This is a genomic window from Gordonia prachuapensis (genome assembly GCF_036350515.1).
In the GTDB taxonomy this organism is placed as follows: domain Bacteria; phylum Actinomycetota; class Actinomycetes; order Mycobacteriales; family Mycobacteriaceae; genus Gordonia; species Gordonia prachuapensis.
In genome coordinates, this window is the sequence record NZ_JAZDUE010000018.1 from 1 (window position 1) to 55,560 (window position 55,560).

Sequence of the window (55,560 nt, forward strand, 5' to 3'; positions counted from 1 at the left end):
ACCTGGGCGATCGGCTTACCCGTCTCCTCGACGATCCGGACCGCCCCATCACGAAACTCCCGGTCGTACTTCTTGCGCTTCTCTGGCATCGTGCTCCTCATTATCGATGCCTCTACGGTTCGGGGGGAACCTCAAAACATGATGGTTACTCAGTCTGTGGTCGGTGCGTCAGTTGTCCGGGATGCCCACACCTGCGAGCGCAGGCACGGAATCCTCCGCATGGCGCAGCGAGAGCACCCCACGGCGGAACTGATCGAGCTTGTCGACGATGGTCTGCCCTTCAGGTGTGTGTCCCCAGATACTGATACCGCGGTGAGTGCTTGGTTCCCAGGTCTTCTCGTCGACGGTGAGCGGACTCCACCCGACCTCCCACTCGAAGCCTGACGGTGTCTGAGCATAGAAGGACAGCTCCTTGTCGTTGGTGTGCTGCCCGACCGACAACGCCATGCCGAAACCCAACTGCTTGACTCGCTGGTAGGCCTGGGTCATGTCGTCGAGCGAGGCGACCTCGATGTTGAGATGCTGAACCCGGGTGCGGATCGGGTTGATCGGCAGGGTGCGAACATTGGCGATGGCGATCGAGTGATGGCGTTCGTTGACTCGCAGGAACCGAATCTTGAGCTTGGCTCCGCTGATGGTCTCGTCGATGTAGTCGGTGAGGCGGGCGTCAAAGACGGTGTTGTAGTAGCCCCGCATCTGGTGGGGTTTGGTCGAGGTGATCGCCACGTGTCCCATACCGGCTGTCCCGGTGACGAATCCGCCGCGGTTGGTCATCGCCAGCGGTTCATCGGTGAGGCGTGCGCGGGTGAAGATCTCCTGGTCCAGACGGTTGGGACCGGGAAAGCGGATCAGCCGTTCCACCCCGCGGATGGCGGCATCCTCCTCGGTGCCGGCAACAGTGGGCACGCCGCGATTGGTCACCCGGCCGACGATCTCATCGAACGACTCATGGTTGTCGAGTTCCCATCCAAGGGCGATGACGTCCTCGGCCGGGCCGCGAACGATGATGAATCGCGCTTGATGGTCGTCGAGGCGGAATCGGATCACCCCCGGCGACACCTCGTCGAGATGCATTCCGATGGCATCTTTTCCGAATCGTCGCCACTCGCTGAATCGTTGGCTTTCGATGACGATGTACCCCAGGTGCACATTGCCGAACACCGTGAGCGCGTCGTTGATGGAAGTGTTCATCGCCGGATCCTTCATTCGTAGGTGCCGTCGAGGAAGTCCGCGACAACGCGGTTGAACAGGTCGGCACGTTCCCACTGAACCCAATGCCCGGTTCGGGCAGGCATCATCAGGTCGGCATTGGGCATCCGGTCGACTAGCATCTGGCCACCCGACGGACGGTTGACCTTGTCGTTCTGGCCCCAGATGACCAGGGTGCGGGCTGTGAGCGCGCGCAAGCGTGAATCGCGAGTGAAGTCCATGCGCCACAGGGTCTTCAGCGCGCCGGGGCCAGATGGTCGCCGCAGAGGTGGGTTGGCAACGACGTCCGGGTCGATCGACGAGCGATAGCGCTCCTCGATCGCCGCCTCCGGTACGGCCTCTGCGTCGTAGACCAGGTATGTGCGGATGAAGTCTTCGAGCTTGTCACGACTGGGTCCCGAGCCGGTGTAGTAGCCGAGGAGCGCGTTGAGGCCCTTGGTGGGAGCGCCGCGCGTGGTACCGATTCCGCCTGGCCCCATCAAAACCAGCCGGTCGACGCGGTGCGGTGTGTCCAGGGCCAGTCGCAACGCGCAGGCACCGCCGTAGGAATTGCCCACCAGATGAGCGGTATCGAGTCCGAGGTGATCGAGCAGGGCACGGATTGCGTCGGCGAGGGCGCCGAACGGATCGGTTTGATCGAGATTCTTGCTGCTGCGCCCGTAGCCGGGCAGGTCGGGCACTATCACCCGGAAACGGGTGGCCAGGGTGTCGATGTTGCGAACGTAGTTCGACAGGCCCGAGGCGCCTGGTCCGCCGCCGTGCAGCAGCACGATCGGAATGCCCGTGCCGATCTCGGTGTAGAAGATCTCTGTGTCGCCGTTGACTGTGATGGTGTGAGAGGTGCTGTCAGAGGCCAACATCGGCATTTCCTTCATCGTGAGGTAGCGGTCGCCGCACGCAATCCTGCGGGCGGTGCTGGGAGGGGTTGTCCGGAATCGGCCGCGCCATAGACGAAGCCGTCGGGGCGCAGAACCACTGTCGACGCGTGGTGCTTGCCGAACCATCTGCGGAGTTCGTCGTCGGCGTCGACGACGGCGCCCGGTTCTGGAGCCGACACCGACGGCAACACTTTGACGTGTTCCACGCCACAGGAGCGCCACGCAGAGTGGTGGCGACCGTCGAGACTGAGTACTCGCCAGCGACCGCTCAGTACGTGGTCCAGGCGCACGCGTGATCCGTGCTCGTCGAGCACCCACGGCTGTGGAATCTGCCATCCGCGTGCCGGGTGGGTCTGGTCGCTGAACAGTCCGTTGGAATAGTGGGCATCCGGGATCCACTTGGTGTCCACCATCCACCGTGGGAACGGGGAGAACCTCGAGACCATCCGAAATGCGTGATTGCGCAACGTCGCGGCCCAAGGGCGACGTTCGGTGATCACCTTGCCGGCGAACACAGCGTGTGCAGTGGTCTCGCGCACGTGAGGTTCTCGTTCGGGCTGGTAGCTGTCGAGCGCGGACTCCGGGAGGCTTCCGTCGATGACCGCGGCGAGCTTCCAGCACAGGTTGGCGGCGTCGCGGACGCCTGATGCCATCCCCTGCCCGATCCACGGAGGCATCGCGTGCGCCGCGTCGCCGGCGAGGAACACACGGCCGACTCGCCAACGATCGGCCACTCGCACGTGATGGCTGTACACCACCGCGCGCAGGATCTCGACGTTGTCCTCGGTGATTCCCTGGCTGTGCAGGATGGACCAGATGGCTTGGTGGGTGACGAGGTGGTTCTCGTCTTCGCCATCGCGGACCGGGAACTCCCAACGGTGATGACCGAGCGGCGTCGGACAGTCCACCGTGGGACGTGCCGGGTCGCAGTGAAAACGCAGTCGCGAGCTGCCGTCCCAATCGCAGAGCACCTTCGTGTCGATGACGACCCAGCGTTCGGTGTAGGTCTTGCCTTGATATCCGATCCCGAGCTGCCCCCGGGTTGCCGAGGACCCGCCGTCAGCGGCGATAACGTACGACGCGTGGATCCTGACGAAGCTGTCGTCGGCCAGATCGGCCGCCAGTATTTCGGCGTTCTCGGTGCCGGTGAGCACCTTGAGGCTCTCGTGTCGGGTCAGCACGGTGACATTGGGAAACCGCTCCACCCCGGCCCGCAAGGTCTTGTCGACGGCGGGTTGGTAGATGAACTGCTGGGGCGGGTGGCCGGCGCCTCGCGACGTCGGCTGCACCTCCGCGAACGGCCTGCCCTCGGAGTCGACGAAAGCGACGACACCGCCGGGAAGCATGTCCTGCTGCAGGCGATCGGCCAGGCCAGCCTGCTGCCAGATACGCATGACCTCTTCGTCTGTCGATATCGCGCGGGCACGACCGTAGATATCCGGATCACGTTCGAGAACAACCACATTCAGTCCTTGCTGACCAAGGAGGTTGGCCGCGGTGACCCCAGTGGGTCCATAGCCGATGATCGCGACGTCATAGTGCGGAGTGTCGGACACAGAAATCTCCTCGAACCAGACCTCGCTGCCAGGGCGAGATGCCAGATAAAACGATCTGTAGTGATCACTACGGTAAGTCCTTGACCCCGAGCCGTCAAGCACTTACCGTAGTGACCACTCCATTAATCGGTGGATGCTCTCGTCCGATTCCAGAAGGGTGGACCAATGGCAGACACATCGCGGCGACGCCGCGCCAACGGCGAGGCGTCGAGGGCCAAGATCCTCGATGCGGCAACCGAAATCGCCAGTGAACGCGGATACGAGGGAACGAGTATCAACCTGGTCAGCAAGCGGTGCGGGCTGCCCGCGAGTTCGATTTACTGGCACTTCGCCGACAAGGACGACCTCATTGCAGCCGTGATCGAGCGCAGTTTCGGTCGATGGTTGTCGGCGTGGAGCGTGCCGGACGACGGGACGCCCCGTGACCGGGTCGCCGAGATGACGATGCAGGTGGCCAAGGCGCTGCTGGAGTCACCCGATTTTCTGCGGCTCGGGCTGATGCTCGCGTTGGAACGCCGACCGGTCGAACCGCGCGCCCGCGAGATGTATCTCCAGGTGCGTGCGCAAGCGCAGATCCAATTGCGTGAAGCGGCGATGGACATGTCGCCGGACCTCGATGCCGCGGCCCTCGATCAACTCGCCACCTACGCCATGGCCGGCGCGGACGGTCTTTTCATCGCCAAGGAGATCGGCGGTGACTCAGTGGATCTGCCTGCCCTGTTCGATCTCCACGGACGCATGGTCATCGATGCCGCACTCCGGCTCGCCGAATCAACCCGAGATGAGGACTCATGAGCTCTCCCCTGCCCACCGCCGACTTGGATACCTGGGCGGACAGGTTGCACAGCGCGTTGGTCGACAGTGCACCGATCCCTCCGTTGAGCGACAGCATCCCCGACCTCGACGTGGTCGGCGCCTATGCGATCCAACAGCGCAATTTCACTCGCCTGCTCGGCGAGGGCGCTCGACTCGTCGGCCGCAAGATCGGTCTGACGTCCGCGCCGATGCAGCAGTTGCTCGGAGTCGACGAACCCGACTACGGATTCATCCTCGACACCATGGTGCACCCCGATGGTGGCTCCATTCCGCTGTCATCGCTGTGCGCGCCACGGGTTGAGCCGGAGGTCGCATTCCGGCTCAACCGTCCGCTGCGGGGCCCGGATGTCGGCGTCGCCGACGTCCTGGATGCGACCGACGCGGTCGCCGCAGCCCTCGAGATCGTGGACAGCCGAATCGCCGATTGGCGAATCACCCTGTGCGACACCGTCGCCGACAACGCCAGCTCCGCCGCAGTTGTCCTCGGCCCCTGGGTGCCGATTAACGACGCACCCGACCTCGACGACATCTCCGCATCACTGCACGTCAATGGCGAGCAGGTCGACCATGGGGTAGCCACCGCGGTACTCGGCCACCCCGCCGAGGCGGTGGCATGGTTGGCAAACGCCTTGGCCGCTTTCGACACCGGACTGCATGCCGGAGAGTTCGTCATGTCCGGATCGATCACCTCGGCCGTCTTCGTCAGCGCCGGCGATACAGCGACCGCTGACCTGTCCGGCCTGGGCCGCGTCTCCATCGACTTCACCTGAAAGATCCATTGATGACCACAACACAGCGCTATCCCGTTGCCATCATCGGCTCGGGAAACATCGGCACCGATCTGATGATCAAGATCCTTCGCAGCGACGGCCCCCTCGAGGTGGTCGCCATGGTGGGGATCGACCCGAACTCCGACGGCTTGGCCCGTGCCCAGCGATTCGGCGTCGCCACCACCGCCAAAGGTATCGACGGGTTGCTCGCGATGGACGAGTTCGCCGATGTCCGAATGGTTTTCGACGCCACCTCTGCCGGCGCACACCGCGCCAACTGGAGCAAACTCGAGCCCACCAAGGCCCGGGTGCTCGACCTCACGCCAGCGTCAATCGGCCCGTTCTGCGTACCGGTGGTCAACCTCGATGAACACCTGGATGCGCCGAACCTGAACATGGTGACCTGTGGCGGGCAGGCGACCGTCCCGATCGCCGCCGCCGTCGACGCAGTCTCCCCCGTGTCGTACGCGGAGATCATCTCCTCGATCTCCTCCAGATCAGCGGGCCCGGGAACTCGTGCGAACATCGACGAGTTCACCGAGACCACCGCCACCGCGTTGCGCGATGTCGGCGGCGCGCAACGCGGAAAAGCAGTGATGATTCTCAACCCGGCCGACCCGCCGATCCTCATGCGCAACACCGTGTATTGCCTCGTCGACGGGGACACCGACCATTCGGCGATCGAAGCGTCGATCACCGAGATGGTCCAACGGGTCAACGGGTATGTGCCCGGCTACCGGCTCAAGCAACGCGTGCAATTCGAGACGTTCACCGCGGACAACCCGCTCTACATCCCCGAGACCGGCAAGTTCAGCGGTACACGGGTCACCACGATGCTCGAAGTGACCGGCGCAGCCCACTATTTGCCCGCCTACGCCGGCAATCTCGACATCATGACCTCGGCCGCCAAAGCCACCGCCGAACGCATCGCAGTCCACGCCACCCAGTCCACCGGAGTCACCTCATGACCACCGTTTACGTCAGTGACGTCACCCTGCGAGACGGCATGCACGCGGTCCGGCACCAGTTCACGACCGAGCAAGTGGTTGCCATCGCGACGGCACTCGACGCCGCGGGCGTCGATTCGATCGAGGTCGCGCACGGCGACGGACTTGCCGGTTCCAGCTGCATCTACGGTTTCGGTGCCCACACCGATTTGGAATGGATCGAAGCCGTGGCCGGCGCAGTCAACCGCGCAACCGTGGCGACTCTGTTACTGCCCGGGATCGGAACCGTGCACCACCTCAAAGACGCCTACCGCGCCGGTGCGCGCACCGTCCGTATCGCGACACACTGCACCGAAGCGGACATCTCCGCCCAACACATCGCGGCTGCCCGTGAACTCGACATGGACACCGTCGGCTTTCTGATGATGAGTCATATGGCCACCCCGCACGAGCTGGCCCGTCAAGCGGTCTTGATGGAGTCATACGGTGCGACCTGCGTGTATGTCGTCGATTCGGGCGGTGCGATGACCATGCGTGACGTCGCCGAGCGCTGCGACGCTTTGCGCGGAGTGCTGCATGGCGACACCGAGATCGGCATCCACGCGCACCACAATCTCTCCCTGGGTGTGGCCAACTCGCTGGTGGCGGTCGAGCATGGCGCCAATCGTGTCGACGCGTCGCTGGCCGGTATGGGCGCCGGCGCAGGTAACGCCCCGCTGGAGGTGTTCGTGGCAGCCGCCTCGCGTCTCGGTATCGACCACCGCTGTGATCTCAATGCGCTCGAGGACGCCGCCGACGACATCGTCCGCCCGTTGCAGGACCGTCCCGTGCGCGTCGATCGCGAAACGCTGACTCTGGGCTACGCGGGGGTGTATTCCAGCTTCCTGCGCCACGCCGAGACCATCGCCGAACGCTACGACATCGATGCACGCAGCGTCCTGTTGGAAGCGGGCCGCCGCGGCATGGTCGGTGGTCAAGAAGACATGCTCGTCGACATCGCGCTCGATCTGGTTGCCGGCAGTCGATCGCAGGCGTCTGAGGTCGACGATGACGCGACGGCCAATGTCTGAGTCGTCCTTCTCCCCAGGCGCCGAGCTGCCGTCCGGGCGGTGGGGGCACCGTGGAGTGCTCTTCGCGATGTGCCTGGCGCTCATACTTGTCGTGGCCTCGGTGTCCGCGCTCAATCTCGCGCTCCCCGACCTGGCGATCAGCCTCGGGGCGGACAACACGGCCCTGACCTGGATCGCCGACGGGTACACCGTCGCGTTGGCGGCGCTGGTTCTGCCGCTCGGTGCGGTCGGCGACCGTATCGGCAGGCGCTCGGTGCTCATCGTCGGCGCGGTCGTATTCGCCGCCGCATCCTTGGCGGCCGCATACGCAGACTCCACGATTTCGCTGATCGCAGCACGGGTGGTGATGGGTGTGGGTGCAGCGATGATCATGCCGGGCACCCTGTCGACGATCACCGCCACCTTCCCACCCGAGGAGCGCAGCAAGGGTGTGGCGATCTGGTCGGGATTCGCCGCGGCCGGAGCGATCATCGGCATGCTCGTCGCCGGAGCGCTGCTCGAACGCTGGGGATGGGAATCGATCTTCGTCACGAGCGCCGCAGTCGGCGTGGTGGCCGCGGTCGCCGCCGCAGTCTTGGCGCCGAACACCCGTGATCACCACCCCCATAGATTCGATGTGATCGGTGCGCTGGCAACATCTATCGCAATCGGCACGCTGGTCTTCGCGATCATCGAAGGCAACGATCGTGGCTGGACAACTGTCCCGGTCCTCATCTGTGCGGGAGTCTGCGTTCTCGGCTTCGTCGTCTACGCAGTCCAAGGGATGCGCACCCAACACCCACTGCTGGACCCGCAGTTGTTCGGACTACCGGGTTTTCGGGCGGGCGCCATCGTCGTGTTGACCCAGTTCATGGCGATCTTCGGGTTCTTCTTCGTGGGGTTGCAGTACCTGCAACTCATCCTCGACTACAGCCCGCTGCTCGCCGCGATCGCATTGATCCCCGTGGCAGCAGTGGTGATGCCGACTGCCGCAGTCACTCCGCGCCTGGTGTCGTGGGTGGGCCTGAAGTATGTGATGGCCGCCGGGCTGGCGCTCATTGCGGTTGGCCTGCTCTGGATTTCACGCTTGCACGTGGACTCCGGGTACGGCCCGTTTCTCGGCGGCCTGATCGTGGCCGGTCTCGGCATCGGTTTGGCCAGCTCCACCGGTACCAGCGCCATCGTCGGTTCCCTCACACGTGACCATCAAGGCGTCGCTTCCGCCATGAACGACACCACGCGCGAGGTCGGCTCGGCTGTCGGCATCGCGATCATGGGCTCGGTGTTCTCCAGCCAGTACAGCAAGCACCTGCCCGACCTCACCACGCTTCCCGCCCAGGCCGCCGATGCGGTCCGGGACTCGGCCGCCGGCGGTCTTGCCGCTGCGGAACAACTTGGCGGTCCACCAGGTGCACAACTCGGCGCCGCGGTTCGCGGCGCCTTCATCGATGGTATGTCCGCGTCGATGATCTCGGTCGCTGTCGTTCTACTCGTCGCTGCGATCGGATGCGCCCTCAAAGCTCCTCGACAACAACCCGACAGCGACGCCGCCGACAACCGATGACTGGCCCCTAGCCATCTGATACCCGTATCCAGCCGAGATTTTCGATCTCGGCGTAGCAACACCACTTCACCCCCGAAAGGTCCACAGTCGATGACTACTACCCCGAATCCATGCTTGCCCAGCAACATTGAGTCTCCGTCCGCCGTGAGCCGTCGATCACTACTCATCGGTGCCGGAGCGGTGGCTGCCGGGGCCGCAGTTGCGACGAGCGCTGCGCCAGCGGGTGCTGCGCCTGCACCCTCGGGGCGGTACCGAATCGACTTACACGCCCATTTCCTCCCACCGGAGTACCGTGCCGCGCTGCTCGAACACGGGCACTTCACCATCGGCGGCTATCCCACCCCGCAGTGGTCGCCGGAGTCAGCGATCGACTTCATGGACCGCTGGGGCATTCAATCCCAGGCACTCTCGGTGTCCGACCCGGGCGTGTCCTTCCTGCACGGCAAGGATGCCCGTGATCTTGCCCGCTACTGCAACACCTACGCCGCCCGACTGTTCCGAACACACCGCACCCGCTTCGGCGCGTTCGCAGTGCTTCCCATGCCCGACGTCGCAGCTTCGATCGCCGAGCTCGAGTACGCACTCGACACCCTCCACCTCGACGGAGTGGTGCTGTTGTCTGCGTACGACGGCGTCTACCTCGGCGATCCTCGATTCGAACCGCTCATGGCAGCGCTCAACCGCCGCAAGGCGTTCGTCTTCGTCCACCCCGCCGCGATCCCGGACAACGCCAAACCCTCACTCCCACTTCCGGACTTCCTCGAAGAATTCACTTTCGACACAACCCGCGCAGCAACCCTGATGCTCGCGGGCGGCACCCTGCGCCGCTACCCCGGCATCCGGTTCCAGCTCTCCCATGCCGGCGGGACGTTGCCATTCCTGTCGTGGCGCATCGGCGTCCTTGCCGAAACGCCCGTCGGCAACCATTGGCCTGCCGGCGCTCCCCGACCCTCGGCCCTCGATGTGCAACAACTGATCCGTACGTTCTACTTCGACACCGCCCTGAGCGCGTCCGCAGCCGCAATGCGGTCGGTCCTGGCAGTCGCACCGCGCTCTCATATCGTCTTCGGCTCCGACTGGCCGTTCAGCCAAACCGTGTTCCTCGAAGGCGACGGCGACCCCGCTCGCGGATTGAGCGACGTCTTCAACGCCAGCCAGCGCTACGAGATCGAACGCATCAACGCGTTGCAGCATCTCCCCCGCTTGCGCGCCGCCGTGAGCTGACGGACTCGATCCGTAGCCGGATCATCAAAAATGCACCGGCACAGGGGAAACCAGTCGTACGGTTTCGCAATCGCAGCAAACGTCGGAGTCGGGAGCCGTTCGGCGTGCGCGGGTGTGAGGTGGTTGCAGTAGCCGTTGGGGCGCTCGTGGTTGTACCAGTGGCCTCATTCCCCGGGGCTGATCTGCAGGTCGCTCAGACCGTCCCAGGGCGCCTCGACGGCAGCATTTTACCCCGTCGGTCAACGCGGTGGAGTACGCGACCGCCGCATACTGTGAACCGACGTCGCTGTAATGGATGGGAGACTCAAAATCGTTTGTGCCACTCCACATACGGTCGTTGATTGCGTGATCGACAGCGGCCTGGACCAGCGTGGGCATCGGCGCACCCATTACGCAGCGCCTCCGGCGTGGTGATGCCCAGCAACTCCGCGACATGCCGGATCGCCGCCTACTCCGTGGAATGCTCACCACGAACATCGGTGACCATCGTCACCGCTGACTCCCGCAACTCCGCTGGATACCTCTGTGAACCGATCCGTCAATCCTCCCGCTAGCAAAACAACGAGAATCTCCGGACACGCCGGGGCGGATCACTCTGGACGAGCGCATGCCGGGACTGATGACCTTTCAGGAAAACGGGCGTGCCGATCGACGGCACTACCGGCAAGCCCTGAATACCGTCCGGGACCGCTTCGGCATTCGGTGCGGTCCCATAGTTCCGACGCCGAGCCGGTGAGAGCAGCCACGAGCGTGTCGGCTTGATATGGATCTTCGAGGTTCGTCAGATGTCTTCGGTCAGTGAGGAAGTGGCGAGGCGAAGGGTAGGTCGGCTCATCCGGTCTCGGTGAGCGGCGAGGAAATCGAGCAGGCGTTGTTCGTCGATATTGCCGACCTCGCGCAGCGCGGTGCCCACTGGTCGGGTGACGAGTTCACTGGGGTCCTCGACCAGCAGTTCCGCGAGAGCGAGAGGGTCGTCGAGGTCGCCTTGCCGGATGATCCAGAACGCCGCGGTGATCGCCGTTCGCCGCTCAATGGGCCTCCCGGACTGCGCGAGGTCGAACAGCGGTTGCCGTGACTTGTCGAGCAGGTACCAGCCGACGACTCGTGGGGCGGCCCGGTCGACGAAGTCCCACAGATTGAAGTACTCGTGGTGGTCCAGATAGGTCTCGTAGAGGCGTCGGCGATCGTCATCGTCGAGGCCGCGTCGTCGTGCCTTGAAGTCCAAGATCGAGACACCGACCACGCGCACCTCGTACAGGCCACTGGACAACAGCCCGGGGACCTCGGCGAGGTCGAGGTCTGTCCACGCTTTGGCCGTGGCGAAGACGTCCTTCATCCGGACGCCGATCGCTTCCAGGCCGCTGTCCGGCGGGAGGCGCCGGACGATTGTCTCCTTGGCCGCCGGGCTGTGCTGGTCGCGCAGGGCGGCCTCGATCTGGGTGAGGTACTCGGTCATTCGGTTCCGTCCTGCTCGTGATTGCGCAGACCGTAAGTAAGTATCCGGCATAAACAGAGTTTGTATCGGCACGTTTCAAAGGCTCAGACGTCAACGAATGGCCATGTCGAGGGTCGGTCATCCTCGATCTGCCTGTTCGCTCAGTGCTCCCCTTCGTCGGCGACGGCTCGGCTCGCGCCCTCACCGATGACAGATGCATCCTCGAGACATGTTCGTGGTCATGGGGCGCCCTCGCTACTTCCTTCGGGAGGTTCGAGGTGCCGATGGAGGTAGTCGGACCACCCGAACTCGCCGAGGCGTTTACGACACTCTCCGATCGCTACGCAGCTACCGCCGATTCTTTTCAGTCCACCAGCACCATGTTCGCGAATCTCGCTGCGACCTCCGTCGACAGGCGAGCGGATCGCGATAGCGGGACACGGCAGAGTCTCGGGATACCCGAGACCAAGTGAGTCACGGCGGAGCTTGCAGCATCGACAGCGGCCTGGCGTCGCTCCCCCGCCGGTCAACCTCGTGGTGGGGCACAGTCACCGAGCGACCCGGGTTGCCGAGTTCGTCACCGTGACGAATGTGGGATTTTAGGCCATCTCCACGCTCTTGCGTGAGGCTGCGGGGTCGCTGTGGATAGACGGCGCGACTGTGGACGCGGCCCAGGGTCCGGGCGCCCAACTCTCCTACTGTTGCCCACATGTCGAGGGCACATCGCACACCGAGATCGGGCCGACGAGGCCACACACACAGCAGGCGCGAGGTCGGTCCCGCGCGTCCGTGGTTGTCCGGGGGTCTGCCGCGAATACACCGGGAGCTCGCCCAGGCATATCGCGATCTGTCTGTCGAATGGGCGGCATACCTGGACATGGTTGGTGCGCGCGACACCGAATACGAAGCCGCGCTGGACGCACTTGTCGACGCGGGCCGCGGTCCAGGTGATGCCGAGTTCGATGAGGTCGTAGCACAGCAACTGGACAACGACTCGCTCCACCGCATGATTGGCGGGAACCTGTTGCACTCGACCATGGCGGTTGAGGTGCTGCGGGACCTGACGCCGGTGTGGGTACCCGAAGCGGTGAATGACGCGCTCGCGTCGATCGAGGTTGCACCGGGAGACGCGCGAAGCCTCACGGGCATAGGCGGTTCCGGATTGTTCGTCTTCGGCAAGTCCCCGATCCGGGTGCGCGAGAGCCTTCCCGACGGGCAGACGATGCCCGAGGTCGACGTCGACGGCGTGCTGTGGTGGACCAAGAGACTCGAGCGCGGTGGTGCGTCAGGCGCGGTCACTGCGGATGGTCCGCGCCGACTGATGTTGGCTCCACTCACGCGCAGTCGTGATCTGCAATGGCTGCGCGGCGACGGATGGCGGTCGTCCACCCTCACCGAGGTGACATGTTTCGACGTCAGCACGGCCCGTGGTGTCGATGTGCCAGGCCCGCTCGGGCCCTGTGTTGAGCTGCTGGCGAGAATTGGAACCGCGCTGCAGCGCAACAGTCTTCGCTACACCGACGGATCGATCGCCACGCTCGACGCGGCCTGAGTGACGGTTGGGCTCATGCGTGGTCGGTGGGGTCAATCGTTCGATTACCCCGGGCCACCCGCCGCGTACCTGGCGACGGTGGTGCGGACCGCCTCATCGACCACCTCGGCGACGCGCTCGGCGCTCACCTCCCAGCCCGGAACGAGGAGGGTCGGCCAGAAGACGTAGTTGGAGATCATGCCGAGGAACTGCGTCGCTGCGAGTTCCAGATCGTCGACCCGCACGGTTCCCGCCTCATGCTCCGCCAGGAGGTACTTCCGCAAGGACTCGAAGTAGGGCATCTTCCCTTGCGAGAACTGTGCATTGGCGAGTTCGGGGAATCGCGGCAACTCGGCGATGACGATGCGGAACAGGTCGGTCATCTGGGGTCGGCTCAACAACTCCGCGTAGCGGTGGCCGAGGGAACCGAGACCGTCGACGACGTTGCCCGCCGTCGGCGGATCCTCTTCGTCGGCGGTCGTCCAGGACTCGATCACCATCGCATCGAAAAGTGCGGCCTTGGTCGGAAACTGCTTGAACAAGGTGGCTCGCGAAACGCCTGACCGTTCGGCGATCCGTGCCAACGACGTCCGGTCGTAACCCAGCTCCAGGAACAGAGCGGTCGCGGCCGTCACGATCAGCTTGCGCTTCTCCTGGGCGACGCGTTGGTGGTATGTCGGTACGTCCCTACTCATGCCCGAAGTCTACGAGGTGAGTGGCTTGACTCTCCACCCTCGTCGGCTTAGTGTCAATTGAGTGGCGAGTCGACCAACTCACCATTGTTGGCAGCCGTTGCCGTTCAAGCCAGTCAGCTACGAAACGAAGGAAATCTGATGCGCCGCTTCGCCAACCAGACCGTGCTCGTAACCGGCGGGACCGGTGGCCAGGGATCGAGTCACGTCCGCGCGCTCCATGCGGAGGGAGCCAATGTCGTGATCGGCGCCATCAACGCCGACCGTGGCGCCGCTCTCGCCGATGAGCTCGGAGACCGTGCCTTCTTCACCCACCTCGACGTCACCGACGAGGACTCGTGGTCGGCCGCGGTCCGCGCAACCGAGAGAACATTCGGCGCCCTGCATGTGCTCGTCAACAACGCGGGCGTTCAGAACCCGCCGGCCCCGATCGAAGAAACCGATCAGACCACGTGGTCGCGCATCCTCGACATCAACCTCACGGGTACGTTTCTCGGCATCAAGGCAGCCGCGCCCGCTCTGCGTCGCGCCACCGGCGGAGCCATCGTCAACATCGCCTCGACGATGGGCATGGGAGGTACGGCGCACTACGCGCCGTACGTCGCCAGCAAGTGGGCCGTGCGAGGTCTCACGCAGACAGCAGCACTCGAACTCGGCCGGGATCGCATCCGCGTGAACACCATTCACCCCGGCGTGATCGCGACCCCCTTCATCCAAGAGCCGGCCGCCGGCGCCACCGCGGCGATCGCCGACTTCTACTCCCCCGAGCCATTCGCTGTCCCCCGACTCGGGGAGCCCATGGATGTCACCCGGCTCGTCATGTTCCTTGCCTCATCGGAGGCGTCGTTCATCACCGGGTCGGAGTACGTAATCGACGGAGGGCTCCTCCTCGGTCCCGCTCTCCGGGCCGCGTGACCAGTCCAGGCACGGCCGGATCAGATGACTCGGCGCGAGATACGTCGTTGTCGCACCTGGCCGATCACGTCCGGCGAGCCATCGAGATCACGCCCGACGCAGGGACCCGTGAGCGGATCGTCGACATCACGACCACGGGGCGCCGCACCGGCATGCCGCGTCGCATCGAGATCTTCTTCTACCGCGCCGGGGGCAACACGTACCTGTGTAGCGGCGCCGGTGCTGCCGCCACCGACTGGCATGCGAACCTGCTCGCCCACCCCGACTTCACGTTTCATCTCAAGACAGGGGTCCGTTCCGATGTACCCGCCCATGCCACACCCGTCACCGATCCGGCCGAACGCCGGGCCGTCCTGGTGGAGATCGTCGCGGATCTCAACCAGCCGCACGACCCGGGCACCATCCGGCCTACTCGACTCGAGGACTGGGCCGACAGCAGGCTGATGCGGATCAGCTTTCGCGCTCAGCCCTGATCGCAAACACCCGCTCACCCCGGAGTCCAACTGGCAGGTGAACAGTGCCTCGCCCCTTGACCGTCGACCCGTAATGCTACACACTATAGCCATGGCTACAACCATTAGCCCAATGGACCGCCGATCCCGCCGCCGTGTCGAGGCGATGGACGAGGCGGTCGCTCACGCCAGCGACATCATCCTCTCCGAGGGAGCCGGAGCAGTCTCGATCTCCGAGGTCGCCCGACGGATGGGGATGAAGCCTCCATCGCTCTACAAGTACTTCCCGTCGCTGCACGCGTTGTACGACGCATTGTTCGCCCGCGGCCAACGGCTGGAGAACGACTTCGTCGCCGATGCGGTGCGCGATCTCGAACCCGGCCTCCCGCGTCTGGTGGCGGCCGGCGAGGCGTGTGTCCGGTGGGCGATGACGCGCGACGGTCGCGCGTTCGGGCCACTGCTGTACTGGAGGCCGATCCCTGGCTTCGAGCCCAGCCCGGAATCCTTCGCTCCGAGCCTGGAATTCGTCGACCGCATCCGTGCCGATCTGCACGAGGCGGTCCAGCGGGGCGAACTCGCACCGTGGGCGGACAACGACGAGACGATGAGGCTCTTCAGCAGCGTCATCGCGGGCATCTGCTCTCAGCAGATGGCGAATCAGCCGCTGGCCTCTTTCGAGGACGGCATGTTCAGCAGTCTGACCACATCTGCCCTGACGATGTTCGTCAGGCACCACCAGGAGGAACCCCGATGAGACAGCAACTCACCACCGACACCGTCGAGCGCTTTGTGAACGCGACACCGCAGGCGGTCTATGACCTGATCTCCGACGTCACCCGCACTCCGGACCTCAGTCCCGATGTGGTCAGCTGCACGTGGCTCGGCGGTGCCACCGGTCCCGCGGTCGGGGCCGAGTTCAAGGCGGTGAACGACGGTAGATCCAGGCCGAACTGGTCCAACCGTCCTATCGTCGCGGTGTGTGAACCGGGGCGCGAGTTCGCATTCCGGCGCACCGAGGCATTCGCGGGCACGATTCTGTGGCGCTACGAGCTCATCGCCGAGAACGGCGGTACCCGGATCCGCGAGTCCTATCTCGCGGAGAAGCCGGTCTCTCCCGTCGGCTGGTTCATCATCGGTGGACTCTACGGCCGCAAGGATCAGGCCGGTGACCTACGCATTGGCATGGAGGCCACCCTGGCGCGGATCGCGGAGATCCTCGAGCCGCCCGCGACCCCCGCCGAACCGGCCACTGACGCAGCAGCAACCTGAGGCCGGTGAAGGAACAGGAAACCGTCGGTTCGCTTACGTGTCATTTGACCTTCGACACGTCACGGGATGACGGCGTTGTTACCCGTTCCCATAGCGGCCAGACAATCCGATCGTCAACGACGCAGCCGCGCAGAGTGTTTGGGACGCGAATGGCTAGCTGCTGCCGGCGCTTCCGGTGGACAGGAGAGCAAGCAGTAAGTCATAGGCGCCGACGTGAAGGGTTCTGATCGCCTCGACGATTTCGATGAGCATGGCCTGCCTTTCTGGATGGCGAATGTTTGCGGTCGAGCTCATCGGAAGTCCAGATTCTCCAAAGAGATTGCGATGGACCATCTCTGAGTGACCGACGTGCACAGTCGTGAAGATGTACCCGTCATCCAGCGCGGAACCCCCGATGACTCATGGATACCACAATCACATGGGCGCGACTGTCGATCGAAAATCATTGCCCGAGATCAAGGATTGTCGACACTCTCCGGGAACAAATCGACAACGCGTGGGCCCAGTCCCCGATCACTCGGCCCGGGTTTGGCGTCAACACCCGTCGGGCGCCCGTCCCAGCAGCAGGAGTAGCAGCACATGATGGAGATCGTGGTGAATCGACTGCAGGGTGTCGATACGTCGGGCGCGGACTTCGCGGGCAACCAACTCGACCGCGACCGCGGCTGCCGCAGTCGCCTCGATCGTTGACGGCTCGCCGGCGATCCCGGCACGGTCGCGGAGTGCGATTCCGATACGCCGCAACGCTTCCGCGAAGAGCGCGGCACGGCCGTCCCGGGATTCGAATGCCCGCTCGCCCACCGCCGGAAGTTCCACGAAGTAGGCCCAGGATGCGGCGGGTCGCTGGGCCCACAGATCAAGATACTGGGTGAGGCCTTCGTCGAATGCACGGAACGGATCGTCGACGTCGGCGATCCCGGCCACCGACTGGGTCATCAGCTCTCGTAGACCGTCACCGAGTTGCTCGCAGACCGCGATGAAACAATCCGCCTTGTCCGCGAACAGCGAGTAGAAGGTGCGGTCGGACACCCGCGCCCTCCGCACCACCTTCGGCACACTCGCTCCGGCGTAGCCGAGTTCATCGACGAGTTCCTCCATCGCCTGGAGTAGACGCGCTCGTTGCGATGCGCGCACCTCGTCGGCGGAGAGCTTGTGCCGACCGCGAGGCAGCGGCACCGCAGCGGACGAACTGCCACTGTCCGGCACGACATCCCCTTTCACCTGGCATGCATTGTGCCACGAGCCGGAGTCCGAAACAGTGACGGTTGCCTTTGGGAATGTATGCGTGCTTAAATCTCGCCGTGACTCTCCGCCGCGCCTTTGTTGCCCTGTCTCTGATCGTCGCCGGCGCCCTCGCGGCAGTCGGCGCCGGACAGGCGCCGGCGGTCCCCGGTGGCGCGCCCAACGCGGCGCAAGCGGCACGTATCGCTGCCGACGCGTTCACCTACGGATTCCCGCTGATGGAGTTCGAGCGGGTCCGGGCAGAATCTGCGAACACGCCATGTTCCGGCCACCGCGGCGATTCGACGATCAACATGCTGGCTTCCAGTGATCACTTCATGAAGCCGGAGGCGCACATCGTGGTCGCGCCGAATGTGGACACCCTGTACTCGATGGCGAACATCGATCTGAGCAAGGGGCCCGTGGTGCTGTCACATCCGGATATGGGTGACCGGTACTTCTCGTTCCAGTTGATGGATCCGTACACCAACGTGGCCGCCTACATCGGCTCACGCACCACCGGATCGGCAGCAGGACGCTACGCCATCAGCTGGTCCGGCAATCCCGGCGACTTGCCCGGTGCGACCACCATCACCGTCGACCACGCGCGGATCTGGCTGATCGGCCGCACACTGGCCGGCGACGAGGCCGACCAGCGCGCCGCACTCGAGAAGATGACGCAGTACAGCCTCACCCCGCCGGGAGGCGGCCCACGGTCGACCACGTGTGATTTCGAGTCCGTCACGCCGATCGATCAGCCAGACGGTATCGCTTGGCTGGATGCGCTCAGCACCGCGATGGGGAACAACCCGCCGCCGAAGCGCGATGCCGCGCAGGTCAAGGAACTTGCACGGATAGGCGTGGGGCCAGGGCTGCGGGTGAGCCGTGCCGGGCTGTCACCGGCGGCGGAAGCCGCGGTGGACCAGGCGGTCCGCGCCGCATCTGCCGCGTTGCCAGAGATTGCGCGCACCAAGCAGCAGACCAGCGCGCTGAGCCACCGCGGCTGGGGTACAGCCCCGGACAACACCGGTGACTACGGCACCGACTACCTCACTCGGGCCGGTGTGGCGGAAATCGGTCTCGGAGCCAACACTCCTGAGGAAGCGGCTTACAACCCGGCATTCTCCAGCGCGGATCTTCTTCCCCTGGACGGTCGCCTGTCGTCCTATCGGCTCCATTTTGCGGCGGGGCAAGAGCCACCGGTCGACGCGTTCTGGTCGATCACCGCCTACGACGGCGACGGCTACCTCGTGCCGAACACCGAAAATCGACACAGCGTGAGCAACAGCCGCCCAGACCTCATCAGGCGGCCCGACGGAAGCATCGACATCGTCTTCAGCCGCAGTCGACCCACCGATCCGTCGGTCAACTGGCTGCCCATCCCCGACGGTCCGTTCCGGGTCTACCTGCGCACCTACGCTCCGCGCGCATCGGTGCTCGACCACACGTGGAACCCGCCCGGAATCCAGAGGTTCTGACCCTGGGCCGCGACGGTGCCGGCGGTAGTCCGCATCTGATCTGTCGGGTTTCGTGGCACCGACCCTCGGGCCTGTCGTAGACACCGGAACCATTTCCCTCTCAGTGTGTCTGCGCGTCCCCGGCCACCGCGACGAGGACCCGCCGAAACGCGGCGTAGTCGTCGGTGCCGACCAGTCCGGACCACTCGTTCTCGATCTCCGCGAGCCTCCTGTGGCCTCGGGCGAGCATCGAGGACCCCTGACGTGTGAGCCCAAGTCTGCGGGTGCGTCGATCGCCCGCGTCGTCGGACACTGCGACGTATCCGCGTTCGGTCAAGGTCGATATGTGCTGTCCTGCACCCTGATTGGTCATGCCCAGGACTCGCGCGAGTCGGTTCCGATGGCGTCGTCATCGGCGACGCGGTCGCCGTCGAGGTGACATTCCGTCCGGTCTCCAGCTGAGCACGCGGCCGCGCCTACGGTATGAGGGAGAAGAACCACGACAGTTGCACCACACCTCGCAGGGAAGAGCGGAGCCGAGCGCGATGAAGTACACCGTGTCGATCCAAATCGATCTCCCACTGGAGACGGTGGTCCAGTCGCTCGCCGACCCGAGCAACCGACCGAAATGGTTGCGCGGGCTGGTGCTCCACGAGCCGCTGAATGGCGTCGACTGGCAGGTCGGTACCGAGTCGCGAGTGGTGATGAAGGCGGGCAAGCAGGAGTTCGAAGGCATCGAGACCATCACGCGCCGGGAACCCGCAGACCTGTCCGAGATCCCGAAAGGCACCGTGGTCCACTTCGACCGCGAGATCGTCGGCAACGGGATGTGGAGCGCAGTGCGTGACCGGCTGGCCGAGGCCGAACCGGGGACCACCCTCTGGGAGAGTGAGAGCGAGTACCGATTCGACAGCGTGTTGATGCGGCTCGTCGCACGTCTGATGCCCGGCACGTTCCGCAAGCAGTCGCAGCAGCCCATGGATGATTTCAAGGCATTCGTCGAGCAGGGCCGCGACGTCCGCGAAGAGAAGCGCTGACCTGCGCCTCAGGGCATCTCGACGGTCTGTGCGCGACGGATCTCCGCCACCGCACGATCCAGATACGGCCGGTGATCGGCCGCGATGCCCTTCGCCAGGTCGGTCACGACCAGGATCGCGGCGCCGGCGAGCTCGGCGGGTGGGGTGTGCGTCGTCGGTGCACGGTCGGCGTCGTCGGCGTGCTCCGCAACGCCCAGAGCGCCGGTGAGCACCACCACCACGGCGGACGGGTCGACCGGCGCCTGCCAGTCGGCGGACCCGCCGATGGTGCGGGTCAGGACCTCGGAGACATCGTCGCCGCTCAACCCGTCCTGATAGGTGGTCTCGAGTAGTTCGCGCACCATGTGCGCATGCACCTCGCGCGCCCCGGGGTGGTCGTGCAACTGTTCGACGGCGTCGGTGAATCCCTCGAGGTCCGCTGCGCGAGCCGCCCGTATGCCCAGATCCGTCGCCTCGGCGATCTCGCGCACCTTGCTGGGCCATTCGGCCGGTGCTCGGTAGTCCGTCACAACACGTCTCCTGTCTCCACAGCGATGAGGGCGAAACGATGATCGTCCGCGACGTACTGCTCTGTGGTCAGCGATCCGGCGCCGGACCGTCGAGCTGCGCGAGTGCCGCGCGGGCCGCCTCCAGCTCGTGGCTGAGCTCGTCGACGCGCTTCTGAGCTGCCGTTCGCGCCGACTCGATCACGCCCTCGACGGCCGCAACCGCGGCCTCGTCGCCAAGTGCGTGCATCGCGCGCGCCACACGATCGGAGGAGACTTCCGTTGCTTTGCCCTGCTTTCTGCTGCCGTGCAGAACCGACACCGTCCACGTGCCCTCCCCTGCCGCGGTCACCGTCACGCTGACCGCGGCGGCCGATGTCTTCGTCCGCCGATACGTTTTCGGAGAAGCAGGCCGGGGCTTCGCACCGGTCGTCTGCGCGGGCGCCTCGGATGTGACCGGCCTCGAGGCCGACTGTGCCGCAGCGCCGTCCGAAGTCCTCACGCGCCCAGACGGCTCCGGCGCCGGGGCCGACCGTCGAGGGGCAGGTGCGGCCGAACGCGCGGCCGGCCGGGTCTTGTGGAGTTCGTCGGCCTCGAAGGGCAATTGATCGTCGACACCTTTCGGACTCACGGTCACGGTCGATCCATCGATGGACACAACTCGCGCCGACGTCCCGGCCTCCAATTCGAGCGCCGGGATCGGATCCCGAAGGTAAACGGTCACGCGCTTGCCCGCGGCAAGTCCTGCAGACAATACACTCAGGTCATCAGCAGACAAACCGGTCCTTCTGCGTGCACTCACCTCACCATGGTCGCACATATGTGCGAATGAGTCACATGGTGCCGCCCTGGCGGTCGGGCATCGGTATCAGACGGAGACGCGGTCGAGCATGCCGCCGAGCCGGTCTGTGATCAGGTGTTCGGCCTCGACGGTCATGCGTTCTATCAACTCGCCGACGGTCGGGATGTCGTGGATGAGGCCCTGGCATGTCCCGGCGCTCCAGATGCCGGCCTCCGGATCGCCGAGTTCGAACACCTTGCGGCCGCGTGCGCCGGCAACCAGCTCGCGCACGTCCTCGAATTGTCCACCCCGGTCGAGGATCTCGACCACCTCCCGGCTGACGGTGTTGCTCGCCACCCGCGCGGTGTTGCGCAGCGGACGAAATATCAGCTCGGTCTGCCGCTCGTCCGCGGCGACGATCTCTTCCTTGATCCGCTGGTGAATAGGCGACTCGGCGGTACACATGAATCGGGTGCCCATGTTGATGCCATCGGCGCCGAGTGCGAGCGCAGCGACGAGTCCGCGCGCGTCGGCGAATCCGCCGGAGGCGATCATCGGGATCGAGACCTTGCGTGCGGCGGCCGGGATGAGAACGAGTCCGGGGATGTCGTCCTCACCGGGGTGCCCCGCGCATTCGAATCCGTCGATGCTGATCCCGTCCACACCGAGTTCCTGCGCTTTCACCGCATGACGCACCGTTGTGCATTTGTGCAGGACCTTGATGCCGGCATCGTGGAACATCGGAAGGTGCGGACCGGGATTGGACCCGGCAGTTTCCACGATCTTCACTCCCGATTTCACGATCACCTGTCGATACTCGTCGTACGGTGGCGGCGAGATGGACGGAAGGATCGTGAGATTCACGCCGAAAGGCTGATCGGTGAGATCGCGGCACCGGCCGATCTCGCGCTCGAGATCCTCCGGTGTGGGCTGGGTCAGGGCGGTGATGAAACCGAGCGCACCGGCGTTGGCGACCGCCGCGACCAGTTCGGCTCGGCCTACCCACTGCATACCTCCCTGCACGATGGGGTGGCGAACGCCGAACGTCTCGGTGAACTGGGTGGAGATCATTGCGGAGGTGCTCCTCTGTTCGATGATCGTGCGTTGACGCCACACCATCCAGCCCCGGTGTAGCTGATTCTTGTTCCGCAGCAGTTGAATTCGCGCAGATCGTGCCGGTTGGGTCGCAGTGCACGGACGCCACCCGCTTGGGCATCGTCGGCAGTGCGCTCCCGGAGTTCGACGGACACACTGGTGGTCGTCGTCATGCGCAATGTCTACCTGCCGCGATGCCGATTCGTCCACCCCCGATGCGCTGCGGCTCGTCACCACGCCTCGGTGACTTTCCGGAATCTGCATACACCGCCGATGCAGTGGAGCGCATACTGGCACGATCCGACGGTCCTGCGCAAGGAGTCAGATCATGCCTGTACCGCACATTGCGCGTTCACCGTCTACCAAACGGATGTCGTTGACGGGCAAGGTCGCGCTCATCACCGGCGCGGCACGAGGCATCGGACGCGCAACAGCGTTGGAACTCGCGCGGCAGGGCGTGGATCTGATCCTGCTGGACATCGACGAGACACCGCTGCATGAACTCGCCGACACCATCGGCCAGGATCGCGCCGTGGCTCAACCGGTCGACGTCACCGACTTCGACGCGGTGCAACGCGCGGTCGACGAAGGAGTCGCGCGGTTCGGTGGAATCGACCTGGTTCTGGCGAATGCCGGCATTGCGTCGTACGGCTCGCTGCAGCAGGTGGATCCGGCGGTGTTCGCTCGAGTCGTCGACGTCAACGTGACAGGTGTCTTCCACACCTTCCGAGCAGCGTTGCCGTCGGTGATCGAGCGAAGAGGCTACATCCTCATGGTCTCGTCTGCGGCGGCGTTCATTCCGCTGATGGGCCAATCGCCGTACAACGCGACCAAGGCGGCGATCGATCACATGGCCACGTCGCTACGCGCCGAGATCGGGCACCGTTGTGTCGCCGTGGGTGTGGCGCACATGCTGGTCATCGATACTCCGCTCGTGCAGGACGTCGCCGCCGACCTGCCGTCATTCTTCGACGCGCTCGAGGAGCTCCCCGCATCGATGCGTGCGATCATTCCCGTCGAGGACTGCGCGGCGGCAATGGTCAACGGGATGGTGCGACGGAGCCGACGGATCTACGTTCCGCGGTGGATTGCGGTGGCGGCGTGGCTGAAACCGGTCCTCGCATCGCGCATCATGGACAGGAAGTACGGCGATATCTCCGCGCGACACCTCGGCCGTGTCGACGCGGAGGTCGCCGGGCTGCAACGCTCGACCAGTGCACGCAACATGGCGAGCGGTCACCTGCCGAGCGCAGCCGAGGGTGCCCACGAGGAAACCGGATGACGTATCGGGTGGCACGGAATCGCGTCTGTCGACGGTTCCCCGGCCAGGTTCGGACGAGCAGACCTGAGCTGGTCAGCGAATCCACGAGTTCGTCACGAGACCGATTCCGATGTAGCTGCCCTGGCCGCAATCCACCGTTGCGAATCCGGTCCGATCGGCCGGCGCGCTGGCTCGTCGATAAAGGATCCGCACTCCCGCTGCCTCCCCGGTACTGCGACCGATGCCGAAGCAGTCGATCTCCACGACGTACCGCTTGCCGGGTGGGCACGACGCGGACACGCCATGTCGGTAGTCGTAGATCGAACATCCCGGTGGCACCGCCGCGGCCTGACCTGCTGTGACTGTTGCCGCACCCACCATCATCCCGAGCGCGCACATACCGGAAGCGATCTTTACGCCGATTCTCATACCCGATCCCCTTTGCCCGAGGTGGTGGCGTCGTCAGGTCTATCGTCTCCGCGCCCGCCCGCATTACCGGCCGGTGGCCCGCCAATCGCCGACTCACCCCGTCCTCCAGGCCCAATCCCGATAACTCACAACGGGAAACATCGGGTATGCATCACCGCAGCCCACGGTGATCGCCACGTCGGAGAACCCGACGGCTTCCGGGGGCGACAATCGTCCGCCGGGGCGCTGACAGGTCCCTTGCTTCGCTGGAATCAGGCGAGCACGATGGTCCATGGAAGTGGCCGCAACCACGGACCATCTGCGGCGGTCCGACAATGCCGGGGCATACCGTGGGAGGCCAGCCGCTCCTCGATCGCGACAACGTCGTCGCACAAGGAGGAACAATGCATGCACAACCCGGAGATTGGCTGGAGGTCGAGCAGTCGGTCGTCGGCCGGAAACCGGATCTCGGCGAGATCCTCGAGGTGCGATCCGCCGACGGGTCACCGCCGTACCTCGTCCGCTGGTCGGAGTCCGGCGACACCGCCCTGGTCTACCCAGGCGCCGACTCGATCGTGCGTAGCGCCGACGAGGTCGCCGACCATTCGACCCGGGAGACGACGTAGCCGCACGGACGAGGTAGTCGGACGGAAACGGGCACAGTAGGTACGCCGGGTGACCCATATCGAACAGGCCTCGCTGATTCCGGGGGCAGTCATCCGACACTGACCATAGGCTCGCGAGATGACCCAACCACCGGTCCCCCATTCCCCCGGCGACCTGGCGGCGGCCCTCGAATCCACCGGCTACCTCGCCGACGGCGGCCTGGCGATGGCTGCGTTCCTCGCCCTTCGCATGGGACGGCCGCTGTTCTGCGAGGGCGAACCCGGCACCGGCAAGACGTCGCTCGCGGTCGGACTGTCGCAGGCGTTGGAACTGCCGCTGATCCGGCTGCAATGTCACGAGGGCATCGATGCCTCGCAGGCGCTCTACGACTGGGACTTTCCTCGGCAACTGCTGCACTTGCGCACTCTCGAAGCTGCCAGCGACGGCCGACTCGACGCCGACGAAGCCGAATCCTCCCTCTACACCGAACGCTTCCTGCTCGCGCGACCACTGCTGCAGGCCCTCACCGAAACGCCTTGCGTGCTCCTCATAGACGAGATCGACCGCGCCGACGACGAATTCGAGGCTTTCCTCCTGCAGCTGTTGGACGAGAACGCGGTCACGATCCCGGAACTGGGCCACATCCGCGCGGATACCCCACCGCTGGCCGTACTCACGTCCAACCGCACCCGTGAGGTGCATGACGCACTCAAACGTCGATGCCTGTACCACTGGCTCGAACACCCCGGCCTCGCCCGCGAGATCGCCATCCTGCAACGGCGCGTGCCCGGCATCGGTGACGACCTCGCCACGCAGGTCGCGCATGCGGTACAGGAACTACGAAAACTGGAGTTGCTCAAGCCGCCTGGCGTCGCCGAAACCCTCGACTGGGCCATCGCCCTGCGCGAACTCGATCGCGATGTGCTCGACGCCGAGATCGCCGCGGCCACGCTCGGCGCTGTGCTGAAGTACCGCGAAGACCACGACCGCGTCGTGCGCGCCGGCATCGGCCGGCTGCTGGCATGAGTGGCGAACTTGCCGGAGTCGCAGGATTCGCGCGGACTCTGACACACGCGGGGCTGCCGGTGGCGACCGACTCCGTGGAGGCGTTTGTCCGCGCGCTCCGCGAGATCGACATCGCCGACGTCGACCAGGTGTATTGGGCGGGACTGGCCACACTGTGCCGCGACCCGGACGACCAGGCACGCTTCGACCTCGCCTTCGACGCCTGGTTCGGCGATCGGATGCCGCGCCGCACCCGACGACCTACGAAACCGGCGCACACCCGGATCGCCGCGCTACGCACCACCGCCGACCAGACAGCCACCGGGGCGGGACCACATCTGGCGGTCGCCGCCGACGACACCGAGGTGCTGCGGCACCGAGACATCGCGACGTTGTCCGCTGCCGAACGTGCCCACCTCGCCGAACTCATGGCGACGCTGACACCGCAGCTGCCGCAACGTGCCGCGCTGCGCCGCGCTCCGGCCCGGCGCGGTTCGGTGGATCCGGGTCGCACGGTTCGCGCCATGCTCGCTGCCGGCGGCGAACCGGTGAAACCGAGCCGACACCGACCGACAACCCGGCCGCGTCGTGTGGTGCTGTTGCTGGATGTCTCCGGTTCGATGAGCCCCTACGCCGACGCGCTGCTGCGATTCGCGCACGTGGTCACCCGGGCCAACCCGGCCGGAACCGAGGTGTTCTCGCTCGGCACCCGGTTGACCCGGCTGTCGCGGGCGCTACGGGCCGCCGATGCCGAACAGGCGCTCGCCGCCGCCGGGCGTGCCGTTCCGGACTGGGCAGGCGGGACCAGACTCGGCGAGACGATGCAGGCGTTCCTGGACCGGTGGGGTCGGCGCGGGGTGGCCCGGGGTGCCGTGGTGGTGGTCTTCTCCGACGGGTGGGAGCGTGGCGACCCCGCCCTGCTGGCGCAGCAGATGGCGCAGCTGCAGCGCCTGGCCCGGGCGGTGTTCTGGGTCAACCCGCACGTGGGCGCGCCGGGCTACGAGCCGGTGCAGGGCGGCATCGTCGCGGCACTGCCCCACCTCGACGGTCTGCTCGCCGGCCACTCGGTGGCCACCCTCGAGGAGCTGCTCGCCGCCGTACGCGACGCCTGAAGCGCGCGTGCGAGATCCGCGATTTCGGGTGTGCGATGTGTACGAGAGGCGCACAGTGATTCGGGAGGACCTCACCCGGCACTCAGCCCACACTGGTCGAACGCATCGGAGGCCACATGCGCGTCACAATCACCGTCGACGGGACGACCTACGAGGACGAGGTGGAACCACGCACCTTGCTCGTCCATCACCTACGCAACCAGCTCGGCAAGGTCGGCACCGTGATCGGCTGCGACACAAGCAATTGTGGCGCGTGCACGGTGATGATGAACGGCCACAGCGTCAAGTCGTGCTCGGTGCTGGCCGTACAGGCCGATGGCGCCGACATCACCACCGTCGAAGGTCTCGCCCGCGACGGTGAGCTGCATCCCGTCCAGGAGGCATTCCGTGACAATCACGGACTCCAGTGCGGGTACTGCACCCCGGGAATGATCATGTCGACGATCGACCTTCTCGCGCAGAACCCCAGTCCGGACGAGCATGCGGTGCGGGAGGGTCTGGAAGGCAATCTGTGCCGCTGCACGGGATATCAGAACATCGTTCGCGCGGCGTTGGATGCGGCACAGCGGCTGCAGGCCGATGAATCACCGCGGCTGGAACGCACCGGATCACAGACCCGAACAGACAGTTCGCAGACGATGCAGGAGACGGGAGGCGCACGATGACCGCGACCGTCGAACCGAGTGCTGCGGAACACGAGGTAGGCAAAGCCCGGATCCGCAAGGAAGACGATCACCTCATCACCGGGCGCACCAAATGGACGGACAACCTCGTGCTGCCCGGCATGCTGCACATGGGGCTGCTGCGTAGCCCGATGGCGCATGCACGGATCGCCGGCATCGACGTCGAGACCGCGCAGGCGATGCCGGGTGTCGTCGCCGTCTACACCGGCGCCGACCTGGCAGAGGAGCAGGGCAGTCTGCCGAACGCCTGGCAGATCACCGAGGACATGAAGGCACCGCAGGCGCCGTCACTCGCGGTGGACACCGTCCGGTTCGCCGGCGACGCGGTCGCGATGGTGATCGCCCGCACCGCCGCCGAGGCGCAGGATGCCACCGAGGCGATCGATGTCGACTACGAGGACCTCCCGGTGGTGCTCGACCTCGCCGACGCGGCCTCGGATGGTTCGGACCTCGTGCATCCGGACCTGGGCACCAACGTGTCCGCGGTGTGGACGTTCGACTCCGCGGAAGCGGGTACCGGCACCGACGTCGAGGATGAGATCCGCAACGCCGAGGTCGTCGTCGAACGTACTTTCCGGCAGCAACGCCTGATCCCGGCGTTCATGGAACCCCGCTCGGTCGTCGTCGACCCGACCGGCACGCAGATCACCATGTGGTCGGCCACCCAGGTCCCGCACATTCTCAAACTCATGCTCGCGATGACACTCGGAATCCCGGAGCACAAGCTCCGAGTGATCGCCCCCGACGTCGGGGGTGGCTTCGGCGGCAAGCTCCAGGTCTGTCCCGAAGAGGTACTCGCGCTTCTCGCCGCCCGCCGCCTGGGAAAGCCGGTGAAGTACACCGAATCGCGCAGTGAGTCGATGCAAGCAGCGCACCACGGCCGCGACCAGATCCAGAAGCTCACCCTGGCCGCGCGCCGCGATGGCACGGTCACCGGCCTGAAGGTGGAACTGCTCGCCGACATGGGCGCCTACCTGCGCCTGGTGACGTCGGGAATCCCGATCCTCGGCGCGTTCATGTTCAACGGCATCTACAAGTTCCCCGCCTACCATTTCACCTGCACCAACGTGTTCACCAACAAGGCACCCACCGACGCCTATCGCGGAGCGGGCCGCCCCGAGGCCACCTTCGCGATCGAGCGGATCATGGACGAGCTCGCCACCGAGCTCGACATGGATCCACTCGAGGTGCGTGCGAAGAACTGGATCGCGCACGAGGAGTTCCCGTTCGACACGGTGGCCGGACTGACCTACGACTCCGGCAACTACGAGGCGGCGACCGCCAAGGCCAAGGAACTGTTCGACTACGACGGGCTGCGCCGTGAGCAGGCCGAACGCCGCGAACGTGGTGACACGGTGCAACTCGGGATCGGGGTGTCCACCTTCACCGAGATGTGCGGGCTCGCGCCGTCCCGAGTGCTGGGCTCGTTGTCCTACGGTGCAGGCGGATGGGAGCACGCCTCGGTCCGCATGCTCCCGACCGGAAAAGTTGAGGTGGTCACCGGCAGCTCGGCACACGGCCAGGGTCACGAGACGGCGTTCAGCCAGATCGTCGCCGATCGGCTCGGTGTGCCATTCGAGGACGTGGAGGTGCTGCACGGCGACACGCAGACCTCCCCACGCGGCCTCGACACCTACGGCTCGCGATCACTGTCGGTCGGCGGTATGGCGATCGTGAAGGCAGCCGACCGGGTGATCGACAAGGCACGACCGCTCGCCGCGCACCTGATGGAGGCGTCCGAGGACGATCTGGAGTTCAGCGACGGCCAGTTCACCGTGAAGGGCACCGAGGCATCGGTGGGTATCGCCGATGTGGCGCTCGCGGTGTTCGCGGCGCACAACCTGCCCGACGGGGCCGAACCCAATCTCGATTCCGAGGCGACCTACGACCCCGACAACTTCTCGTTCCCGCACGGCACGCATCTGTGCGCGGTCGAGGTGGACACCGAGACCGGATTCGTGACCGTGCGCAAGTACGTGTGCGTCGATGACATCGGCACGGTGGTCAACCCTCTGATCGTCGAAGGCCAGGTCCACGGCGGCCTGGCTCAGGGCATCGCCCAGGCGCTCTACGAGGACGCCATCTACGACGAGTCCGGCACTCTGCTCACCGGTTCGTTCGCCGAGTACCTCGTCCCCGGCGCACCGGACCTGCCGCACTTCACGACCGATCGCACCGAGACCCCCGCCACCGGAAACGCGCTCGGCGTCAAAGGCGTCGGTGAGGCGGGAACGATCGCGTCCACCCCGGCCGTGGTCAACTCCGTCCTCGACGCGGTGCGTCACATGGGCGTGCGCGACGTAGAGATGCCATGCAGTCCGATGCGGGTCTGGAAAGCCATCCAGGCCGGCCAGACCTCCTCCACACAGGAAGGTGTCCGATGATCCCCTCCGGATTCGACTACGTCGCGCCGACCTCTCTCGACGACGCGGTGGCAGCACTCGCCGACGCCGGCGAGGACGCCAAAGTGATCGCCGGCGGGCAGAGCCTGATGCCGGTGCTGCGGTTGCGGTTGAACTCGCCGAGTACCCTCGTCGATCTCGGCCGGATCGCCGAGCTACGCGGGGTGCGTGAGGACGGCGAGGCCATCGTCGTCGGGGCGATGACCACCCACCACGATGTCATCGCCGATCAGCTCGTCGGTCGACATGCCGCACTACTGACCGACGCCACGCAGACCGTGGCCGACCCCCAGATCCGGCATCGCGGTACGTTCGGCGGTTCGCTCGCCCATGCCGACCCGGCCGGCGACCTGGGTGCGGTGGCCGTCGCGCTGAACGCGACGCTCACCGTGGTGGGTCCAAATGGCCGCCGCGACATCGGCGCCGAGGACTTCTTCACCGACTTCTTCACCACCGCACTCGAACCCGACGAGATCCTCGCCTCCGTGCGCATCCCCAAACACACCGGATGGGCGGCCCACTACGAGAAGTTCCATCGGGTGGCGCAGAGTTGGTCGATGGTCGCTGTCGCAGCGACGGTCGACGTCGACGACAGCGGGGTGATCCGCGAGGCCGCCGTCGGCCTCACCAACATGTCGGCGGTTCCGGTGCGCGCCCGCGCCGTGGAGCAGGCACTCGTCGGGCAGTCAGCGGACCTCGAGGTGATCCGTGCCGCAGCCGAACACGCCGCGGAGGGCGCCGATCCGATGACCGATCCGAACGCCGACGCGGAATACCGAACCCATCTGGCCAAGGTGCTGACCCGCCGGGCCGTCGTCGCTGCGGCAGGTGTCTGACCATGCAACTCGAACACAATTTCACCGTCGATGCGCCGATCGACAGTGTCTGGAAGGCGCTCATCGACCCGGAGCGGGTGGCCGGCTGCATGCCCGGAGCCTCGCTGACCGACGTCGACGGCGACAAGTTCACCGGGCAGATCAAGGTGAAGATCGGCCCGGTCGCCCTCGTGTACAAGGGCGTCGGCACCTTCATCGAGAAGGACGAAGGCGCACACCGCGCGGTGATCGAGGGCAACGCGAAGGAGTCCCGCGGTCAGGGGACGGCCAAGGCCACGGTGTCGATGTCGCTGAAGGACGAGGGCGACACGACCACCGCCACCGTGCTCACCGATCTGGCGATCACCGGTAAGCCGGCCCAGTTCGGTCGGGGCATGCTCTCCGACGTGGGCGGCAAGATCATCGATCAGTTCGCGACGTGTCTGTCGAAGAAACTCGCCGAATCGGAGCCTGCTGCCGACGCCGAGGAAACCGTCCCAGCGGCCGGCGAAGCGGCCACGGCCGGGAGCTCCGCGACATCCACGGTGCCCGCGACGTCAGCGGAGACCCAGGGCGCACGAGGTGGTGCTGTCGCACAACCGCAGGACGAGGCCGAAGCGCTCGATCTGATGGCCTACGCCGGAGGGTCGGTCCTCAAGCGGGTTGCACCGATCGTGGGCGCGGTCGTGGTGGGTGCGATCGTGTTCGTTCTGGTGCGTCGACTGCGTCACTGATCGGTCAACGGGTTCTACTCAGGCGCAACGGTTTCCGCCATCGGTGTGTGTCCCGCCCGCCCCGGCGCGCTCACCACCGGAACATCGGCAGCGGTCGGGTGGGGTGCGTCAGGGCGTGGCGCAGGCCTGCGCGGACGAGGAAGGCGTGGAAACCGTGATACGGAAACCTCTCGACGACGCGGGCGACGAAGTCGGCGTCGAGACCGCTGCGTAGCAGTCCGTGGCTCACGTCCACGCGGTCGGCCAGCCGGAAGGTCTCCACCACCGGGTCCGTTCGCGCGCGTAGACCGTGGTGGTCGCAGACCATCGTCCGCGCGAGTTCTGGCTCCCCGATGGCGAACTCGGCCGCTAGCTCATCGCCCAACGCGGCGGACGGGCCGAGATAATCAAACGTTCGGGCGGTCCAGATCCCGAGATCGTGCACCGCCCATGCCAGAACCGCGGAGTCCGGCAGATCGTCGTCCAGCAGCGTGCGCTGATAGTTGGCGCACCGGTACACGTGATTCCGGTAGGTACGTTCGTCTGGGCCGAGTGCGTCGCGGTGACGCGCCAGCACGTCATCGATCAGCGGATGCTCCAGAATCGGGACATCGTTCGCCGACATCCCGGAGCCGGGACTCATCTGCTCGTGCTCACCGTCGGTTCCGGCGACGTCTCGGCATCGGAGTCGCTCCGGTGTGTGCTGTCCAGCGACGGAACCCACTCGAGCCACTTCGGCCAGTACCAGTTGTAGCGCCCGAGGATCTCCATCGTCGCCGGGACCAGAAGCATCCGGACGATCGTGGCATCGATGAACACGGCGGTGGCCAGCCCCAAACCCATCGCCTTGAGTCCGCGGTCGTCGAAGAAGACGAAGCTCGCGAACACACACACCATGATCGCGGCCGCGGCGGTGATCACGCGAGCCGTCTTCGCGAGACCTTCGGTGACCGACGTCGTCGGATCACCTGTGGCGAGGAAGCGCTCACGTATCCGGGAGACCAAGAACACCTCGTAGTCCATCGCGAGACCGAAGGCGACCGCGAAGAGCACGATGGGCACCCACGCTTCGGTCGGTCCGACCTTGCCGACCCCGACGAACTCCATACCCCACCCCCACTGGAAGACCGCGACGATCACACCGAACGCGGCACCCAGGGACAGCAGGTTCATCACAATCGCCTTGGTGGGGATGACGAGCGACCTGAATGCCAAGGCCAACAGCAGGAACGAGCAGATGAGCACCACGGCGATCATCAACGGCAGCCGGTCGAGGGTGAGTTCGGCGAAATCGTTGCTGCCCACCGCAACCCCGGTGAGCTCCACCGGCAGGTCGGACTGCGGGACGATGGTGTCGCGAATATGGTGCACCAGGTCGAGCGTCGCGAGTTCCTGGGGCCCGGTCGTCGGTGTCACGCTGAGCATCGCGACCGGGTTTCCGTCAACGCTTCCCAATGGGATGGGTGGACTGACCTCCGCGACACCGCTCGTCGCGTCGAGACGATCCGCGAGGTCTTCGAGTTGCGCGACGCCCGCGCCCTCCGGCAGTTCGGTGACCAGGAACAGCGGGCCGTTGGCGCCGTCACCGAATCCCCGGGCCAGGTCGTCGTAAGCGATTCGGGTGGTGTCCTCGGCCGACCGGTTGCCGGCATCGCCGAATCCGAGGCGCAGATCGAGCACGGGAATCGACAGCACGATCAGGATGGCCAGAGCCACCAGCACCCCGCCCCACGGGTGCCGCTGAACAACGCGGCTCCAGCGTTGCGCGACTGCTCCGTCCGCGCCCGGCCGTGTCCTCAGCCCGGGGATCGCGAGCCTGTTCACTCGTGTGCCGATGATCGCGAGCAGAGCCGGCAGCAAAGTGATGGCGGCGAGCATCACGGCGAGCACCCCGGCACACCCGGCCAAGGTCATCGTCGGCCCGATCACCCCGCCCTGGGTCAGCAGACCTGCGATCGCGATCGTCACCGTCGCCCCGGCGAAAGCAACGGCGCGGCCCGCGGTGTCCATCGACGCCACGACGGCGTCGGGGACGTCGGCGCCGTCCGCCAGCGCAGCGCGGAATCGGGTGAGGATGAGCAGTGCATAGTCGATACCCACGCCGATGCCGAGCATCACGGTCAACGAGACCGCGAAATTCGGTGTGTCGACGACGTTCTGGAGCAGCATCAGAATCGATGCACCGACCCCGACCCCGAACAGTGCGGTGAGCAGCGGTAGTCCGGCCGCCACCAGCGTGCCGAACGCGATCAGCAGGATGATCATCGCCAGACCGAGGCCAACCGCCTCGCCCAGACCTGCGGGCGCCTCGTCGGCGAACCAGTCGCCGGCGAAGTTCACCCGGGTGTCGGGGGCGTCGAACTCTTCTGTCGTGGCCTTGATCTCGGCGACGAGTCGCGATCGTTCACTGTCGGATTCCGCCGGAACCGTGAGGGTGGTGTAACCGACCGTGCCATCCGATGAGATCGCGGTGTCGGGAGAGATTCCCCGCGTGTACAGGTCGACCATGCCGGTGTCCGGATCGATGGCCGTGATGCGCTCGCGTAGCGCCTCCACCTCCGCGCGGACGACCGGATTGCGCACTCCGCCAGGCACGGACGGCGCCGTGGCGACGACGACCCTGGCCTCGTCCGCAGCCGATCCGCCGTCCGCGGCATTCAGCGTCGCGAGCGCTCGTCCGGACTCGGTGCGGTCGTCGTCGGCGAAGTTCGTGATCGAGTCGCCGCCGAACATTCCGGCAAGAATTATGCAGCCGACCAGCGCGACCACCCACGTGCCAACAACGGGCCAGCGATTGCGGACCGTCCATCGAGCGACCGAAGTGAACATGCAATCGATCGTTGCGCACCCGACCCGCAGAAGGAATCGGGGTTATCCCCCAATTCGCGCCTGGGGTCGGTCATTCAGTGGACGGCCTGCCTGCCCGATTCGTCACATGCGTACGACGATCTTGCCGCGTACATGCCCCGACTGGCTGCGTTCGTGAGCGGTTGCGGCGTCCGCGAGGTCGAAGACCTCGGCGATCTCGGGCTTCAGGTCGCCGGCGTCGCCGAGCCGCGCGAGCTCGGTGAGATCTGCGACGTCGGGACGTACCCAGACGTAGTGCCCGCCGAACTCGTCGCGCGCTCGCGCGTCCGTGATCGACGCGACGCTGCCGCCCTCGCGGAGGACATCGGGCACGGAGTCGAGTGACTCGCCGCCGACATAGTCGAGGACGACGTCGACACCCTCGGGCGCGAGAGCGCGCACGCGATCGGCGAGTCCGTCGCCGTAGGTCACCGGCTCTGCACCGAGCCCTCGGAGGTACTCATGGTTCTGTTCGGACGCGGTCCCGACAACGCGTGCGCCCACGGCCCGGGCGATCTGGACCGCGAATGATCCGACGCCACCTGCGGCGGCATGGACCAGCACGGTGTTGTCGGGCCGCACACCGGCGCGGTGAATGGTTTGGTAGGCGGTCAGTCCGGCGAGCGGTACGGCCGCCGCCTCCTCTAATGACCAGGCGGCCGGCTTATGTGCCAACGTGCGCACCGGAGCGGCAACGAGTTCCGCGAACGTGCCACCCGCGACTGCGCCGCCCACGAGGTCCTTGCGTACGTAGCCGAACACCTCGTCGCCGACATGGAATTCTGGCGTGTCCAGGCCGACCTGTTCGACGACGCCGGCCACGTCCCAGCCGGGAACGGCGGGAAACACAGTGTCCATGACCTGGTCGAGGTAGCCCTCACGAACCTTCCAGTCGACCGGGTTGACACTCGACGCGCGCACCCGCACGAGGACGGAGTCGGGCCCGACCTTCGGGGTGGGGAGTTCGGTGAGCTGCAGGACTTCGGGGCCGCCGAAGCGGTCGTAGGTGATTGCTCGCATATCCGCACCAACCACGACACGTCCGTGGGGATTCCGCCTGCAGTGTCCGGAGACCTGTATCGCATGTCACGACATCGCGACCGGAGCGGACTCACCGACTCGAATCAACTCTTCGCCCAGTTCGTAATCGTCGTCGGCGTTGTGCGTCAACACCCCGACCGCGACGCCATCGGACTCGTACCACGCGGTGAATCCGTCGCGATGGTCGATCAGGCGACACCGGTCATATCCGTCGCCCCATGCGTGGTACTTGACGGTGGCTGTGCCGATGGTCGACCAGAACCCGGGCACCTGTGCCCACGCCGCCTCGATTCCGGCCGCTCGTCGTCCCGCCACCGCGCCCTGGTCGGCGGCATCTTGCCAATGCTCGACCGCGATCGATCGACCCGCGGCAACATTCGCGGCCAACGCCACGTCGCCGGCCGCGAATACCCCGGGCTGCGCGGTCCTCATGTCGGCGTCGACGACGATTCGTGCCTGTTCCACCGACAGCCCGGCGGGTCCGGCGAGCGCACTGTCGGGGGTCACTCCGGTGGCCGCGACGACGAGGTCGGTGTCCACGGTCACGCCGTTGTCGAGCACAACGCCCTCGGCGGTGATCTCCTGCACTCGTACGCCCCCGACGAATCGTGCCCCGGCATCCTCCACCATCGACCTCAGCCTCTCGCCTACCTCGACGCCGAAGCGTTTCTGCTGCGGGACCTGCCCTGGTGCCACCAATGTCACCGAAACACCCCTCATCGCCAGTGAAGCCGCAGCCTCACAGCCGATGAAACCTGCGCCGACGACGACCGCCGAATCGGACTGCTCCGCCACGCGACGCAACTCCTCGGCGTCGCGCAACGACCGCAGGGACAGCGCACGGTCCCCGCCGGGGACCGGCAGCGTCCGCGGATGCGAACCACACGCCACGATGAGCTCCGAGTAGGCAAAGCGGCGGCCCGCCGCCGTGACGACCCGGTCGCGGACGTCGATCCCGTCGACCCTGGTTCCGGTCGACAGTTCCAGCTTCCGTTCGGCGAGCCACTCTGGGGTGTGCACGCCGACGTCGTCGCTCTCGCCGCGTAGAAACTCCTTGCTCAGGGGTGGTCGCATGTAGGGCGCATCGACGTCGGCGGTGAGTATCCGAACCGGCACGTCGTTTCGGTGTTCGCGATATGCCTCAGCAGCACCGATGCCCGCGGCGCCGCTGCCGATCACGATCAATCCCGGTTCGCTCATGCACGGGGCATACCCGATTTCGGTCCAGAACTATCTCCTCTGGCCGAACCCGGAGGTGGGCTACGCCTCGCTCCGCCGCTCGAAGGTCAGATGGATGACACCGCTCGGCGACGTCACCGATTCGATGCGGAAGCGCTGCTCGAGTCCTTCCAAGCCCTCCCATAACCGCTCTCCTCGGCCGAGGAGGATCGGGACCATGACGATGTGCATCTCATCGATCAGGTCTTCGGTGAGGAACTCGCGGATCGTGGTGGTACCGCCACCGATGCGCACGTCTCGGTCGCCGGCCAGATGTCGCGCTTGAGCGAGTGCATCCGCCGGTTTCGCATCCACGAAGTGGAACGTGGTGCCGCCCTGCATCTCCAAGGGTGGACGTGGATGATGGGTCAGGACGACGACCGGGGTGTGGAAGGGCGGGTTCTCGCCCCACCAGCCTCGCCAGGACTCGTCGGGCCAAGGGCTGGCCTTCGGCGCGAACTTGTTGCGTCCCATGATCTCTACCCCGATATCCGAGCCCCATCGGCCGGCGAATGCCTCGTCGATGCCGACGGTGCCCGGTTGCTCGCCGTGCATGCCCATCTGCTCGAAGGTTCGCGTCGGTAGGGCCCATTGGACGAGGCGTGCTCCGGCATGGCCGAACGGAGCGTCGCACGTCTGTCCCTCCCCGACACCGAAGCCGTCAAGCGAGACAGAGAAGTTGTGAACGCGGATGAGTGACATGTGTGCTCCTGGTCATCGTGTGGTCGGTGAATCGGGTCGATCCTCGTCGCGGACGAGTTCGACGACGTAGGACGCGAGATTGCCCAGGGTCTGCTCGCCCCCCTCGACCGCGTGGTACTTCTCGGCCGCGGTGTCGCGGAGTTCTTTGGTGGGGAACACTGTTCGCATGACAACTCGGGTCCCTTCGCCCACCGCGGCGAAGGACAGATACGACTCGAAGGCGTCGGGATCGTCGCGAGATGATCCGTGCAGCATGGTGATCCGCTCGGGTGGGACGATCTCGCGCCAGGTGATCCACTCCTGGTGGTCGGTACCGTCCGGGCCGTGCATGACGAAGTCCCAGACGCCACCGGGACGGAAATCGAATGACCTTGTGGTGGTGGAGAACCCATTGGGACCCCACCAGCGTGCCAGGTGTCGGACCTCGGTGAACGCCTCGAACACCAGCTCCCTCGGCGCAGCGATGGTCCGCGATATCACGATCTCGCGGTCCGCAGTCGCACCGTTGGTGCACTTGCTGACATCGTCGCCGCCACTACCGGTCGTCGTCATTCGATAGCCCCTCTCCCCTGGTCTGTTTCAGGACCTGCACATAGTCGTCGAGACGGTCGAAGCTCTCGGTCCAGAACTGTTCGAAGCCGCCCAGCCACTCGTGCACCGGCCTCAAGCCACCCGCGTCGAGGTCGTACAGCCGCTGTTTGCCCGAACCGCGAACCTGAACGAGTCCGACCTCTCGGAGTACGCGCAGGTGCTTGGACGCCTGCGGTTGACTCATTCCGAGGTCGTGGGCGAGTTCGCTCACCGCCAGTTCACCGCTCCGCAGCAATACCAGAATCTCGCGCCGCTGTGGCTCGGCGATTGCGTTGAAGGCGTCTGATGTGGTCGCCGCTCGTGCCATACCCCGATCATATTCCTATATGGGAATGTGTCAATGCGTGGCGCCGCCTCCGAATTCGGCGGAAGGGACTTGAGCGTCAGGTGAGATTGTCCACACTGCTTTGGCGCCAAAACCTACCCGGGAGTAACATGAGACGTGAGGGGTCTGGGGGTCTCAATGGTACGACACACGTCTGTGAACCGCCTGATGGCGGCAGCGGAGTCAACGGCGCGAGAGCTGTTGTCGCCCTTACCATTACGGTTGAATCACACCGAAGGCGTGGTGTCCAGAGCCCGTGCCCTGGCGGGTACCGTCGCTGTCGATGATCGCCCGGTGTTGGTGGCGGCGGCCTGGCTGCACGACGTGGGCTACGCGCCGCAGCTGGTGTCGACGGGCTTTCATCCCCTCGATGGCGCCCGATTTCTCGAATCGATGGGCTGGTCTGAACAGATCTGTGGTCTGGTCGCTCACCATTCTGGAGCGAGGTTTCAGGCGGGCCCGCTCGGCCTTGCCGACGAACTCCGGTCGTACGAGTTCACCGAAGACGCGATGACCGATGCGCTCACCGTGGCAGACCAGACGTCGGGCCCGGCGGGAGAACGGTTGACATTGGACGACCGCATGCGCAACATGCTCCGGCGCCACGGCCCCGGCTCCACCAATGCACGTGCCCACGCACTCCGCGAGCCGTACTTCCGCTCGGCATCCGCACGTGTCGCCGCACGTGGGCTCACCGAGGTGTCCGGCATCGATTACGCCGCACTGATCGCGGTCTGAGTAGATCCTCTGGCGCGCAATTCATCAGCTCACCAGCAGACGCATGCTGCGGTAGCGTTCGATTCATGCGCGACTTCTTATGTCGGAAATGTGGCCAGCGCCTCTCGTTCGAGAACAGTCTGTGCCTGCACTGCGACAGTGCGTTGGGGTTCTGGCTCCCGACTCGCTCGATCTATGTCCTCGATGGTCAGGGACAGGTGGAGGTCGACGGTGTCTCGTTGACCACCTGTGACAACTTGGATGTGGCGCAATGCAACTGGCTCGTCGACGCAACGGTTTCACCGAGGCTGTGCACCTCATGTCGACTCACGCGGACCAGGCCGGCCGACGACGACACGGACGCGATAGCTGCGTTCGGGCAGGCAGAGACCGCAAAGCGCCGGTTGATTCTCGAGCTCGATGAACTCGGATTACCCATCATCGGGCGAGACGAGAATCCGACCACCGGGTTGGCGTTCGATCTGCTGTCCAGCGCGCAGCAATCGGTGACCACCGGCCATGCCAACGGGGTCATCACCCTTGATCTCGCCGAGGGCGACGACGTGCACCGGGAACAGATGCGGGTGGAACTCGCCGAGCCCTACCGGACGGTCCTGGGCCATTTCAGGCACGAGATCGGCCACTACTACCAGCTCCTTCTCGTCGACGACACCCGTCGCCCGTCGTTCGAGTCGCTGTTCGGCAATCCCGATGACGACTACCAGGCCGCCCTCGACCGGCACTACTCCTCGGGACCACCGGGCAACTGGCAACAGGACTACGTGTCGTCGTATGCCACGATGCATCCCGCCGAGGACTTCGCCGAGACGTTCGCTCACTACCTGCACATCCGGGACACGCTGGACACCGCAGCGGCATTCGGGTTGGCTCCGGCCGGCGCGACGCTCGACTCCGACCTACCTGGCGATGTCGGGTTCGACCGGCTGATCGACTGGTGGTTACCACTGACCTGGGCGCTCAACCAGATCAATCGATCGATGGGCCATCCCGATCTCTACCCCTTCGTCTTGGTGGGTCCCGTCCTCGACAAGATCCGCTACGTTCACAATCTCGCCTGCCCTGCCACGGACGTGACATCGGCGACGGGCGCCGACAACACCGGCTCGGACACCGCAGAACCGCCACCCGTCGAGCCGGCGGCCCGTCGGCCGAGGAAGGGGTTGTTCGGACGTCGGAGGCGTCTCAGCGAATAGGGTGTCCACCGGATCGTCGCGTTTCGACACGTGGCCGCCAGATGACGGGATAACGTCGGGCCACTGTCGAACGTGGGTGATGAGGGTCGGGGGCCGCGCCATGCAGTCGGACGTGAGTAGCAGTTCCATGGTTCATGGAGCCACCAAGCGTGGATCTCCGCTCTCGCTGTCGAGGACGTGGCTGCGGACGACGACGGCGGTCGTCGTCGCGCTCGCCGCGCTCGTCGTGAGTCCCGCACAGATGGGACGGTCCGAACCCGCGGCCGACAACCGATTCCTGGTGACCGCCGCAACCGCATCGATGGGCATCAGCGTGCAACGGGTGTCCGCCGACGGGACCCTGATCCGAGTACCGGGCAGTCCGTTTCCGACCGGCTTCGGTGTCCTGTCCCTGACGGTCTCCGCCGACGGATCCACAGTGTTCGTACCCCACATCCTCGAACCGGCCGTGAGCGGATACCGACTCGACAGGTCTGGACGGCTACACAAGATTCCGGGGGCGTACCAGCGGTTCAGTGGCCCACCGACCGCCGCGCAACTGACCCCGGACGGCAAACACCTGTTCGTCGTGGTCGGTGGAGTTCCCGGGCACGTCGAATCCTTCGCCGTCTCATCGTCCGGGGCACTCCGCCCCACCGGTGCGCCGCACGTAGCGGTACACGGTCTCAGCACCATCGGGCAGGCGGCCATCGATCCCGACGGCAGATTCCTGCGAGTCCTCACCTATGTCGGGAACACGATGTCGAGCTACGCGATCGGCGCGAACGGTCACCTCACCCCGCGCGGCGTCAGCACGGTCGGACCCGGCCCGGTGGCACCCGCATTCTCGCCTGACGGCAGGTTCCTCTACACCAGTGACGAACTCACCTTCAGTCTGTCTGGTTTCGAGGTGTCGGACGACGGGAGCCTCTCCCGCACACCGGGTTCCCCATACCCGACCGGGGGTATTCCACACGGCGCCATCGTCACGCCCGACGGGAAGCGTCTGTACGTGCCCAATGCGATCGGCGTCGGCACCTCGGTTGCCGGATTCCGCATTCACCACGACGGACGGCTGACTCCCCTACCGCATTCGCCCTACCCCATGCCACTGGGCAGTCTGCCCGGCCAGATCGCGTTGCATCCGGACGGCAGGCACATGTATGTGGTCGACGTGGCGACTGTCCGGAGCACCAGTAGTCAGGTCCACACCTATGTGATCAACGCCGACGGTAGTCTCAGACCGTCGGGTGCCGCCCCTGTGGACACCGGATTGCTCATCACCGACGGACCGGTCGTCGCGCTGACGACCGTGGGTGGTCGGTGAGTTGACATTCACGGGCTGACCGATCAGAGCCTGTTCGGGATGCTCGACGAGGTGCTCGTGATCAACCTCTCGCGCAGCCGACAGGTGAACCCGGTGGCGTCGAGGTGGATACGTGGTGACGACTGTGCGACGAGTCGTCACGGTACCCGCCGCGATGACGCAGACTGAAGCCATGAGCTGCTGCCGCCCGAGTCGCCGAGAGCTCCTTCGGTTGGGTGTGATCGTAGCGGGGCTGTCGATGACATCGAGACCGGGAACCGCTGGGGCCCAGGCAGATTCGACCGCCATCCCGGTAAACCTGGAACTGGTCACGCTCACCGAGGACTCGGCGGTTCTCACCTGGTACACCGGCGCGCCGGGAACCGACGACGGGCTCGGCCGGATGATTCCGGTGCCGACGAATGGCGAGGTCTGGTTCGGAACGCGACCCGACCGGCTCGATCGACGAGTGGTCGCCGAGGGGTCTACTCCCTATCACCACATCGAGCTGACCGGACTCGAACCCGGCCGCGCCTACTACTACCGAGCGGTGTCCCAGGGTCGGTCGGCCACACCGACATTCCTCGCCGCCGGCCACGCCGCCGGGTTGCCGACACCAACTCCCGGCGTCCACTCGTTCACCACACCGCAGCCACCGCCGGGCCGGTTCCTCTTCTCGATCGCCCTGTGCAACGACCTCCACCTCGGTGAGACGGTCGCCGGCAGCATCGGTCAACTGCCCTGGGTGCAGGGGATCTCGCAGGTGTCCGGCCGGCCGCCCTACCCGGAGATCATGACTCGCGCATTGGTCACGGACGCGCAAGCACGCGGAGCGAGCTACCTTCTCGCGGCGGGCGACATCACCGCCGAGGCCGAGCCCATCGAACTCGGCAACGCCAAGCGCCTACTCGACGGCTTCGGTCGGTACCAGCGCGACTACTTCGTGGCCAGGGGAAACCACGACCGAGCACACGAGGGCCGTGCATGGCAGGCCTGCACTCCCGGGAGGTGGCAGGGAAACGATTGCTACCACGACGTATTCGGCGACCAAACCCAGCCGGCGTACTTCGAGCACGATGTGCACGGCCTGCGCATCATGGGCATCGACACCTACGACAAGCCTGGGGACGGTGGCGACTCCGGAGCGATGTCGTCCGAACAGTTCGCGTGGTTCCGGCACCGACTCAGCCGAGATCGTGACCGGCCCACGCTGGTCTTCGGTCACCACCCGTTGATCACTCCTGATGCGCCACAGGCGATCACCGGCGGTACCAGCCTGGCGGCGCAGCAGGCGTCGGAGGTGTTGGCGACGTATGCGCGCACGCCCGGCGTGTTCCTGCACCACGCCGGGCACACCCATCGGAACAAACGGACCGCGCTACCCGGCGCGCCGGCGGTGACCCAACAGGAGGTGGCGGCGGTGAAGGAGTACCCCGGAGGATTCACGCTCTTGCGTGTGCACTCGGGCGGCTACGCGGTGAACTTCTACAAGACGCGCGCACCACTGGCCCGGGAGTGGAGTGAACGCAGCCGGCAGGAACTCGCCAGCACGTGGCCGCAGCTGTCGCTGGGCAACTCGGTCTCCGATCGCAATTCGGTCGCCGCGCGAGACCTTTCGGGCATCGGCCGACCAGTGTGACCGCGGCGGGACTCCCCTCTCAGATGTCGAGTTCGGCCCACACCGCAGCGTGATCAGAAGCCTGATGCACGTCGGCCGTCAGGGAGTCGTAGATCTCCCAGGGATTGCGGGTACGGGGACCACGCCACACACCTTTGCGGAACACCCCACCGCCGGCTGCCCGCTCGAAGAGCGCCGGCGACAGCAGTAGGTAGTCGATCTTGTCGTTGGTGCTGCCGTAGGTTCCCTCACGTCCTTGCCAGTCGAACGCCCGGTGTTCGCTGATGTCCTTCAGGTCGGTCTCGGCGATCAGTGGTTTCAGCGGCTCACTGTCCGGCAGATCGTTCAGATCGCCGACGACGGCGACATGATCGAACCCCTGATCGACCAGCGAGCGGTAGATCTTTGCCACCTGCGTCGACTGCCTGCTGCGCTTGGTGTTTCCGAGCCGGTCCCCGGGACTCGAATAGCCCTTGGACTTGAAATGATTGACCAGGACGACGAGTGGAGGCTTGCCGGGCGCCGCGAGATGGTATTCGCAGCAGTCTCGCGAGAAGATCACGCCCTTGTCGTCGGCGTCGAAGACGTGCGTGTGGATGCGTTGCAGTTGGTAGGTGGGTCGCCACAACAGGCCGACGTCGATGCCGCGGTCGTCATTGCCCTCCACCACCATCGACCGCTCATATGGTTGTCCGCCCGGGACCGCGTCGAGTACGGCTGCCGAGAACTTCTGCAATGTCGGACGACTCTCCGCTTCGATGACGCCGAGGACATCGGCGTCGATGTCGCGGATGACCATCGCGGTGTGCTGCATCGCGAGGTCGTCCACCGCCTCGGTCCGCAGTTCGACGAACCCGATCCAGTCGGCGCGGCCGGATGCGACGATCTCCACGGATCCGTTCCTCCGCCGGGTCAGCAGCTTGCCGCGCACCTTGCGGAGGATCACCAGATCTGCGGTGTCGGACTTCAGCAGACCCAACTGCTCGAGAAGTTCCAGCATCCGGGTCTTGGTCGCGTCGTCATAGGTTGGTCGGTTGAACAAGGTGTTGATCTCGGCGTGAGCGGCGAGGGTATCGGCAGTTGATCCACCCAACGGCGACTTCATCGCCTTGGCTCGGGCGAACAGGTTCTCGACGTTGTAGGTGGCGATTCTCATGTCGGCCTCTTCCGCGGATGGAGATGTGGCTTCAGTGTGCCGGGCGTTTCGACGGCAGGAACGAGTAGCGCACTACGCGTTTCGATGCCGCGTCGCGGGTTCTGTTCGTGATGCTCGATTGTGGAAAAGGCCGCTGGAGAATCGATGTGCGTGTGTGTCGGGAATCAAGAGTCGCCACTTGGTGCTATTCGCCAAATGTGGATCGTGAAGCGGATACGCTGACCGACGGGTCCCGCGCAGAATACTGCAGCGGAACCGTCCGAATTGCTTCCGAGAACCGAGAGGAAATCATGAAGCAGATTGTTCGCCGCGCCACCGGTGGTGCCGCCGCTGTGGCGCTGGCAACGCTTGTTCTGGTGGGCTGCGGTGACGATGAGAACGGTGAGACGGCCGATGCCGCATCCTCGGCGGTGGCGGGCGCCATGAGCGATGCGACGGGCACATCCGGCGAGGTGGAACCGGGCAGCGTCGAGTTGACTGCCGCCGACGGTTCGACGGTCACTCTGACCGGCCCGATCGCCGCAAAGTTCCAAGCCGCGACCGATCAGCAGAAGCAGGATCTCGGCGCGCCGATGACCGGTGAGGACGCGTCCGGGACCAGCGACAGCGGGGTGGTGTTCCAGCAGTTCGAGGGTGGTGTCATCACCGCTCAGAACGCGGATGAGGGTACGCCGGCGTACATCACCTGGGGCAAGATCCGCGACGCGTGGAACGTCAATCGCGATGAGTCGGGAATGCCGTCGGAGGATGGCGAGGGCGGCTCCGACGGACCGTTGGGTGCAGCGACCAGCGATGAAACGGACTCCGACGGAGTGAAGGAGTCCACGTTCGAGAACGGCACGATCACCTGGGATCCGGCAACCGACACCGTCGAGGTCACGGTGAACGGGGAGGTGGTTCCGGCCGAGTGATACGGGCCGCTCGGTTCACGAGCACTCCGTGCGTGGTTGCGACTACCGGGATACCGACCCCGGCGTCGCGACTGCCGCGACATGCGGGAGGAGACGGCTGACCGGGAGCCCGAGCAGAGCGGCCACCGACACGACAGCGAACGCCGTCCCGACCGCGCCTGTCGACACGGCGGCTGTCGCGGCCGCCGTCAGGGTCGCGCTCGCGACGGCAGTGCCCAGCGTGGTGCCGACCGCGAACGAAGTCTCCTCAAGTCCCGACGCCGTGCCAGCGTCTGCCTCGGAAACCTGGGCGAGACAGGCGATCTGGCCGGCGACGAACGCCATCCCCATGCCCGGGCCGAACAGGGCCATGCCCACCACGAGTACGGTCACGCCTTGCTCGCCTATCTGGGTCAGCAGTGTTCCCGCGGTGATCATGAGTGTCATACCGACCCCGCTCACCACGCGGATACCGAACCGGGACACCAGATTCTGTCCTATGGCCACTCCGGCGACAGACGTCACGGTCATCACCGCGGCGATCACGCCGAACGCCAGGGGTCCGGCGCCGAGGACCTGCTGACTGTACCGGGTCGACAACAACAGCAGGCCATCGACGCATAGCCCGGCGAGCAACACCACCGCATTGCCGGCCGCCACCCCGCGGATCCGCAGCAGTCGCGGCGGGATGACCGGGTCGTGGCTGCGGCGCTCGACGACGGCGAAGGCCGAACCCAAGAACACCGCCCCGATGGTGGCGGCGACGACCAACGGGTCCGATCATCCTGTGACGGGGCCGCGCAGGACCGCCAGAATGCCCGCGGCCAGAGCGCCGGACAAGGTGACCGCGGCCGCGATGTCGATCTCGCGGCGACCGGCGGGGCGGGGATCCGGTAGGACGCGCCCAGCCGCCACCAGCACGAGTACGCACACCGGGACATTCACCAAGAAGATCCACTGCCAACCGGCAATCGACGTCAGCAGTCCGCCGACCAGCAGGCCCGCGGTCGCACCGATCCCGCGGAGTCCGCCCCAGATGCCGATCGCCCGGTTGCGCTGCGGCCCCTCCGGATGCGCGGCCAGCAGTAGTGCGAGCGCTGATGGCGTCATCGCGGCCGCCGCCACACCTTGCACAACACGACCGACGACCAGCACAGGCGGGGTGGAGGCGAGGCCGCAGATCAGGGACGCGACAGCAAAGGCAGCTGTGGCGACAACGAAGGTTCGGCGGGCACCGACGACGTCGGCGACCCGGCCTGCCGAGAGCAGACACCCGCCGACTGCGACGCCGTAGGCGGTGATCACCCAGGCAGCGTCGTTGGCCTCGAATCCCAGTGCGGCTTCGATGCTCGGTAAGGCCGCGACGACACTGGTCGAATCGAGCACGGTCATGAGAAACGCTGCGCCGAGCACAGCGGTGACGACCCCGGGGCGCACGTCCGCGGTCATGACGAGACCTCCGACGACAACGCCGCCGGCAACCCGAGGACGTCGAACAGTGACGGGTCGATGAATGCGGTGACCGCGGCGATCCGGTCGTCGCGAACGGTCAGGACGTCGATGACATGGGCACGATACTGCCCGGCGGAGTCGTCCCAGCAGTAACAGGCGACGGCGCGTTGAGCGTTGAGGCTGGTCGGCAGGTGGCGCCACCGATGACGAAGGGGCCCGTCGGCGAGGAACCCGGCGATTGCCTGGTGCCCAGGGAAGCAGGCCGCGGAGGGCGGCATCGACCACTCGGCATCGTCGGTGAGCAGCGCCAGGATGTCCTCGACGCGCCCGCTCTCCAAGGCGTCGGTATAGCGGGCGACGAGGTCGCGGACGGCTTGGTCGCCGAGGGCGCGGATCGTCCGCTGTTGGGATAGTTCCCCGACACGCGAGGCGACGGTCCGCCGCGCATGTGCGAGTGCGCTGTCCACCGCTGTCGGCGTCGTGTCGAGCATGTCCGCGGTCTCACGGGCGTTGTAGCCCAGCACATCTCGCGCAGCAGCAGCACAGCACGCTGGCGCGGCGGGACGTGCTGGAGGGCTGCAGCGAACGCCAACTCGACGGCCTCACGAAGCTCGACACGCTCGGACGGCCACCATGCGGTCGGTAGCGGCCCGGGCCTCGACGCCTCCGACATCGGGTGGGCCGCCAGACCCTCCCCGGACGCCGTCGGCTCACGGTCGGCGAGGTTCACCGGGATGACCCGTGTCGAGCGTTGTTCCAACGCGGTCAGGCAGGTGTTGGTGGCGATCCGGTGCAGCCATCCCCCGAACGGGGCACGACCCGCATAGGTTCCGAGATGCCGCCACGCCCGTAGCAGGGTGTCCTGTACAGCGTCGTCGGCGTCGTGGCTCGAGCCGAGCATCGCGTAACAGTGGGTCTGCAGGGCGATGCGGTGTGGCTCGATGAGGCGGGTGAATGCGTCCGCGTCACCGGCGCGCGCCAAGTCGATATCGGCTCGGTCTCCGTCTCCCGGATTTGTTGTCTGCTCTTCGACGTCCATACACGGTATGACTCGGACACCGCCCGAAATCCATCACCGGCAGGTGGCGACGTTCAGCGCCGAGCCACGTAGTAGACGTTGATGAAGTCGTCCTCGATCGTCTTCAGGTCGATCTCGGTGAAGCCGGCATCGGCCAGCATGTCCGATGCCTGCTGCGTCCCCCACGCAGTGCCGAGACCGGATCCGCCGAGCGCGAGCGACACCGTCATGCAGTGCATTGTCGACACGGTGTAGAGGAACGGGGCCCACGGGATCTCCAGGTTGTCGTCGAGGTTGCTGGACGCGGCCATGTCCACCATCAAGAAGACGCCGTCGTCGGGATCGAGGTGGGCGGCGATCTCTGCGAGGACGCGAGCGGGCTCCGCCTGGTCGTGAATCGCGTCGAATGCGGTGATCGCGCCGAACGTCCCGGTATCCGTCAGGTCGGCGACGTCGCGTACCTCGAACCGCGCATTGGGTGTGGCGAGCTCGGTTGCCTCGGCCCGTGCGACCGCGATCGCTTCCGCCGAGAAGTCGAAACCGACGAACTCGCTGTTCGGGAACGCACGCGCGAGCAGATTCACCGCATGCCCCTGACCGCACCCGATGTCGGCGACCCGGATGCCCGACTCGAGGCGCTCGGTGAGGCCGTTCACCAGCGGGATGATCCGGTCGACGAGCCCCGCGTCGTGGATCTGGGCGCTCTGCTCGGCCATCACGGCATGGAACCGTTCGTACGACGAGTACGGAACACCTCCCCCGTGGGCGAAGCAGTCGACGATCTGATCTTCGACTTGCGCGAGAAGCGGGATGAACTGCATCTGTGACGCGAGATTGTCGGGGCCGGCCGCACGGGTGAGCACCGCCGCGTGCTCGGTCGGAAGACGATAGGTGTCCGTGTCGGGGTCGTGGCGGACGATGGCCGACGTCGTCATCGCGCCGAGCCATTCCCGCACATACCGTTCGTGCAGGCCGGCGGCGCGGGCGAGTTCCTCGCTGGTCGCAGCCGGTGTTGCCGCCAGGGCGTCGAACAAGCCGGTGCGGTGGCCGATGCTGATCATCAGGGCTGTCGATCCGGCACTCAGTGTGCCGAACAGCGTGCCGGCGAACTCCTGGACGCGTTCGGGATCCAGGGTGTCGGTGGTGGTCATCGTGTCCCTCCTTGGTCTGGATGTCGTATCACCGACGCTAAGGCGGGCAGGGTTCCGAGCACATCGGCCGAATTGTGTAGTGAACTCGTCGATGTGCAGTGGCGAACGTGTCAGAGCAAAGCTCGATCCCGCGCCCAGGCGACCGCAGCGGTTCGCGACGACACCCCGGTCTTGAGGTACACGTTCGCCAGATGCCGCGCGACAGTCCGTTCGCTGATGTTCAGCCTCGACGCGGCCTGTCGGTTGGTGCACCCGGTGGAGATCGCCGCCACGACCTCGACCTCTCGTTCGGACAGGGCTGCCGGCCGGGCGCGATGAGCGCGCAGACGCTGCAGATCATCGCGGGCGCCGAGATGCTCCAGCACGGCGATCGCCTCGTCGTACTCGCGGGCTGCGCCTTCGTGATCTCCGAGGGCGCCTGCGGCCTGAGCGAGGTCGAGGCGTACGTGGGCGACACGGTATGCCGAATCCATTCGCTGCCACAGGGCCAGAGCCCGCCGCAACACCCCGACCGCGTCCGCGGGACGTCGCCGCGCGAGGAGCACCGCCCCCTCCCACCGCAATGAATCGGCTTGCCAACCCGGGGTTCGATGGGCGTCGGTGACCCGGCGCAACTCGTCGACACAGCGCGTCGCGGTCGGGAGATCGTCGCAAGCGATGCCCACCTCGGCGCGTGCCGCAAGCAACGGTGCTCTCGCCAGCGGCGCCGCGGTACTCGCGAGGGCGGCATCCAGGCCTGTTGCGGCAGAACGTCGGTGGCCACGCCGCAGGTGCAGCAACGCCAGCCCCGGCTGCGGGTCGCGGCCGCGCGCGTGGGCACACGCGTAGGCCGTCTCCGCTGAGTCGAGGCTCCCCTGCTGGCGTCGGACCTCACCCAGTTGGTAATACGCTTCGGCGGTCGCCACCAGGTCCAGGTCCTCGAGTTCGTCGGCGGCGTTCTGCGCCTCGCTCGCTGCCCGATCCCATTCGCCGTGCACCTGCCTCAGCTGGACGCGGTGGACCCGACAGATTCCCGCGAAAACAGCTGCCGGTGCGCGGTTTTCACACCATCGCTCGGTCAGGCGGGTCCACGCATCCGCTCGCGGTAGGTCGGAGAGCTCAAAGCAGAGCTGCATCATCCGGCAGTACAGGTTGCCGGCCCACTCCGGGGCGACCTCGTCCGCCTCGACCGGGACCAGTGCTTCGTCGAGCAGTCGACACCCGTCGTCGGTGTGGCCCCGGCGGATCGCGACCACGCCCGCGATGAACAGAGCCAACGCCTGCAATGTCGGATCCTCGCGGGAATCGCCGAGGTCGAGAAGCTCGCGGGCGATTTCCTCTGCACCCGTGAGGTTCCCGGCGGCGGCCGCGACGTCTGCGTCGAGCGCGAGCAGGTACCCGCGCTCGGTCGCATCTGGCGTCTTCGCGAAGTGCCGTCGAGACCTCGCGATCCAGCCCGAGCCGACGCTCTCGCGTCCTCGCACGATCTCGGTGTACCCGATCTCCACAGCCACTCGCCCCGCAGCCGCCAGATCGCCGTCCCTCAGCAAGCGCCGATGCAACTCGGCGGCGGCGTCGACGTACTCGTCGGTGTGGTTGAGCCACCAGGACGCGCCGGCCAGTGCCTCCAGGTCCTCCGTGTCCAGGTGATCCGTGTCCAGATCCGACGAGCGGAAGCCGGTGCGCGCCTTCTCCCACTCGCGCCGTCGGTACGCGTCGCGAGCTGCGCGGAATGCGTCGTGTTGCGTCATGGCTTCCGCCCTCGACGCTACCGGGGTGCCGACCACGGGCGCCAGCATTCCGACCATCCCCCGCAGTTCACGCCATGGCGCGGCCGCCGGTGTTCGCTAGTCTCTGATGGTGTGGTTCGGTGCGCACCTGCCGCTGATCGGCCATGACCGGACGGAGTCCACGTCGCTGGAGCGCTTCGTCGATGCCGCGCGCGATCTCGGTTTCTCCGCGCTCGGTGCGAACGACCATGTGGTGTTCTCCGAGCCCTGGCTGGACGGAATGGTCGCATTGTCGAGCGTGGTCGAACGCAGTGCAGACCTGACGTTGGTGACGACGGTCGCCCTGCCCGTGATCCGCGGACCCGCGATGACCGCGAAAGCTGCCGTCGCACTCGACATCCTGTCCGAGGGACGGCTCGTCCTGGGCGTGGGTCCGGGCTCCTCCTCCGCCGACTACGCCTCGGCCGGAATCCCTTTCGACCAACGATGGCCACGGTTCGACGAATCGGTGCGGGTGCTGCGCAGAGCACTCACCGACCCACCGGGCCCACATGCCGGGCGCTTCTACGACGTGCCGGTCCTGGAGCCGGCGCCGGCACGGACGATCCCGATCTGGGTCGGCAGTTGGGGATCAGCGGCCGGACTGCGGCGGGCTGTCGCGCTCGGCGACGGTTGGCTGGCCTCGGCCTACAACACCAGTCCGCAGAAGATCGCGTCGGGACGTGACCGTATCCGAGACACGTTGCGCACCGCCGGACGAGACGACACCACGTTCCCGACCGTCATCGCGACGATGTGGACCTACATCACCGACTCCGCAGCGGAAGCGGCGGCACGCGTGGATGAACTGGCGCGGATGCTTCGTCGAGACCCGACCGTGCTCGGCGACCACCTCCTCATCGGACCGGCGGAAGTGTGCGCCGCCAGGCTGGCCCGCTACGCCGACGTGGGTGTCGCCGGTGTCTTCATCTGGCCCGTGGACGATCCCGTCGACCAACTGCGACACTTCGGCACGTCGGTGGCTCCGCTCGTCGGCTGAGGGGTTCGCGGCGACGCGCCGACATCACGCACCCGATGCTCGCCGTCCGTATCGCTGATACCGTGCGTGTACTGCGGTTTCATCCGTTTCCCGGAGTGGATCGTGCGGGTACGGCGTCGCCGCTGCAACCGGTCAGGTGGTGCAGAGAGGGTGCACGCGCGGGTTCTAGGGAAGGTGGCGCGTGTCGCTGACTGAGCGCATCGACAGATTCCAGACCCGCTATCCCAAGAGCGGCTACCCGCTCGCGGTGGCGTACAAGTTCTTCGACGATCAGGGCGGCTACCTCGCCGCCCTGATCACCTACTACGGGTTCGTGTCACTCTTTCCGCTCCTACTGGTGTTCACCTCTGTGCTCGGCTTCGTGCTGGAGGACAATCCCGATCTCCAGGAACGCATCGTCGACTCCGCCATGTCCCAGATCCCCGTCGTCGGTGACCAGCTGACCGGATCGGGACAACTCAGCGGCAGCGTGACCGCCGTGACGATCGGCCTGGTGAGTGCCATCTACGGCGCCCTGGGAGTCTCCGTGGCCATCCAGAACGCGATGAACGTCGTGTGGGCCGTCCCGCGCAACGAGCGACCGAATCCGATTCAGGTCCGGGTCAAAGGGGCCATGTTGCTGTCCACCGTGGGGATGGCGGTCATCGGCCTCACCGTGCTCAATGGTGTCACCGCAGCGATCGACCTCGGAGGCGAAGGACGAGTCCTCGCGATCGTCGGCTCGCTGGCGCTCTACAGCGCGGTGTTCGTCGTGGGTTTCCGTTTCGGCACCGCCCGCCCCCTGGGCATCTGGGACGTCTTGCCCGGCGCCTTGGCGGCAGCCATCGGCTGGCAGGTGTTGCAGACGTTCGGCAGCGTCTTCGTCCAGCGCGTGATCGCCAATGCCGGCGCCTCCTACGGTGTGTTTGCCGTTGTGCTGGGCCTGCTCGCTTTCCTCTACGTCGCGGCAGTGATGGTCGTGGTGTGCCTCGAGGCCAATGCGGTGCGGGTCGAGAACCTGTATCCGAGGTCGTTGCTGACGCCGTTCACCGACAACGTCGTGCTCATGCCGGGCGACGAGGCCGCGTACTCGGCTCAAGCACGAGCGCAGCGGCACAAGGGCTTTCAGGAGATCGACGTGACCTTCGACAACCCGGCAGGCAGTTCGCACGACCCGGAACTCGTCGGCGACGACAACGGCGACGACGAGACGTCACGAGAGTAGGACCACAGCCCCGTCTCCGGAGCCGGTGCTCAGGTGGCGACGGCCAGGTCGGGCAGTCCCAATGCGGCACGAACCGTGCGTACGACCCCGTTCTCCTCATTCGACGGCGCGAGATACCGGGCGGCCGCACGGATGGCCGGGTGGGCGTTCGCCACCGCATACGACCACTCGGCGGTGTCGAGCATCGCCAAGTCGTTGAGGTAATCGCCGAACACCATCGTCTGGGCGGGTGTGATCGCGAGTCGTTCCTGCACGGCGCGGACAGCGCCCGCCTTGTCGACGCCGGGCGCCATGACGTCGAGCCAGTTGCGGCCGGATACCACGACCTCCATGGCGCCACCGAGGGATGCGATGGCGGGGGCGGTGACGTCTTCGATGTTGCCGAAGTCGAAGACGGCGATCTTGACCAGTTCGCGATCCACGTGGGAGAGATCGTGCACGATCTGGTGCGAGTGATAGTAGGGCTGGAACTGCTCCAGAAAAGGTGGGTCGGCACGATCCACGAACGCGACATCGGGCGCGCACAACACGATTCCCACGTCCGACACACGGGTGGCAGCCAGCTCGCGCGCACGGCCGAGCACGGCCGCGACGGCTCGGTCGTCGATCGGGGTCACCCGTAGCGTCTCGTCGTCGCGGGCCACCACCGCGCCGTTCTCGGCGATCACGACCAGTCCGGGCACCGCATGGCCGAGCTGATCCAGAAGTGTCGCCGCCTGACGGCCACTTGCCGGGCTGAACACGATTCCGCGTTCCTCGAGTTCGTCGAGCAATGGCCACAGGGACTCCGGAATGCGTTTGCCGGGGTCGAGGAGCGTGCCGTCCATGTCACTGACGACGAGTCGCACGTCGGACGGCACTGGCGGCAGCGGGGTACTCATCGTCGACCATCATCCCAGATCGACGCCGGGACCGGGCGCGCGTGCTGTGCGATGCTGGGGCTGTGACGGAATCGGACGACATCGGTGGCGTGCGGCATGGCGTTGTTCACGGGTTCGAGGCGATCGTTGTGGAGACTCCGGCCGCCACCGCGGCGGTGTCGCTTTTCGCCGGGCAGATCCTGTCCTTCGTACCCGCCGGCCACGAGGAAGTGCTGTGGGTGTCTCCGCTCGTCGCGGCTCCACCGACCCCGATCCGCGGGGGAATACCCGTGTGCTGGCCTTACTTCGCACGCGAAGGCCAGAGCGACGACGTGCCGTCGCACGGGTATGCCCGCACCGCGCGATGGGCCCTGACCGGGTCCCGCGCAAGCGAGAACGGCGACACCCAGCTGGAACTCGTGCCCGAAGGCCTTGATCATCTCGACCTGACCGTCCACATGACGGTGCAGGTGGGCGCCACGCTGACCCAGGGACTGCACACCCACAATCCAACCCCCGATCCGATCACCATGACGGAGGCGTTCCACAACTACTTTCGGGTGTCCGACGTCGACGAGGTTCAGGTCGACGGACTCGACGGACTCGACTACATCGACAAGTTCGACGACATGGCAACCCGCACACAGCGCGGAAACTGGTCACTGCCAAAGGATTCCGGGCGTAGCGACCGCATCTACCCCGATGCCGGCGGTACCTACCGCATCGTCGACCCCGGACTGCGACGGAATGTCGAGGTGACCTCCCGCGGCGGGCGCAGCGCAGTGGTGTGGAATCCGGGAGAGGCAGCCGCGTCGGGGATGGCCGATGTGGGGTCGCATTGGCGGGACTTCGTCTGCGTGGAGGCCGCCAACGCCGGACCGAACCGAGTCGAGGTGCCTGCCGGTTCCGACCACTCACTGTGGCAGACGATCTCGGTGGCGCCACTCGGGTGACCGAATCCCGCGATTCGCGGCGACTCACCTCGCGCAGTGGACCCGAGGACGTAGCATGTCGCCGGTGAGCGAACACAGGATCTCCGTCGACATCGACGAAGCAGGCGTAGCGACTGTCACCCTCGACCGCGCGGAGAAACACAATGCACTGGACGGCGCGATGTTCGACGCGCTGCTGGACGTCACCGGCAGGCTCAAGACCGACGGTCGGATCCGGGCCGTCGTCGTCCACGGGGCGGGCAAGAGCTTCTGCTCCGGACTCGACATCTCGAGCCTCGGACAGGGTGGTGGCGCCGAGTCGCTCCTCGACCGTGAGGACGGACACCGCGCCAACCGGGCGCAGCGCGTGTCGGTGGACTGGGCGGCAGTCCCGGCACCGGTGATCGCCGCAATCACCGGCAACTGCTTCGGTGGCGGACTGCAGATCGCCCTCGGCGCCGACATCCGCTACGCGGCACCCGACGCCCGGCTGTCGATCATGGAGGTCAAGTGGGGGCTGGTGCCCGACATGGGTATCACCCAGACGCTCCCCCGTCTCGTCCCTGTGGACGTCGCGAAGGAACTGACGTTCACCGGCCGCATCGTGAGTGGTCAGGAAGCGCAGGCGTTGGGACTCGTCACCCGCGCAGTCGAGGATCCTCTCGCCGCAGCACTGGAACTCGCGCGCGAGATCGCCCGCAAATCACCACACGCCGTCCGCGCCGCCAAGCGCCTCTACGACGAGACCTGGACGGGTGCGGACGCGTCCACGGCGTTGATGCTCGAGAGCGAACTGCAGGTCGGGCTGATGGGTTCGGCAAACCAACTCGAGGCCGTCCACGCGGGACTTGCCAAGCGGGAGCCGCGGTTCGCCGATCCCGAGTGACCCCGGGCCGGCACGGAAGAGATCCGTTGCCGACTCGGGGACGCGCTCAGCGCGCGGCGAAGGTCGCCACGCCGGGCAGCGACGGCTGGCCCGCATTCGGGTATGCCGCCGACCCGGTCACCTGAATCGTGGCCACAACCTGGCCGGCGCCGGTGTTCGCGGTGGCGACGACCGGTGTCGGGTTCAGGTAGTAGGGGCAGGGCTTGACCATCACGGCGCCCGACTGACCGGTGGTGACGTTGAGGTAGCTGATGCGCACCAACGAACCGGCAGCGCTGCTACTGCAGATCGACCGAGGTGCCGGCGCCGAGAAAGCA

At 66.0% G+C, this 55,560-nt stretch carries 57 protein-coding genes and 1 pseudogene (1 of these 58 only partly in view); 30 read left to right on the top strand and 28 right to left on the bottom strand.

The genetic code is table 11. The features are described from left to right. Positions 1 to 168 precede the first annotated feature (168 nt). From V1Y59_RS19315 to V1Y59_RS19325, 3 genes are read right to left on the bottom strand one after another with little or no spacing between them, the layout of a single operon-like run. A complete protein-coding gene (locus V1Y59_RS19315; protein ID WP_330506666.1) occupies positions 169 to 1,191 on the bottom strand; it encodes a VOC family protein in 1,023 nt (340 codons plus the stop codon). Positions 1,192 to 1,202: 11 nt separating this feature from the next. Beyond that, positions 1,203 to 2,069, bottom strand: coding sequence for an alpha/beta fold hydrolase (locus V1Y59_RS19320; protein WP_330506668.1), 867 nt, complete (start codon positions 2,067 to 2,069; stop codon positions 1,203 to 1,205). 11 nt (positions 2,070 to 2,080) lie between these two features. Then, on the bottom strand, positions 2,081 to 3,643 hold the full coding sequence (locus tag V1Y59_RS19325; RefSeq protein ID WP_330506670.1) for a bifunctional 3-(3-hydroxy-phenyl)propionate/3-hydroxycinnamic acid hydroxylase: 1,563 nt from the start codon (positions 3,641 to 3,643) through the stop codon (positions 2,081 to 2,083). A 165-nt stretch (positions 3,644 to 3,808) separates the two neighbouring features. Here V1Y59_RS19325 and V1Y59_RS19330 point away from each other — a divergent pair, with 165 nt between their 5' ends. From V1Y59_RS19330 to V1Y59_RS19355, 6 genes are all read left to right on the top strand, one after another. Next, positions 3,809 to 4,438, top strand: coding sequence for a TetR/AcrR family transcriptional regulator (locus V1Y59_RS19330; RefSeq protein ID WP_330506671.1), 630 nt, complete (start codon positions 3,809 to 3,811; stop codon positions 4,436 to 4,438). Continuing rightward, entirely contained in the window at positions 4,435 to 5,229 is a 795-nt protein-coding gene (locus V1Y59_RS19335) for a 2-keto-4-pentenoate hydratase (protein ID WP_330506672.1), read from the top strand. Before V1Y59_RS19330 ends, V1Y59_RS19335 begins: the two co-directional genes overlap by 4 nt. A gap of 11 nt (positions 5,230 to 5,240) precedes the next feature. Beyond that, a complete protein-coding gene (locus tag V1Y59_RS19340; RefSeq protein WP_330506673.1) occupies positions 5,241 to 6,197 on the top strand; it encodes an acetaldehyde dehydrogenase (acetylating) in 957 nt (318 codons plus the stop codon). Next, positions 6,194 to 7,246 (top strand): 4-hydroxy-2-oxovalerate aldolase, encoded by a 1,053-nt coding sequence (gene dmpG / locus V1Y59_RS19345; RefSeq protein WP_330506674.1) that lies wholly within the window; start codon positions 6,194 to 6,196, stop codon positions 7,244 to 7,246. Before V1Y59_RS19340 ends, dmpG begins: the two co-directional genes overlap by 4 nt. Further along, the gene (locus V1Y59_RS19350) at positions 7,239 to 8,789 is read left to right on the top strand and encodes an MFS transporter (RefSeq protein WP_330506675.1); all 1,551 of its coding nucleotides are present in this window, start codon (positions 7,239 to 7,241) and stop codon (positions 8,787 to 8,789) included. Before dmpG ends, V1Y59_RS19350 begins: the two co-directional genes overlap by 8 nt. A 144-nt stretch (positions 8,790 to 8,933) precedes the next feature. Beyond that, a complete protein-coding gene (locus tag V1Y59_RS19355) occupies positions 8,934 to 10,013 on the top strand; it encodes an amidohydrolase family protein (protein ID WP_330506676.1) in 1,080 nt (359 codons plus the stop codon). A gap of 781 nt (positions 10,014 to 10,794) precedes the next feature. Here V1Y59_RS19355 and V1Y59_RS19360 read toward each other — a convergent pair. Continuing rightward, the gene (locus V1Y59_RS19360; RefSeq protein ID WP_330506677.1) at positions 10,795 to 11,469 is read right to left on the bottom strand and encodes a DNA alkylation repair protein; all 675 of its coding nucleotides are present in this window, start codon (positions 11,467 to 11,469) and stop codon (positions 10,795 to 10,797) included. A 688-nt stretch (positions 11,470 to 12,157) separates the two neighbouring features. Between V1Y59_RS19360 and V1Y59_RS19365 the strand changes: the two genes are divergently transcribed. Next, a complete protein-coding gene (locus V1Y59_RS19365) occupies positions 12,158 to 13,000 on the top strand; it encodes a hypothetical protein (RefSeq protein ID WP_330506678.1) in 843 nt (280 codons plus the stop codon). A 44-nt stretch (positions 13,001 to 13,044) separates the two neighbouring features. Here the strand turns inward: V1Y59_RS19365 and V1Y59_RS19370 are convergent, their stop codons facing one another. Further along, positions 13,045 to 13,674, bottom strand: a complete 630-nt coding sequence (locus V1Y59_RS19370; protein ID WP_330506679.1) for a TetR/AcrR family transcriptional regulator — start codon at positions 13,672 to 13,674, stop codon at positions 13,045 to 13,047. 138 nt (positions 13,675 to 13,812) lie between these two features. Between V1Y59_RS19370 and V1Y59_RS19375 the strand changes: the two genes are divergently transcribed. The 4 genes from V1Y59_RS19375 (at position 13,813) to V1Y59_RS19390 (ending at position 16,307) form a co-directional block, all read left to right on the top strand. Then, positions 13,813 to 14,586, top strand: a complete 774-nt coding sequence (locus tag V1Y59_RS19375; protein WP_330506680.1) for a glucose 1-dehydrogenase — start codon at positions 13,813 to 13,815, stop codon at positions 14,584 to 14,586. Continuing rightward, positions 14,583 to 15,059 (top strand): nitroreductase/quinone reductase family protein, encoded by a 477-nt coding sequence (locus V1Y59_RS19380; protein ID WP_330506681.1) that lies wholly within the window; start codon positions 14,583 to 14,585, stop codon positions 15,057 to 15,059. Before V1Y59_RS19375 ends, V1Y59_RS19380 begins: the two co-directional genes overlap by 4 nt. Before the next feature lie 91 nt (positions 15,060 to 15,150). Next, the gene (locus V1Y59_RS19385) at positions 15,151 to 15,792 is read left to right on the top strand and encodes a TetR/AcrR family transcriptional regulator (RefSeq protein WP_330506682.1); all 642 of its coding nucleotides are present in this window, start codon (positions 15,151 to 15,153) and stop codon (positions 15,790 to 15,792) included. Beyond that, complete coding sequence (locus V1Y59_RS19390) at positions 15,789 to 16,307, top strand: SRPBCC family protein (protein ID WP_330506684.1); 519 nt, start codon at positions 15,789 to 15,791, stop codon at positions 16,305 to 16,307. The genes V1Y59_RS19385 and V1Y59_RS19390 overlap by 4 nt, the downstream gene beginning before the upstream one ends. Positions 16,308 to 16,460: 153 nt before the next feature. Here the strand turns inward: V1Y59_RS19390 and V1Y59_RS19395 are convergent, their stop codons facing one another. Next, entirely contained in the window at positions 16,461 to 16,601 is a 141-nt protein-coding gene (locus tag V1Y59_RS19395; RefSeq protein ID WP_330506685.1) for a hypothetical protein, read from the bottom strand. A gap of 240 nt (positions 16,602 to 16,841) precedes the next feature. Then, the gene (locus V1Y59_RS19400) at positions 16,842 to 17,513 is read right to left on the bottom strand and encodes a TetR/AcrR family transcriptional regulator (protein ID WP_330506686.1); all 672 of its coding nucleotides are present in this window, start codon (positions 17,511 to 17,513) and stop codon (positions 16,842 to 16,844) included. Between the two features lie 95 nt (positions 17,514 to 17,608). Between V1Y59_RS19400 and V1Y59_RS19405 the strand changes: the two genes are divergently transcribed. Next, entirely contained in the window at positions 17,609 to 19,006 is a 1,398-nt protein-coding gene (locus tag V1Y59_RS19405; RefSeq protein ID WP_330506687.1) for a DUF1254 domain-containing protein, read from the top strand. A gap of 100 nt (positions 19,007 to 19,106) precedes the next feature. On the opposite strand, the gene V1Y59_RS19410 is transcribed toward V1Y59_RS19405, so the two are convergent. Further along, positions 19,107 to 19,358, bottom strand: coding sequence for a hypothetical protein (locus tag V1Y59_RS19410; RefSeq protein WP_330506688.1), 252 nt, complete (start codon positions 19,356 to 19,358; stop codon positions 19,107 to 19,109). Between the two features lie 172 nt (positions 19,359 to 19,530). Between V1Y59_RS19410 and V1Y59_RS19415 the strand changes: the two genes are divergently transcribed. Beyond that, a complete protein-coding gene (locus V1Y59_RS19415) occupies positions 19,531 to 20,022 on the top strand; it encodes an SRPBCC family protein (RefSeq protein WP_330506690.1) in 492 nt (163 codons plus the stop codon). A gap of 8 nt (positions 20,023 to 20,030) precedes the next feature. Here V1Y59_RS19415 and V1Y59_RS19420 read toward each other — a convergent pair whose 3' ends face one another. The 3 genes from V1Y59_RS19420 to V1Y59_RS19430 form a co-directional block, all read right to left on the bottom strand. Further along, positions 20,031 to 20,531 (bottom strand): hypothetical protein, encoded by a 501-nt coding sequence (locus V1Y59_RS19420; protein WP_330506691.1) that lies wholly within the window; start codon positions 20,529 to 20,531, stop codon positions 20,031 to 20,033. A gap of 67 nt (positions 20,532 to 20,598) precedes the next feature. Continuing rightward, positions 20,599 to 21,327: a DUF6319 family protein gene (locus tag V1Y59_RS19425; RefSeq protein WP_330506692.1), complete on the bottom strand. Its 729-nt coding sequence runs from the start codon at positions 21,325 to 21,327 to the stop codon at positions 20,599 to 20,601. 48 nt (positions 21,328 to 21,375) lie between these two features. Next, a complete protein-coding gene (locus V1Y59_RS19430) occupies positions 21,376 to 22,359 on the bottom strand; it encodes an NAD(P)H-dependent flavin oxidoreductase (RefSeq protein ID WP_330506693.1) in 984 nt (327 codons plus the stop codon). Positions 22,360 to 22,711: 352 nt separating this feature from the next. Between V1Y59_RS19430 and V1Y59_RS19435 the strand changes: the two genes are divergently transcribed. After that, positions 22,712 to 23,665: an SDR family oxidoreductase gene (locus tag V1Y59_RS19435; protein ID WP_330506694.1), complete on the top strand. Its 954-nt coding sequence runs from the start codon at positions 22,712 to 22,714 to the stop codon at positions 23,663 to 23,665. Positions 23,666 to 23,737: 72 nt separating this feature from the next. Here V1Y59_RS19435 and V1Y59_RS19440 read toward each other — a convergent pair whose 3' ends face one another. Next, a complete protein-coding gene (locus V1Y59_RS19440; protein ID WP_330506695.1) occupies positions 23,738 to 24,073 on the bottom strand; it encodes a hypothetical protein in 336 nt (111 codons plus the stop codon). A 383-nt stretch (positions 24,074 to 24,456) separates the two neighbouring features. Between V1Y59_RS19440 and V1Y59_RS19445 the strand changes: the two genes are divergently transcribed. From V1Y59_RS19445 to V1Y59_RS19475, 7 genes are all read left to right on the top strand, one after another. Further along, complete coding sequence (locus V1Y59_RS19445) at positions 24,457 to 24,678, top strand: DUF1918 domain-containing protein (RefSeq protein WP_330506696.1); 222 nt, start codon at positions 24,457 to 24,459, stop codon at positions 24,676 to 24,678. Between the two features lie 118 nt (positions 24,679 to 24,796). Beyond that, positions 24,797 to 25,684 carry an AAA family ATPase gene (locus V1Y59_RS19450; protein WP_330506697.1) on the top strand — a complete coding sequence of 296 codons (888 nt, stop codon included), beginning with the start codon at positions 24,797 to 24,799 and terminating at the stop codon, positions 25,682 to 25,684. Then, positions 25,681 to 26,775: a vWA domain-containing protein gene (locus tag V1Y59_RS19455; RefSeq protein WP_330506698.1), complete on the top strand. Its 1,095-nt coding sequence runs from the start codon at positions 25,681 to 25,683 to the stop codon at positions 26,773 to 26,775. The genes V1Y59_RS19450 and V1Y59_RS19455 overlap by 4 nt, the downstream gene beginning before the upstream one ends. A 116-nt stretch (positions 26,776 to 26,891) precedes the next feature. Continuing rightward, positions 26,892 to 27,440 (top strand): (2Fe-2S)-binding protein, encoded by a 549-nt coding sequence (locus V1Y59_RS19460; protein ID WP_330506699.1) that lies wholly within the window; start codon positions 26,892 to 26,894, stop codon positions 27,438 to 27,440. Then, the gene (locus V1Y59_RS19465) at positions 27,437 to 29,842 is read left to right on the top strand and encodes a xanthine dehydrogenase family protein molybdopterin-binding subunit (protein WP_330506700.1); all 2,406 of its coding nucleotides are present in this window, start codon (positions 27,437 to 27,439) and stop codon (positions 29,840 to 29,842) included. The genes V1Y59_RS19460 and V1Y59_RS19465 overlap by 4 nt, the downstream gene beginning before the upstream one ends. Further along, positions 29,839 to 30,696, top strand: coding sequence for an FAD binding domain-containing protein (locus V1Y59_RS19470; RefSeq protein WP_330506701.1), 858 nt, complete (start codon positions 29,839 to 29,841; stop codon positions 30,694 to 30,696). Before V1Y59_RS19465 ends, V1Y59_RS19470 begins: the two co-directional genes overlap by 4 nt. Before the next feature lie 2 nt (positions 30,697 to 30,698). Continuing rightward, positions 30,699 to 31,409: an SRPBCC family protein gene (locus V1Y59_RS19475; protein WP_330506702.1), complete on the top strand. Its 711-nt coding sequence runs from the start codon at positions 30,699 to 30,701 to the stop codon at positions 31,407 to 31,409. Positions 31,410 to 31,479: 70 nt separating this feature from the next. Here the strand turns inward: V1Y59_RS19475 and V1Y59_RS19480 are convergent, their stop codons facing one another. The 7 genes from V1Y59_RS19480 to V1Y59_RS19510 form a co-directional block, all read right to left on the bottom strand. Continuing rightward, positions 31,480 to 32,031, bottom strand: a complete 552-nt coding sequence (locus V1Y59_RS19480) for a hypothetical protein (RefSeq protein WP_330506703.1) — start codon at positions 32,029 to 32,031, stop codon at positions 31,480 to 31,482. Beyond that, the gene (locus V1Y59_RS19485; protein ID WP_330506704.1) at positions 32,028 to 34,217 is read right to left on the bottom strand and encodes an MMPL family transporter; all 2,190 of its coding nucleotides are present in this window, start codon (positions 34,215 to 34,217) and stop codon (positions 32,028 to 32,030) included. The genes V1Y59_RS19480 and V1Y59_RS19485 overlap by 4 nt, the downstream gene beginning before the upstream one ends. Positions 34,218 to 34,319: 102 nt before the next feature. Next, positions 34,320 to 35,255, bottom strand: coding sequence for an NADP-dependent oxidoreductase (locus V1Y59_RS19490; protein WP_330506705.1), 936 nt, complete (start codon positions 35,253 to 35,255; stop codon positions 34,320 to 34,322). A 66-nt stretch (positions 35,256 to 35,321) separates the two neighbouring features. Beyond that, entirely contained in the window at positions 35,322 to 36,476 is a 1,155-nt protein-coding gene (locus V1Y59_RS19495; RefSeq protein WP_330506706.1) for an NAD(P)/FAD-dependent oxidoreductase, read from the bottom strand. A gap of 60 nt (positions 36,477 to 36,536) precedes the next feature. Further along, entirely contained in the window at positions 36,537 to 37,196 is a 660-nt protein-coding gene (locus V1Y59_RS19500) for a dihydrofolate reductase family protein (protein ID WP_330506707.1), read from the bottom strand. A 12-nt stretch (positions 37,197 to 37,208) separates the two neighbouring features. Beyond that, entirely contained in the window at positions 37,209 to 37,748 is a 540-nt protein-coding gene (locus tag V1Y59_RS19505; protein WP_330506708.1) for an SRPBCC family protein, read from the bottom strand. After that, positions 37,732 to 38,094 carry an ArsR/SmtB family transcription factor gene (locus V1Y59_RS19510; RefSeq protein WP_330506709.1) on the bottom strand — a complete coding sequence of 121 codons (363 nt, stop codon included), beginning with the start codon at positions 38,092 to 38,094 and terminating at the stop codon, positions 37,732 to 37,734. The genes V1Y59_RS19505 and V1Y59_RS19510 overlap by 17 nt, the downstream gene beginning before the upstream one ends. 186 nt (positions 38,095 to 38,280) lie before the next feature. Here V1Y59_RS19510 and V1Y59_RS19515 point away from each other — a divergent pair, with 186 nt between their 5' ends. From V1Y59_RS19515 to V1Y59_RS19530, 4 genes are all read left to right on the top strand, one after another. Continuing rightward, positions 38,281 to 38,850 (top strand): HD domain-containing protein, encoded by a 570-nt coding sequence (locus V1Y59_RS19515; RefSeq protein WP_330506773.1) that lies wholly within the window; start codon positions 38,281 to 38,283, stop codon positions 38,848 to 38,850. A gap of 65 nt (positions 38,851 to 38,915) precedes the next feature. Continuing rightward, positions 38,916 to 40,043 carry a zinc-binding metallopeptidase family protein gene (locus V1Y59_RS19520; protein ID WP_330506710.1) on the top strand — a complete coding sequence of 376 codons (1,128 nt, stop codon included), beginning with the start codon at positions 38,916 to 38,918 and terminating at the stop codon, positions 40,041 to 40,043. A gap of 127 nt (positions 40,044 to 40,170) precedes the next feature. Next, positions 40,171 to 41,349 (top strand): lactonase family protein, encoded by a 1,179-nt coding sequence (locus tag V1Y59_RS19525; RefSeq protein WP_330506711.1) that lies wholly within the window; start codon positions 40,171 to 40,173, stop codon positions 41,347 to 41,349. Between the two features lie 238 nt (positions 41,350 to 41,587). Next, complete coding sequence (locus V1Y59_RS19530; RefSeq protein WP_330506712.1) at positions 41,588 to 42,967, top strand: purple acid phosphatase family protein; 1,380 nt, start codon at positions 41,588 to 41,590, stop codon at positions 42,965 to 42,967. A 19-nt stretch (positions 42,968 to 42,986) separates the two neighbouring features. On the opposite strand, the gene V1Y59_RS19535 is transcribed toward V1Y59_RS19530, so the two are convergent. Then, positions 42,987 to 44,102 carry an endonuclease/exonuclease/phosphatase family protein gene (locus V1Y59_RS19535; protein ID WP_330506713.1) on the bottom strand — a complete coding sequence of 372 codons (1,116 nt, stop codon included), beginning with the start codon at positions 44,100 to 44,102 and terminating at the stop codon, positions 42,987 to 42,989. A 290-nt stretch (positions 44,103 to 44,392) separates the two neighbouring features. Here V1Y59_RS19535 and V1Y59_RS19540 point away from each other — a divergent pair, with 290 nt between their 5' ends. Beyond that, on the top strand, positions 44,393 to 45,013 hold the full coding sequence (locus V1Y59_RS19540; RefSeq protein ID WP_330506714.1) for an LGFP repeat-containing protein: 621 nt from the start codon (positions 44,393 to 44,395) through the stop codon (positions 45,011 to 45,013). A gap of 42 nt (positions 45,014 to 45,055) precedes the next feature. Here the strand turns inward: V1Y59_RS19540 and V1Y59_RS19545 are convergent, their stop codons facing one another. The 6 genes and pseudogenes from V1Y59_RS19545 to V1Y59_RS19565 all read right to left on the bottom strand — a co-directional run bounded on the left by V1Y59_RS19545 (position 45,056) and on the right by V1Y59_RS19565 (position 50,343). Further along, positions 45,056 to 45,736, bottom strand: coding sequence for an MFS transporter (locus V1Y59_RS19545; protein ID WP_330506715.1), 681 nt, complete (start codon positions 45,734 to 45,736; stop codon positions 45,056 to 45,058). A gap of 36 nt (positions 45,737 to 45,772) precedes the next feature. Then, complete coding sequence (locus V1Y59_RS19550) at positions 45,773 to 46,441, bottom strand: MFS transporter (protein WP_330506716.1); 669 nt, start codon at positions 46,439 to 46,441, stop codon at positions 45,773 to 45,775. Continuing rightward, positions 46,438 to 46,935: a nuclear transport factor 2 family protein gene (locus V1Y59_RS19555; RefSeq protein WP_330506717.1), complete on the bottom strand. Its 498-nt coding sequence runs from the start codon at positions 46,933 to 46,935 to the stop codon at positions 46,438 to 46,440. Before V1Y59_RS19555 ends, V1Y59_RS19550 begins: the two co-directional genes overlap by 4 nt. Before the next feature lie 50 nt (positions 46,936 to 46,985). Continuing rightward, positions 46,986 to 47,483, bottom strand: a pseudogene (locus V1Y59_RS23695) (sigma-70 family RNA polymerase sigma factor); the annotation flags it as partial. 53 nt (positions 47,484 to 47,536) lie between these two features. After that, positions 47,537 to 48,613: a class I SAM-dependent methyltransferase gene (locus V1Y59_RS19560; RefSeq protein ID WP_330506718.1), complete on the bottom strand. Its 1,077-nt coding sequence runs from the start codon at positions 48,611 to 48,613 to the stop codon at positions 47,537 to 47,539. A 110-nt stretch (positions 48,614 to 48,723) separates the two neighbouring features. Continuing rightward, on the bottom strand, positions 48,724 to 50,343 hold the full coding sequence (locus tag V1Y59_RS19565) for a LuxR C-terminal-related transcriptional regulator (protein ID WP_330506719.1): 1,620 nt from the start codon (positions 50,341 to 50,343) through the stop codon (positions 48,724 to 48,726). A gap of 106 nt (positions 50,344 to 50,449) precedes the next feature. Here V1Y59_RS19565 and V1Y59_RS19570 point away from each other — a divergent pair, with 106 nt between their 5' ends. Further along, the gene (locus V1Y59_RS19570) at positions 50,450 to 51,361 is read left to right on the top strand and encodes an LLM class flavin-dependent oxidoreductase (protein ID WP_330506720.1); all 912 of its coding nucleotides are present in this window, start codon (positions 50,450 to 50,452) and stop codon (positions 51,359 to 51,361) included. A 181-nt stretch (positions 51,362 to 51,542) separates the two neighbouring features. Continuing rightward, entirely contained in the window at positions 51,543 to 52,565 is a 1,023-nt protein-coding gene (locus tag V1Y59_RS19575) for a YihY/virulence factor BrkB family protein (protein WP_330506721.1), read from the top strand. A gap of 29 nt (positions 52,566 to 52,594) precedes the next feature. Here V1Y59_RS19575 and V1Y59_RS19580 read toward each other — a convergent pair whose 3' ends face one another. After that, positions 52,595 to 53,446, bottom strand: a complete 852-nt coding sequence (locus V1Y59_RS19580) for a Cof-type HAD-IIB family hydrolase (RefSeq protein WP_330506722.1) — start codon at positions 53,444 to 53,446, stop codon at positions 52,595 to 52,597. 62 nt (positions 53,447 to 53,508) lie between these two features. Here V1Y59_RS19580 and V1Y59_RS19585 point away from each other — a divergent pair, with 62 nt between their 5' ends. Then, positions 53,509 to 54,378, top strand: a complete 870-nt coding sequence (locus tag V1Y59_RS19585) for a D-hexose-6-phosphate mutarotase (RefSeq protein WP_330506723.1) — start codon at positions 53,509 to 53,511, stop codon at positions 54,376 to 54,378. 64 nt (positions 54,379 to 54,442) lie between these two features. Continuing rightward, positions 54,443 to 55,243 carry a crotonase/enoyl-CoA hydratase family protein gene (locus V1Y59_RS19590; RefSeq protein ID WP_330506724.1) on the top strand — a complete coding sequence of 267 codons (801 nt, stop codon included), beginning with the start codon at positions 54,443 to 54,445 and terminating at the stop codon, positions 55,241 to 55,243. A gap of 46 nt (positions 55,244 to 55,289) precedes the next feature. Here V1Y59_RS19590 and V1Y59_RS19595 read toward each other — a convergent pair whose 3' ends face one another. Continuing rightward, positions 55,290 to 55,560: the 3' portion of a hypothetical protein gene (locus V1Y59_RS19595; RefSeq protein ID WP_330506725.1), read on the bottom strand. The gene runs 209 nt beyond the window's last position; 271 of the gene's 480 nt are visible here — the last part of the coding sequence; its start codon lies off the right edge, out of view; the stop codon is at positions 55,290 to 55,292.

Excerpts from the sequence above, each read along its gene's own strand:
- V1Y59_RS19485 (WP_330506704.1), bottom strand. The coding sequence starts at position 34,217 with ATGTTCACTTCGGTCGCTCGATGGACGGTCCGCAATCGCTGGCCCGTT.
- V1Y59_RS19470 (WP_330506701.1), top strand. The coding sequence starts at position 29,839 with ATGATCCCCTCCGGATTCGACTACGTCGCGCCGACCTCTCTCGACGAC.
- V1Y59_RS19525 (WP_330506711.1), top strand. The coding sequence starts at position 40,171 with ATGGTTCATGGAGCCACCAAGCGTGGATCTCCGCTCTCGCTGTCGAGG.
- V1Y59_RS19520 (WP_330506710.1), top strand. The coding sequence starts at position 38,916 with ATGCGCGACTTCTTATGTCGGAAATGTGGCCAGCGCCTCTCGTTCGAG.
- V1Y59_RS19505 (WP_330506708.1), bottom strand. The coding sequence starts at position 37,748 with ATGACGACGACCGGTAGTGGCGGCGACGATGTCAGCAAGTGCACCAAC.
- V1Y59_RS19340 (WP_330506673.1), top strand. The coding sequence starts at position 5,241 with ATGACCACAACACAGCGCTATCCCGTTGCCATCATCGGCTCGGGAAAC.
- V1Y59_RS19330 (WP_330506671.1), top strand. The coding sequence starts at position 3,809 with ATGGCAGACACATCGCGGCGACGCCGCGCCAACGGCGAGGCGTCGAGG.
- V1Y59_RS19550 (WP_330506716.1), bottom strand. The coding sequence starts at position 46,441 with ATGACCGCGGACGTGCGCCCCGGGGTCGTCACCGCTGTGCTCGGCGCA.
- V1Y59_RS19455 (WP_330506698.1), top strand. The coding sequence starts at position 25,681 with ATGAGTGGCGAACTTGCCGGAGTCGCAGGATTCGCGCGGACTCTGACA.
- V1Y59_RS19425 (WP_330506692.1), bottom strand. The coding sequence starts at position 21,327 with ATGTGCGACCATGGTGAGGTGAGTGCACGCAGAAGGACCGGTTTGTCT.
- V1Y59_RS19530 (WP_330506712.1), top strand. The coding sequence starts at position 41,588 with ATGACATCGAGACCGGGAACCGCTGGGGCCCAGGCAGATTCGACCGCC.
- V1Y59_RS19365 (WP_330506678.1), top strand. The coding sequence starts at position 12,158 with ATGTCGAGGGCACATCGCACACCGAGATCGGGCCGACGAGGCCACACA.
- V1Y59_RS19480 (WP_330506703.1), bottom strand. The coding sequence starts at position 32,031 with ATGAGTCCCGGCTCCGGGATGTCGGCGAACGATGTCCCGATTCTGGAG.
- V1Y59_RS19440 (WP_330506695.1), bottom strand. The coding sequence starts at position 24,073 with ATGAGAATCGGCGTAAAGATCGCTTCCGGTATGTGCGCGCTCGGGATG.
- V1Y59_RS19335 (WP_330506672.1), top strand. The coding sequence starts at position 4,435 with ATGAGCTCTCCCCTGCCCACCGCCGACTTGGATACCTGGGCGGACAGG.
- V1Y59_RS19555 (WP_330506717.1), bottom strand. The coding sequence starts at position 46,935 with ATGCTCGACACGACGCCGACAGCGGTGGACAGCGCACTCGCACATGCG.
- V1Y59_RS19490 (WP_330506705.1), bottom strand. The coding sequence starts at position 35,255 with ATGCGAGCAATCACCTACGACCGCTTCGGCGGCCCCGAAGTCCTGCAG.
- V1Y59_RS19395 (WP_330506685.1), bottom strand. The coding sequence starts at position 16,601 with ATGAGCTCGACCGCAAACATTCGCCATCCAGAAAGGCAGGCCATGCTC.
- V1Y59_RS19430 (WP_330506693.1), bottom strand. The coding sequence starts at position 22,359 with ATGATCTCCACCCAGTTCACCGAGACGTTCGGCGTTCGCCACCCCATC.
- V1Y59_RS19495 (WP_330506706.1), bottom strand. The coding sequence starts at position 36,476 with ATGAGCGAACCGGGATTGATCGTGATCGGCAGCGGCGCCGCGGGCATC.
- V1Y59_RS19370 (WP_330506679.1), bottom strand. The coding sequence starts at position 13,674 with ATGAGTAGGGACGTACCGACATACCACCAACGCGTCGCCCAGGAGAAG.
- V1Y59_RS19410 (WP_330506688.1), bottom strand. The coding sequence starts at position 19,358 with ATGACCAATCAGGGTGCAGGACAGCACATATCGACCTTGACCGAACGC.
- V1Y59_RS19390 (WP_330506684.1), top strand. The coding sequence starts at position 15,789 with ATGAGACAGCAACTCACCACCGACACCGTCGAGCGCTTTGTGAACGCG.
- V1Y59_RS19560 (WP_330506718.1), bottom strand. The coding sequence starts at position 48,613 with ATGACCACCACCGACACCCTGGATCCCGAACGCGTCCAGGAGTTCGCC.
- V1Y59_RS19450 (WP_330506697.1), top strand. The coding sequence starts at position 24,797 with ATGACCCAACCACCGGTCCCCCATTCCCCCGGCGACCTGGCGGCGGCC.
- V1Y59_RS19515 (WP_330506773.1), top strand. The coding sequence starts at position 38,281 with ATGGCGGCAGCGGAGTCAACGGCGCGAGAGCTGTTGTCGCCCTTACCA.
- V1Y59_RS19465 (WP_330506700.1), top strand. The coding sequence starts at position 27,437 with ATGACCGCGACCGTCGAACCGAGTGCTGCGGAACACGAGGTAGGCAAA.
- V1Y59_RS19570 (WP_330506720.1), top strand. The coding sequence starts at position 50,450 with ATGGTGTGGTTCGGTGCGCACCTGCCGCTGATCGGCCATGACCGGACG.
- V1Y59_RS19320 (WP_330506668.1), bottom strand. The coding sequence starts at position 2,069 with ATGTTGGCCTCTGACAGCACCTCTCACACCATCACAGTCAACGGCGAC.
- V1Y59_RS19580 (WP_330506722.1), bottom strand. The coding sequence starts at position 53,446 with ATGAGTACCCCGCTGCCGCCAGTGCCGTCCGACGTGCGACTCGTCGTC.
- V1Y59_RS19350 (WP_330506675.1), top strand. The coding sequence starts at position 7,239 with ATGTCTGAGTCGTCCTTCTCCCCAGGCGCCGAGCTGCCGTCCGGGCGG.
- V1Y59_RS19500 (WP_330506707.1), bottom strand. The coding sequence starts at position 37,196 with ATGTCACTCATCCGCGTTCACAACTTCTCTGTCTCGCTTGACGGCTTC.
- V1Y59_RS19510 (WP_330506709.1), bottom strand. The coding sequence starts at position 38,094 with ATGGCACGAGCGGCGACCACATCAGACGCCTTCAACGCAATCGCCGAG.
- V1Y59_RS19535 (WP_330506713.1), bottom strand. The coding sequence starts at position 44,102 with ATGAGAATCGCCACCTACAACGTCGAGAACCTGTTCGCCCGAGCCAAG.
- V1Y59_RS19385 (WP_330506682.1), top strand. The coding sequence starts at position 15,151 with ATGGCTACAACCATTAGCCCAATGGACCGCCGATCCCGCCGCCGTGTC.
- V1Y59_RS19475 (WP_330506702.1), top strand. The coding sequence starts at position 30,699 with ATGCAACTCGAACACAATTTCACCGTCGATGCGCCGATCGACAGTGTC.
- V1Y59_RS19415 (WP_330506690.1), top strand. The coding sequence starts at position 19,531 with ATGAAGTACACCGTGTCGATCCAAATCGATCTCCCACTGGAGACGGTG.
- V1Y59_RS19565 (WP_330506719.1), bottom strand. The coding sequence starts at position 50,343 with ATGACGCAACACGACGCATTCCGCGCAGCTCGCGACGCGTACCGACGG.
- V1Y59_RS19460 (WP_330506699.1), top strand. The coding sequence starts at position 26,892 with ATGCGCGTCACAATCACCGTCGACGGGACGACCTACGAGGACGAGGTG.
- V1Y59_RS19445 (WP_330506696.1), top strand. The coding sequence starts at position 24,457 with ATGCATGCACAACCCGGAGATTGGCTGGAGGTCGAGCAGTCGGTCGTC.
- V1Y59_RS19315 (WP_330506666.1), bottom strand. The coding sequence starts at position 1,191 with ATGAACACTTCCATCAACGACGCGCTCACGGTGTTCGGCAATGTGCAC.
- V1Y59_RS19360 (WP_330506677.1), bottom strand. The coding sequence starts at position 11,469 with ATGACCGAGTACCTCACCCAGATCGAGGCCGCCCTGCGCGACCAGCAC.
- dmpG (WP_330506674.1), top strand. The coding sequence starts at position 6,194 with ATGACCACCGTTTACGTCAGTGACGTCACCCTGCGAGACGGCATGCAC.
- V1Y59_RS19375 (WP_330506680.1), top strand. The coding sequence starts at position 13,813 with ATGCGCCGCTTCGCCAACCAGACCGTGCTCGTAACCGGCGGGACCGGT.
- V1Y59_RS19540 (WP_330506714.1), top strand. The coding sequence starts at position 44,393 with ATGAAGCAGATTGTTCGCCGCGCCACCGGTGGTGCCGCCGCTGTGGCG.
- V1Y59_RS19435 (WP_330506694.1), top strand. The coding sequence starts at position 22,712 with ATGCCTGTACCGCACATTGCGCGTTCACCGTCTACCAAACGGATGTCG.